Here is a 57,671-nt window from a genome sequence, read left to right as displayed (position 1 = left end):
GCGGAGCTGAAAAATGAACAAAATTCTTCGTTGTGCTGTAATAGATTTTTTTGGGACCGTAATCGTTTGCTGCATGGGAAGAAGACCAGTGCAGAACGTACTCACCGTTTTCTTTATCGTAAATCAGATCCGGTGCCCAGAGGCAGCCGAAGTCATCATCACCGATTTTTACAAGACGCTGGTCGCTCCAGTTTACGAGATCCTCTGATTCCCAGACGGAGAAATACTTGCTGCCGTTTCTGCCGATCTCATCCCAGGAATTGTGATACTGATTCCGCATACCGTAAGAAAGACTCAGGTCAGTGGCGAAAATATAATATTTCCCGGTTTCTATGCTGTGAGTGATAGTAAAGTCGCGTACACCCTTATCTCCATAATACGCCCAGAGAACAGGAGCGCCGTCGTTGACAGCTTCCCAGTGGAAACCATCGCGCTGATGCCGAAATAAACCTGTTCGCCGTCTGGTGTTGTTTTTTCCCGAAAATGAACAAATAAATATGCCTGTGCCATAAAATAAAACTCCTTTATGCATATGTTTGGATGAAAAATTCAGATGTTCTGTTTTTCAGGCCATACCTTATACGGTTCCATTATTTTGTAAGACGGATCACATTCCAGCTGTGTTTTCCAAGAACGGTGTGCATTTTTCCATTCTCCAGTTTGGTAGCATCGGAATGGGTCGGAGCAACGTGGTTCGGATCTGCTTCGGTGTTGACCGCTTTCATATCGTCGTTTGTCAGCACGATGTGCTCAGCCAGACGACATCCTTCGAACTGACGCAGATCGCAGGAAACCTCCATATCCTCATCCAGGCTCTTGTTGACTGCAAAAATGGTCAGTGCATCGTTTTCCTCATCCCAGATGCAGACAGAATCGAGATACGGAGCTTCGCCGTACGTTTTGCTCTCGTAAACCGGTGTCAGAACCTGTGTATTTAAGACGGTTCCGCGGCCGTATACGCTTGCATGCATGTATGGATAGAAGATCGTCTGACGCCATGCACCGGTATCGGATGTCATGATCGGAGCGATAACGTTGACAAGCTGTGCGAGGCAGGCAATCTTGACACGGTCTGCGTGGCGCAGGAGTGTGATCAGCATGCTTCCGACGAGAAGTGCATCCTCAAAGTTGTAAACATCCTCAAGCTGATGCGGTGCGCGTACCCATTTCTCCAGCTTCTGATCCTGCTCATTGCTGTGATACCATACGTTCCACTCATCGAAGGAAAGGTTAATCTGCTTTTTGCCGTGTTTTTTCGCTTTGACTGCATCACAGATCGCAACTACACCGGAGATGAAATCATCCATGCCCTTGGAGCTTGCCAGGAAATCGACAGTATCATTTGCATAATTTCCGTAGTACTGGTGTAAAGAAAGGTAATCCACCTCATCATAGCATTCGTCCAGAACCGTATATTCCCAGGAACCGAAGGTTGGCATCGTAAGATTGGAGCTTCCGCAGGCAACAGTTTCAATCGTCGGATCCATGAATTTCATCAGACGGGAAGTCTCTGCTGCAATACGTCCGTACTCAGAAGCGGTCTTATGTCCCATCTGCCACGGTCCGTCCATCTCGTTGCCGAGGCACCAGAGTTTGATGTTGTGTGGATCTTTGTAACCGTGGGATTTTCTCAGATCACTGTAGTAGGTGCCGCCCTTGAAGTTGCAGTACTCCAGCACATTTTTGGCATCCTCCGGTCCGCGGGTTCCGAGGTTAACGGCCATCATAATATCACTGCCGGCTTTTTTCGACCAGTCCGCAAACTCATTCAGACCGAATTCGTTTGTCTCAATCACGCCCCAGGCAAGATCCGGTTTTGCAGGCCGTTTGTCTTTCGGACCTACGCTGTCTTCCCAGTGATAGCCCGAGACAAAGTTTCCGCCCGGGTAACGGACGATCGGTACCTGAAGCTCTTTGACAAGATCCAGGGTATCTTTTCGGAAGCCCTGCTCGTCGGAGAGAGCACTTCCTTCCTGATAGATGCCTTCGTAAACGGCGCGTCCAGGTGCTCGATAAAGGAACCGAAGATTCGTTTGTCAACTTTTCCGGTGAGAAAATATTTGTCAATGATAATCTCTGCTTTTTTCATACTTAAAAATCCTCCTGTTAAAAGAAATGTTCGTTTTCAGACACGATCCAGAAAAACAAAGGATCACCGGCGTGTCTATGATTTTATTCCACCGTTTCGCTTTCGCTTTGGATAGTTTCAATTTTAACAGGAAGATAGAAAAAAACCAGAGATTTTTGTCCGGCAAATTTGACTTTTTTTCCGGTTTTGCGGTAAAATAGGGAGAAGAAAAGAAAAGGGGAAACGAGAAGAATGGAATTTTCAGTTCATATTTGTGAATATAATAGATCCAACGCCGATTATGAGACGATATATCGGCCGGAGGGCAGCGGGGACTATCTGTTTCTGTTGTTTAAAACGCCGATGAAGGTGTATGACAGAACTGCGTTTTTCATTGCACAGGAAAATGCCTGCCTTTTTTACACGCCGGATCACGAGCAGCATTATCAGGCTGTTCAGAAGTTTCGCAACAGCTATGTCCATTTCTGGTGCGGTAAGAATCTGGGTGAAACGTATGGAATTCCGCAGAATGCTGTTTTTTATCCACAGAATACGGAAGCAATTGATGAGCTGATTCGCCTTTTGCAGAGGGAATATATTGTGAAAGATCCATACGCAGTGGAATATGAGGAAGCACTGGTTCGTCAGATGATGATTACGGCATCGCGCGGTATGCGGCTGTACCAGAAAGCGGCAGAGGAGCCGGCCGGACTGTATCAGGAATTCCAGGAGCTGCGCCTTAAGATGTTGAGCCATTATGAGAAAGGCTGGACGACAGAAAAGCTTTGCCAGATGGCCAATATGGAAAAAAGCCAGTTTTATTCTTATTATAAACAGTTTTTCAGCAGCACCCCGCACAGCGATCTGATTGAAGTACGGCTCGACAAGGCGAAAAATCTTTTGACAAATCAGGCACTTTCCATCGGACAGACCGCGGAAATCTGCGGTTTTTCCAATCTGTCTCATTTCAGCCGCTATTTCAAACGCCACTGCGGATGTTCTCCGCGGGAATGGCAGCAGCAAGGCGGAAAAAGCATAAAATATAAAGTGAAGTTGCAGGAAGATGAGAAATGCTATAGCTTTTCCCAATAGCTTATGATAAAATATTCAGAAGATGTTGGAGTCAAAAGGTACTTTGGCCATGATATCTTCAGAAAAAGTAAGAAAAAGGGAGAGCAGTATGAAAAAGAGAGAGTCATTTAACAGTCGGTGGGGATTTATCCTGGCCTGCATCGGCTCTGCAGTTGGAATGGGCAACATCTGGATGTTCCCTACCCGGGTTTCCTTGTACGGAGGAGGTTCCTTTCTGATTCCGTATTTCCTGTTCGTTGCACTGATCGGCTTTACCGGTGTGAGCGGGGAGATGAGTTTTGGCCGTGCCACAAGATCCGGTCCGGTTGATGCGTTCGGTTTTGCGTGTGAAACGAAAGGAAAACGAAAAGCCGGAGAGGCGCTTGGTCTGATTCCGGTGCTGGGTTCCCTGGCAATGGCGATCGGTTATACGGTTGTCATGGGGTGGATTTTCAGGTACATGATCGGAACCTTTACCGGAAAGACACTGTCAGCTGTGAGCGTAGAGGATTTTGCCGGAGCGTTTGAATCCATGGCATCTGCGTTTGGAAACAATTTCTGGCAGATCGCAGCTCTTGTGGTTGCGATGGTCATTCTGGCATTTGGTGTTGGTAAGGGAATTGAGAAGGTCAATAAGGTGCTGATGCCTGTTTTCTTTCTCCTGTTTGTTGCACTTGGTATCTATGTTGCCTTTCAGCCCGGTGCAGCGGATGGATACCGTTATATTTTCCGTGTGGAACCAAAAGCACTTGCAGATCCGAAGACCTGGATTTTTGCACTTGGTCAGGCATTCTTTTCCCTGTCTGTAGCCGGAAACGGAACACTGATCTATGGTTCCTATTTGTCAGATGGAGAAAATATTCCGGCCGCCGCCGGAAGAGTAGCATTTTTTGATACGCTCGCTGCTATGCTTGCTGCGCTGGTTATTATCCCGGCGATGGCAACTACGGGAGCACAGTTAAATACAGGAGGACCTGGACTTCTGTTCATTTTCCTTCCGAATTTGATAAAGTCTATGCCGGGTGGCGCGCTGATCGCAATCGTTTTCTTTGTCGCTGTCTTTTTTGCCGGCCTTACCTCTCTGATTAACCTGTACGAAGCACCGATTGCAACGGTACAGGAAAAATTTCATCTCGGAAGAGTAGCAGCCTGCGGTGTGATCGGGGTTATCGGTGTGGTCGTATCTCTTCTGATCCAGGGCATTGTATCCCAGTGGATGGATGTTCTGTCGATCTACATTTGCCCGCTCGGCGCCGGCCTTGCCGGAGTCATGTTCTTCTGGATCTGCGGAAAGAAGTATGTGCAGTCCCAGGTAGACAAGGGAAGAAGCAGCAAATTCACGGATCTGTATTATCCGATCTGCAAATATATCTACGTGCCGATCTGTGTGCTGGTTCTGATTCTCGGAATCGTGCTGGGCGGAATCGGCTGAAACGATGTTGATAGAAAACGCGCCTGTCGTGCGGAAAAAAATCCGGCGGCAGGTGCGTTTTTTGATAAAATTTTTCAAATATATAAATCCGATTGAAATACTCGGAAAAAAGGTCTACAATCGGAGGCGAAAACAGAGATTTTAACCTCGAAGCAAAATAAGGAGGATATCAATATGGGAAAAAATCTTTTAACAGTGAAAGATTTAACGGTAAATGTAGAAGAAAAAGAGATCCTGCACGGCGTAAATCTTACGATTGGAAAAGGGGAGACGCATGTGCTGCTTGGACCGAATGGTACCGGAAAGTCGACGCTTGGCAATACGCTGCTCGGCAATCCGAAATATAACGTGACATGCGGCGAAATCTGGTTCCAGGGAAAGAACATCACAGAAGAGCCGGTCAATGAACGCGTCAAAATGGGACTGTTTCTCTCGTTTCAGAATCCGCTTGAGGTGCCTGGCGTAACCTTAAGCTCTTTTATCCGCAGCGCCGTCGAGTTAAAAACCGGCAAACGGATGCGTCTGTTTGAGTTCCGGAAAGAACTGGAAAAAGCAATGGAAGTTCTGCAGATGGATCCGTCGTATGCAGACCGTGATCTGAATGTCGGATTTTCCGGCGGTGAGAAAAAGAAAGCCGAGATCTTGCAGCTTCTGATGCTCGAGCCGTCCCTTACCATTCTCGATGAGACCGACTCCGGCCTGGATGTCGATGCGGTCCGCACCGTTTCTGCCGGAATTGAGGCATACCGCAGAAAATGCGGAGGAAGTCTTCTGATCATCACGCACAGCACGAAGATTCTGGAATCGCTGATGGTGGATCAGACCCACATCATGGTGGAAGGTGAAATCGTCAAAACCGGCGATGCATCTCTTGTAGAGGAGATCAACCGGGACGGATTTGGAAAATACGAAAAGTCACTGGCGTAAAACCGAAGGTACAGAAAGGATGAAAACGCTGTGAGAGAAAAAAGTTATGTAGAGGATATTGACCGAAGCATCTATGATTTCAAAGACGATGAAAAGGATGCCTATAAAGTAAAAGCCGGCCTGACGCCGGAAATTGTACAGAAAATTTCGGATGAGAAGAAAGACCCTGCCTGGATGCAGCTGTTCCGTCTGCGTTCTTTACAGATCTACAACCAGATGCCGATTCCGGATTGGGGTCCGTCGATTGAGGGTCTGAACATGGATGACATCGTAACGTATGTCCGCCCGAATACGAAAATGAAAGCAAAGTGGTCCGATGTGCCGGATGACATCAAAAATACGTTTGAGCGTCTTGGCATCCCGCAGGCAGAGCGGAAATCACTCGCCGGCGTGGGCGCACAGTATGATTCGGAGCTGGTCTATCACAACGTCCGCGCGGAAGTTGCGGCGCAGGGTGTTGTCTATACCGATATGGAGAGTGCGCTGCATGGTGAGTACGCGGATATGGTGCGGAAACACTTTATGAAACTGGTGAAACCGACCGACCACAAATTTGCCGCACTGCACGGAGCCGTCTGGTCCGGCGGTTCGTTTGTCTATGTGCCGAAGGGGGTTTCCGTGGAAATCCCGCTGCAGTCGTATTTCCGCCTGAATGCGCCGGGCGCAGGCCAGTTCGAGCATACGCTGATTATTGTCGATGAGGACGCGGACCTTCACTTTATCGAGGGCTGTTCCGCACCGAAATACAATGTGGCCAACCTCCATGCCGGATGTGTGGAGCTGTTTGTCGGAAAGAATGCAAGACTCCGTTATTCTACGATTGAAAACTGGTCGAAGAATATGTACAACCTGAACACGAAGCGCGCGCAGGTCGAGGAGGGCGGAAAAATCGAGTGGGTTTCCGGTTCATTCGGCTCCCACGTTTCCTACCTGTACCCGATGAGCGTGCTGAAAGGAAGAGGCGCAAAGATGGAATTTACCGGCATCACGTTTGCCGGTAAGGGCCAGAATCTCGATACCGGAGCGAAGGTTGTCCACAGCGCGCCGGATACGAGTTCCTATATTAACACGAAATCGATCTCGAAGGACGGCGGCATCAGCACCTTCCGTTCGTCAGTCTCTGTAACAAAAGCGGCAAAGAACACGAAATCAGCCGTTTCCTGCCAGTCTCTGATGCTCGATGATATCTCCCGGTCGGACACGATTCCGGCGATGGATATCCGTACAAAAGATGCGAACATCGGCCATGAAGCACAGATCGGAAGCATCAGCGATGAAGCCGTCTTTTATCTGATGTCGCGCGGCATGACGGAAGAGGATGCGAGAGCGTGCATCGTCAGCGGATTCGCGGATGATGTTTCAAAAGAACTGCCGCTGGAGTACGCGGTGGAGATGAACAATCTGATCCGCCTCGAGATGAAGGGCAGCATTGGATAAGGAGGCCAGACACATGGAAGAACAGAACAGCATGAAAATCAACCAGCTTCCATCGAAAACATGGTACTGGCTGGGATTAAATGATACAAAAGTAAAATGGGCGGCGGGTGCGCCGTGTGAAATCTGCGCGGAAGAGCCGTCTGCGGATGATGAGATAACGGGTTTTCCGGAAGCTATGAATACCGGGGCAGGAAAAGAGACGGATGTCCTTTTTGCACCGGAGCAGACGAAAAACTGGAATGTCTCTGCAAAGGAGGGGCAGACGAAACAGGTCACGCTTTCCATCGGACAGGGAAAAGAGACGGTTTCATCCGGAAAGATCCGCGCGGTGGCAGAAGAGGGAGCTTCCCTTACCGTTTTCGAGGTATTTGAACCGGCACAGGCAGCGGGACAGCTCGCGGTGCGGACAGAACTTTACGCGAAAAAAGACAGCCGCATCCGGCTCGTGCAGGTGATGATGCGCGGTGAGGGACAGGAGCTTTTAAATGATGTCGGATGCATCTGCGAGGAAAATGGTGCACTGGATCTTTTACAGGTCGTTGTCGGAAAAGGCGATGTCTATGACGGTATCTGGACCGAACTGCAGAAGGATCACGCATCACTGCAGGCAGAAATCGGCTATCTTCTGCAGAATCAGCAGAAATTTGATGTCAATCTGAATGTGCGCCACTTCGGAAAAGTAACCGAGAGCACGATCCAGGCAGACGGAACGCTGATGGATGCGGCGGAAAAGATCTTCCGCGGCACAATCGACTTTGTGCGCGGTTCGGCAGATTCCGTCGGAGCAGAGACAGAACAGGTATTGCTGCTCGGCGATGATGTAGTCAACAAGACGATTCCTGTGATCCTCTGTGCAGAGGAAAACGTACAGGGAAGCCACGGCGCGGCAATCGGAGAACTCGATGAAGAGACACTGTTTTACTTCGGTGCGCGCGGCATGGACCGTACACAGGCAGAAAATACGATGGCGCGGGCGAAACTGGAAGCAAAAATCCAGAAGATCGGCGATGCGGACATCGAACAGAAAGTAAAAACACAGCTTGCGGAGGTGCTTGACCGTGACAACAGATAACATCAGAAAAAATTTCCCGCTTCTGCAGCAAATGGACACGATCTATCTGGACAACGCGGCGACGGCACAGCGCCCGTCATGCGTTCTTGTTGCAGTACAGGAATTTTACGAACAGAAAAATGCAAATCCTCTGCGAGGATTCTATCCTTTAAGCCTGGAGGCGACGGAGAGCTATCAGGAGGCAAGAAAGACCGTACAGGAGTTTATTCATGCAGAAGAGCCGGAGGAGATTATTTTTACCCGGAATACAACGGAAAGCCTGAACCTTGTGGCATACAGCTATGGCCTGAACTTTTTAAAGGAAGGCGACGAGATCGCTGTAACAATCATGGAGCATCACAGCAATCTGCTTCCGTGGCAGATGGTGTCGCGTATGACTGGGGCAAAGCTCCATTATCTGGAATGTACCAGTGAGGGCGAGCTGACCGATGAGGAGCTCCAAAAGGGCATTAATGAGAGAACACGTCTTGTGGCTGTTGCGCAGGTATCGAATGTGCTCGGCTGCGTGAATCCGATCCAGAAAATCACGGAGATGGCGCATCGCGTGGGAGCCGTTGTCGTTGTGGACGGCGCCCAGAGCGTTCCGCATATGCCGGTCGACGTACAGGCGCTGGATGCAGATTTTCTCGCCTTTTCCGGCCATAAGCTGATGGGCCCGATGGGAATCGGCTGTCTGTATGGAAAACGGGAACTGCTGGAAAAAATGCCGCCGTTTTTAACCGGAGGCGAGATGATCGATTCCGTTTACCGCGACGGAGCCGTTTTTGCACCGGTTCCGCAGAAATTTGAGGCGGGAACGGTAAATGCAGCCGGTGCGGTGGGGCTGGCCGCAGCGATCCGGTATCTGCAGGAAAAAGGATTTGATTATATCCAGAAAAAAGAGCTGGAACTGACGCAACGTGCTATGGAAGGACTCGGCGCGCTGCCGTACGTTCATATCCTCGGTTCCAAAGATCCGGCCAACCACACGGGCATCGTTTCGTTTACGATTGACGGCGTGCATCCGCACGATGTGAGCGAAATTCTTTCTTCTGACGGCATCGATGTGCGGGCAGGCCACCACTGTGCACAGCCGCTTCTGGAATATCTTGGCGTCCGAAGTTCGACAAGAGCCAGCATGATGTTTTATAATACACCGGAAGAGATTGATGCACTGATCGAAAGTGTATCCACAATCAGAAGGAGAATGGGCTATGGAGAGTAGAGGATTTTATAACGAAATTTTGACGGAGCACAATCTGCGTCCGGAATTCAAGCATGATCTGCCGGATGCGGACATCGTACTCGAGGGCGTCAACCCAAGCTGCGGCGATGATATCTGGCTGAAATTAAAAGTCGACGGCGATGTGATCACGGACGGTGCGTTCGTGGGCGACGGCTGTGCGATTTCGCAGGCATCGGCGGACATTATGCTCGGCATGATCATCGGAAAGACGAAGGACGAGGCACTGCGCCTGGGAAATCTGTTTCTGCGCATGATCAAAGGAGAAGCATCCGACGAGGAGATTGACGAACTCGAGGAGGCTGGTGCACTGAAGGACATCTCCCACATGCCGGCAAGAGTGAAATGTGCAGTGCTTGGATGGCATACGCTGGAAGAGGCATTTAAACAGGAAAAATAAGAACAGAAAAACTTTTTGCATTTCTGAGAAAAAGTATCACTTTACCCACTTGCAATTTTTAAAAAATTAGTTATAATGAATTATAGTTAGTAAAGGCTAACCAAAGTGAATCAATCATTGTTATCTCCCGTCTGCGGATCCTGGACACTTCGCAGGCGGGAAACTCCAGAAACAAACGAGAAAGGAGCACACGAAAAGTGAAGAGCCTGAAAATTGAGGAAGTAAAAGGAAGAGAAATTCTGGATTCCAGAGGAAACCCAACCGTAGAAGCTGAGGTTGTTCTTGCAGGAGGCGTTGTAGGACGCGGCATGGCACCAAGCGGCGCATCTACCGGTGAGTTTGAGGCACTGGAATTACGAGATGGAGATAAAGCAAGATACCTTGGAAAAGGTGTGCAGAAAGCAGTAGAAAACATCAACACCGTCATCAACGATACCTTAAAAGGTATGGATGCATCCGATACCTACGCTGTAGATAAAGCTATGATCGATGCGGACGGAACAAAGGATAAATCCCGCCTGGGTGCAAACGCCATTCTGGCTGTATCCATTGCCTGCGCAAGAGCAGCAGCAAACGCACTTGAGATTCCGCTGTACCGCTTCTTCGGCGGCGTTTCCGGAAATCGTCTGCCGGTTCCGATGATGAACATCATCAACGGCGGATGCCACGCACTTTCTTCCGGCCTGGATGTACAGGAGTTCATGATCATGCCGGTTGGAGCATCTTCTTTCAAAGAGTGCTTAAGATGGTGCGCTGAGGTCTTCCATGCACTGGCTGCCATCTTAAAAGAGCGCGGACTGGCAACATCGGTTGGAGATGAAGGCGGTTTTGCACCGGCTCTGAAATCCGATGAAGAAGCCATCGAGACCATTCTTGAGGCAGTGAAAAAAGCAGGCTACGAGCCAGGCAGAGACTTCAAGATCGCGATGGATGCTGCTTCCTCCGAGTGGAAGACAGGACCAAGGGTGAATACAAACTGCCGAAAGCCGGCACTGTATTTACTTCCAAAGAGCTGATCGCTCACTGGAAAGCACTGGTAGAGAAATATCCGATCATCTCCATCGAGGATGCTCTGGATGAAGAAGACTGGGAAGGCTGGAAAGAGCTGACCGCAGAGCTTGGCGGAAAAGTACAGCTTGTCGGTGACGACCTGTTTGTAACCAATACTGAGCGTCTGGCAAAAGGTATCTCCCTTGGCTGCGGAAATTCCATCCTGATCAAACTGAACCAGATCGGTTCTGTATCTGAGACCCTTGAGGCAATCAAAATGGCTCACAAAGCAGGCTACACCGCAATTTCCTCCCACCGTTCCGGTGAGACCGAGGATACCACCATCGCAGACCTGGCTGTTGCCCTGAACACCTGCCAGATCAAGACCGGTGCACCGAGCCGTACCGAGCGTGTTGCAAAATACAACCAGCTTCTCCGAATCGAAGAAGAACTTGGAACGGCCGCTGTATACCCTGGTGCAAGAGCATTTAATGTGACACAGGACTAAGCAGTAAATAACATAATACCATAAAAAAAGACAAGATCCTTCCTCTTAAAACCAACCATAAATAAGTGTCCCCGGGGCCGTTGAAAAACGTGTTTCCCGGGGATTCTTGCATGCGGGGGAGGGGTATATGAAAAAACACTTGACTTGAAGCGGACTTGAAGTGTTATCCTATCTAGGAAAATGTAAAAATAAGGGGGATATATCGAAATGAGCGAAAGATTATGGAATATTCTTCTGGATTCTTTCTGGAAAATCTTTCTGCCGGGCCTTAAGGTGACGATTCCGCTTACTGTAATCTCGTTTTCCATTGCACTTGTAATTGCGACGGCAATGGCTATGGTACAGTTTGCAAACATCAAAGGCCTTCGTCAGATTGCACGTTTCTATATCTGGATTTTCCGCGAACCCCGCTTCTGGTCCAGCTTTTCGTTGTGTTTTACGGACTTCCGCGCGCCGGTATTCTGATCGATCCGTTTCCGGCGGCAGTTCTCGTCTTTTCCCTGAATGAGGGCGCCTACAGTGCCGAGACGATGCGTGCGGCCCTGGAAGCCGTTCCGGCAGGCCAGCTCGAAGCCGGCTACTGTGTCGGCATGTCGTATCTGCAGATCATGCGGAGAATTATCCTTCCGCAGGCGATGCGCACCGCTTTCCCGCCGCTTTCCAACTCTCTGATCGCCATGGTAAAGGATACTTCCCTTGCCGCAAATATCACCGTAACGGAGATGTTTATGGTAACGCAGCGGATTGTAGCGCGCACCCATGAGCCGCTGGCACTGTATATTGAAGTAGGACTGATCTACCTGCTGTTCTCCACTGTGCTCACGAAGCTGCAGGGAATCGGAGAGAAGAAACTGAGTACATATCAGAAAAAAGGGGAATAAGCCATGCTGGAAATTAAAGGATTAAAGAAAGCGTTCGGCAGCCTGGAAGTATTAAAAGGTGTAGATTTAAAAGTAAAACAGGGCGATGTTGTTGCAATCCTCGGTCCGAGTGGTTCGGGAAAAACGACGATGCTGCGCTGTGTCAACTTTCTGGAGCATGCGGACGGCGGCAGCCTGATCTTTGACGGGAAAGAATATCCGTTCCACAACATCAGCAAAAAAGATATCGCGGCGATCCGTCAGAAAACCGCATTTGTATTTCAGAACTATAACCTGTTCCTGAACAAAACAGCCCTTCATAACGTAACCGAGGGCCTGATCATCGGCAGAAAAATGCCAAAAACCAGGGCGGAGGAAAAAGCGCGTGCAGCGCTTGAAAAAGTAGGCATGCTGGACCGTGCGGACTACTATCCGCATCAGCTTTCCGGCGGACAGCAGCAGAGGGTGGCAATCGCCCGTGCACTGGCAACCGATCCGGAAATTATCTATTTTGATGAGCCGACCTCAGCACTCGACCCGGAGCTGACCGGCGAGGTGCTTGGTGTTATGCGCCAGCTTGCCAAAGAGGGAATGACAATGCTCGTTGTCACGCATGAGATGGGCTTTGCAAGAAACGTTTCGAACAAAGTTGTCTTTATGGAAAACGGCGTTGTCGTTGAGGAAGGTCCGTCGAAGGAATTTTTCGCAAATCCGCGGGAAGAGCGGACGAGAACATTTTTGCAGAATATTGAACAGCATTACGAGTAAGGTATCCCGCAAAGCGGCAAATCCTGCCCGGAGCACGGAATCCGGACAGTTTGCAATAAAGAAAACAGAAGAAGCAAAGGCAGCTTCTTCCAGAACAAAACAAAAAAGGAGTGGCGAATATTATGAAAAAGAAAATGGCAGCAGTATTTCTGGCAGGTATCCTGACATCATCCTTTTTACTGACCGGATGCGGAAACAGCACGGCAGATAACAGCAGTGCTTCTTCCTCTTCATCAGCATCTTCTGCAAGTGCGTCTGGGGATCTTTTAGAGCAGATCCAGAGCAAGGGTGAGATCGTTGTGGCAATGGAAGGAACCTGGGCACCGTGGACGTATCACGATGAGGACGACAACCTGGTCGGCTATGACGTAGAAGTGGCACAGCAGATCGCAGAGAAACTCGGCGTGAAAGCAACCTTTGTAGAGGGTGAGTGGGACGGCCTTCTTGCAGGAATCGATTCCGGCCGGTACGATATCATGGTAAACGGCGTAGATATCACAGAGGAGCGCGCTGAGAAATACAGCTTTTCCGATCCATACGCATACAACCGCACCGCTGTTATCGTAAACTCTGCTAACGATGAAATCCAGTCCATGGAGGATCTCGACGGAAAGAGCACCGCGAACACCATTTCCAGTACGTATGCAGAAGTTGCCGAGAAATATGGCGCAGCCGTTACCGGTGTTGACGATCTGGAGCAGACTTTCGAGCTTCTCTTAAGCGGCCGTATCGATGCAACTCTGAACGCAGAGGTAACGTATTACGATTATATGAAAGCACACCCGGATGCAGAGATCAAAATTGCATGTCTCGATCCGGAATCCACAAAAGTCGGTATTCCGATGAAAAAAGGCGATGAGACCAAGACGCTGCTTGAGGCAGTCAACAAAGCACTTGGCGAGCTCGCAGAAGAAGGAACACTGACAGAGCTTTCGGAAAAATATTTTGGAACGGATATCTCCAAAGAAGCAGCAGAATAAGATACAAAATAAAGAAGGTTACAGATCATGATTGCAAATTATCATACCCATACATGGCGGTGCCGCCATGCGGACGGAACGGAGCGGGAGTATGTGGAGCGCGCGATTGAGGGCGGCCTTAAAATTCTCGGTTTTTCCGACCATTCGCCTTATCCGTTCCCGGACGGCTACGATTCCGGCATGCGGATGCGGCTCGATCAGGTGGAAGGCTATGTAGACACCGTGCTGGCATTGAAAAAAGAGTATGACAAGGATATTGAAATCCATCTCGGACTCGAAACAGAGTATTTCCCGAGATTCTGGGATCAGCTGATTGATTTTTTGTCGGACTATCCGTTTGAGTACTTTGTGCTTGGCCAGCACAGCCTGGGAAATGAGATCGAAAAGATTCTCTACAGCGGCCATGGAACAACAGACGGAAGCTACCTGAAACAGTATGTGGACCAGTGCCTGGCAGGCATCGATACCGGAAAATACCTGTATCTGGCACACCCGGATCTCTTTTTATTCAACGGCGACGAAGCAGTGTTCGACCGGGAATACCGGAGACTCTGCCGTGAGGTGAAAAAGAGAAACATTCCGCTGGAGATCAATTTCCTTGGTCTGATGGAAGAAAGATGGTATCCGAACGAGAAGTTCTGGAAGATCGCCGGCGAAGAAGGAAACACCGCCGTTTTCGGCTGTGATGCCCATACGCCGAAAGCCGTCTGGAATCCGGAGACGGAACAGAAGGCACTGCAGCTGGCAGCAAAATACGGTCTGAAAGTACAGGAAACCGTTCCGATGCCGAAGACATTTTAACAGAAGCAGAAAAAGCTGTTCTTTTCTGGTGAGAGTTTTGAAAACTCCGCGGAAAAGAACAGCTTTTTTGATATGAGATTTTTTATGCTTTTTTGTGTGCATCAGCCGTACCGCCTCTTCCCGCTGTTTCAGAATCTTCTGAATCGAAGTCCAGTAAACAATCATTGAGACAACCGGCCCGATCAGGTCGGAAATAGGTTCCACGTAGAAGATGTTTTCCAGTGCAAAGAACCGCGGCAGAAGAAACAGAGCGGTAAAGTAGACGAATTTCCGGAAGAAGGAGAGTGCAAACGAATAGCGCACGCAGCCCATTGCAGTAAAGCCGTCTACAATCTCGTACTGAATGCCGAGCGGAATGACTGAGAGTGTCGAAATATGAATCGCGCGGACCACCATCGAGACGATCTGCGGATCGGAAGTAAAAAGCTGCGCAAACAGTGTTCCGGCGGCATTGGAGACGAGGAACATCAAGGTCGTAAATCCGGCACAGAGTGCGATGATGGTTTTCTGTGCCTCAAGAATACGCCTGGAATTTCCAGCTCCATAATTGTATGCGAGGATTGACTGCGTTCCGCCACTGATTCCGCCGAGCGGTATCGTAATAATCAGCATAAAGCTCTGAACGATCGTTGCACAGGTGATGAAGCTGTCTCCCTGTCCGGCGGGTGCATATTGCTGCAGGACGGCGTTCATCGCAATGATCATCACATTGTCGATGGCAATGATTAGAAACGGAGTAAAACCGACTGTCAGAATGCGTTTCATGATCGCAAATGAATACCCGCCGAAGGTGATGCGGATCGGAATCGTCTTTCCGAACAGAATATGCAGCACATACAGACAGCTTGCGATCTGGGAGAGCACGGTTGCAATTGCTGCGCCGCGCACGCCGAGATGCAGAACGAAGATAAACACAGGGTCCAGCAGCAGATTCAGGACGGCGCCTAGCAGAACAGATTTCATTCCCTCACTGGCAAAGCCCTGGCAGATCACAAACTGGTTCAGGCCGGTCGATAAAAGCGCAAACACAGAGCCGGAAACGTAGATCATAAAATAGGCTCTGGCGTAAGGATACGTAACGGTGCTGGCTCCGAATGCCATCAGCATCGGGCGGGTTAAAAAAAGCGCCGCGGCTGTCAGAACGAGGGACAGGGAAACAAGCATCAGAAACGCATTAGCCAGGATGCGGGATGCCTCTTTTTCATTTTTCTCTCCGAGCCGGATGCCGAGCAGCGGTGCGCCGCCGACCCCGATGAGGGAGGAGAACGCGCCGATCATGGTGAGAATGGGACCGCAGACGCCGACACCCGCGAGCGCCAGATCACCGACAGAGGCAATGTGGCCGATGTACATACGGTCTACAATGCTGTACAGAACACTCACGAACTGTGCCAGCATGCTCGGAAAAGCAATACGGGGAACCAGTTTTCCGATCGGGTCGGTTCGAGATGGTTTACAGTTTTCATAGAAAAATACCTTGTCGTTTTTTAGGTTTGGGAACAGACAGCAAAAAACATGCCCGAAACAAAATCCGGAAGACTTTGTTTCGGACATGCCGCTTTTGGTCTGTTCTGATAGATCAGCTGACAGAAAAATTATTCAGCAAGAGTGGTCAGATCTACTTTGAAATCGTCAGATCCCTGTCCGTCTACGGTGTAGTAAGCGGCTCTCTGCTCTGCGTTCAGGTAGATTTTGATCTCGCCTTTTAATCCGTTTGCTTTTACTTCTTTTTTGATGACTGCTTCGAGGTCTTTCATAGATACTTTTGTCTCGAAGATCTCAAGAACGGTATCAGATACTTTTGTCATTTTACGTGGGGTTTTGGTTGCTTCTGCCATGGTTTCCGTGGTCTCCTTTTTTACTGTTTTTTTAACGGTTTCTTTTTTGGTTGCTTTTTTCGGCTCTTTTGCAGCTTCTGCTTTTCCTTCTGCTGCTTCTGTATGTAAGGTTTTTTCAGTCGTTGGTTTTACTTCTTTTGCCGGTGCCGCTGTCTTTACAACGGTTTCCGCTGTTTTTGCAGCTTCTGCAGCCTGCTGTTTCGCTTTGGCCATTTTTTTCATGGTTCTTTTATTCATTTTATTCACTCCTCTATGCGATATCTCTAATAAATTACCATGTTTTTTGCGTTCTGTCAAATTTAAATTCGAGAAAACAGCGGCTTTAGGATTGTACACGGCGGAGCACAGAAAAGATTTTTTCAGAATCCCAGATCTGCGGAACAGGGTAGGTGGGATTTGCTTCTTTTAAAGCACGGCGTGCTATTTCTGTGTAATCATTCGGCGAAAGGTGCGGCAGAGTGGATGGAATGTCAAACGAATCGCGCATAGCCTCGATAGCTGCAATCATCCGCTCAGCCTTTTCAGAAACGGTATCTCCGCCGAGAGAAAGCGCATCGGCGAGAACGGCAAGTTTAGGCGCAATGCAGGACCGTATTCGCGCAGAACAGCAGGCAGCAGAACCGCGTTGGCTCTTCCGTGCGGAATGTGGTACAGTGCACCGACGGCGTGGGCAATGGCATGGACGTAGCCGACAAAGTTGTTGGTAAAAGCGAAACCGGCCAGATACGATGCATGAAGCATTTCCTGCCGTGCGGCAAGACGGGAGCCGTCACGCCAGGCTTCGGGCAGGGCATGGAAATTTTCGCAGACTGCCTCGATGGATGCATTCTGCACGCTGCGGGAGGCGAAGAGGTTCAGAAAAGCTTCCATGGCATGGGTCAGGGCATCCATACCGGTATCTGCGGTCATAGAGGACGGGAGGCTGATCGTAAGACGCGGATCGAGAACTGCCGTATCCGGGATCAGACAGAGGTCATTGACGGCGTATTTGTATGGTTTCCCGTCGATACAGTCTGTGATGACAGCTGCCGCCGTTGCCTCCGAACCGGTTCCGGCTGTCGTCGGCACGGCAAACAGCGGCGGAAGTTTCCGACGGACTTTCAGGAGGCCCCGCATCGCAGGAACCGTCTTTTTCGGACAGCAGACGCGGGCACCGATCAGCTTTGCTGTATCGAGAACGGATCCGCCGCCGATGGCGAGGATAGCCTGAGCCTGAATCTGCTGATAAAGACGGAAACCCTGTTCCACGCTCTCAATCTGCGGATCCGGGGCGATTTCGGAGAAAATGGTGACGGAAATGTTTTCTTTTTTACAGCCATCCAGCAGAGACGTCAGTGTTCCGCGGCGGACAAAGCCGGGGGTAGTCACCAGGAGAATCCGGGAGATCCGGCGTTTCCGGAATAACGCGGGGAGCAGCAGAACGGCATCCGGTGCTGCAAGGAGTGTCTGTTTCTTATGCTCTGTCAGATGAAGAACGCGGCTCAACACCCACTGCCGGGTGCGGAACCAGAAAATGGAATGCATCAATCAAGTACCTCCATAAAAAATCGTGAGAATCGTATATCTCTTATTGTAACAGTGCACGGCAGGTTTTTCAATTCGTATAGGAATTTTGAATCTTCCGTGAAAAGAATTGACAGTGTAAAAAATGCGTGTTATAGTACAAATAGAACAGATAAAGAGAGCCAGGAATTGTTCACCTGGGAAATCAGGAAAAGGCTTGACTGGAGGTGCCTGATGATGGAAACAAAAAGAGATTATTATGAAGTATTAGGCGTCAGCCGGAATGCAGACGAGAAAGAAATCAAGCGTGCATACCGGAAACTGGCGAAAAAATATCATCCCGATACGAATGCGGGAAACCCGGATGCGGAAAAGAAATTTAAGGAAGTGACAGAAGCGTATTCTGTCTTAAGCGATCCGGAAAAGAAGAAAATGTACGATCAGTTCGGATTCGCGGCGTTCGACCAGGGAGCCAGCGCGTACAGCCAGCAGGGCGGTGGAAATCCGTACGGCAGTGCGTATGGAAACCCGTTCGGCGGAAGCGGAAACAACGGCGGCTATCACGAATTTCACTTTGAAGGAAACGCGGACGATATGTTCGGCGATTTCTTTGATCAGATGTTTCATGGCAAAAGCCGTGGATTCGGAAGCGAGCGGTATACGCGTTCGGGAAGCAGCAGACATCCGTTTGAGGATGCATTTTCCGGCCGCGGTACGGCAGAGGATCTCGATCTGCACGCTGAGGTTTCGATCCGCCTGGAGGAAGCGGCATCGGGCTGTGAAAAACAGATTACCCTGCGGAACCCGGATGGAACGACCAATACGCTGCTGGTTAAAATCCCGGCCGGTATCGAGAACGGAAAGAGCATCCGTCTGCGCGGCAAAGGCCATACAGGATCAAACGGCCGCCGCGGCGATCTGCTTTTGAAGGTCAATGTAGAAGAAAAGAAAGGTTTTGAACGGCGCGGAATGGACATCTACACGACGATTCAGATTCCATACACAACGGCAGTCTTTGGCGGCGAAGCGCGTGTCTCGACACTGTACGGAGATGTGGTCTGCAAAATCAAGGAAGGAACACAGTCCGGCAGTAAGCTCCGTCTGCGCGGCAAGGGCATGGTATCGATGAAAGATGCGAACGTGCACGGTGATCATTATGCGACGATTGAGATTGCTGTACCGCGCAGTCTGAACCGCACAGCACGCCAGAAACTGATGGAATATAAGGAAGCGTGCTGAAAATGTGAAGAAACTGTGAAATCGGAAAATCCGGGTTGACAAATTGTGTTCGTGGTATTATATTACAACTAGAACAAAGAAAAGGAATCAACAAGAAACCAATTCTTCCTTGCATGTTCCCAAACATCCTGTTCCAAGAAACTTATTCATAGCCACAAGGCAAAGCAAACTTAACACCCTTCACAAGATAAGAAGCCTGCTAAGAATCAGATTTTTGGAGGAAAAGGTAAATGAATACTTTAAAAGCTGAAAAGAGAAGTTTGGATGTAAAAGCAAAAAGACTCAGAAGAGAAGGATACGTTGTCGGCAATGTATTCGGCAGAGAGATGAAAGAATCCATTCCAGTTAAGATGGTAAAAAGAGATGTCGAGAAACTGCTGAAGACAGACCACAAAGGCAGCCAGATTATGCTGGATGTCGACGGAACCGCATACGATGTCCTGATCAAAAATGTTGATTATAACCCGGTAGCCGGACAGATCGATTCGATCGAGTTCCAGGCACTGGTCAGCAACGAGAAAGTTCATTCCGTTGCAGAGATTGTCCTTGTAAACCATGAAAAGATCGCAGAAGGCGTTCTGCAGGAGGATCTGAACGAGGTTGCCTACATGGCATACCCGGCATCCCTGGTCGATCAGGTAATGGTCGATGTCGGAGAGATGAAGATCGGTGATGTCATCCGCGTCAAAGATCTGTCCCTGGCCGCTGACCCGGATATCACCATAAAGACCAATCCGGAATCCATTGTCGTAAGTCTGATGGCTTCCCACAACGTAGAAGCACCGGCAGAAGATACCGAAGCAGCAGAAGAGAAATAAACAGAATAAGCACATACAAAGAAATCCGAAGGCGTCAAAAACCTTCGGATTTTTTGCGTAAAAAATATGGTTTGAATCGATCAGACATAACTCATGAAGCCTTTTCCGATAATTTCGCTGCTCTTTGTGATCGCAATAAACGCGGTCGGCTCGGTATCATGAATAAACCGCTGAAGATAGACGGCCTGCTTGACATCCACAACCGTGAGAATGACTGTCCGCTGCTGGTCGGAGTAAGCGCCGACGGCGTCGTAAAGGGTTGCGCTGTGATTGAGATCCTTTGTGATGAAATCGCAGATCGGCTGCGGATTGTTGGAGATAATCGTAAAAAATTTATTCAGCTTCATCCGCTCAATCGTTTTGTCAATCAGCAGTGTTTTCGCCATCAGACCGAGAACCGAACAAAGTCCGGTTAAGGTATCGAAAATCAGGAAAGCAAGGATGACAACGATGAGGTCGGTCACCAGCAGGGCAGTGGAAATATTCATTGTAGAATATTTTTTAATAATCATGGCGATGATGTCTGTGCCGCCGCCGGAGGCATTCTCAAAAAACAGCAGTGCTGCCGCCAGTGCCGGAAGAATAATGGCAAAGCAGAGCTCCAGCATGATCTCATCGGTAAGCGGATGTGCCATCGGAAACAGCTTTTCAAAAATGTTCAGAAGAACCGAGGAAAGCACGGTCACGTAGGCTGTCTTGACGCCGAAGTTCCGCCCCAGCACAGCAAAACCAACCAGCAGAAGCAGCAGGTTGATAAAAAGGTTGATCTGTGAGGCAGTGAACGGAAGAAACCGGCAGATGACAACGGCCATACCGGATACACCGCCGAAAGAAAAATTATTAGGGAATTTAAAAACATAAATTCCAATGTCCATGATCAGAACAGCTGCGGTAATGACAGCATATTCTTTTAACGTTTGTAATGCAGGCTGCGATGCCTGTTCTTTTGTGTCCATTTTTTTGCTCCTTTATTTGAATTTGAGGCGACCTTTATTTTATTATAGAAGAAACTTTTTTGAATAACAGCTAATAATGTATCCCCCTCTTCAAACATAGCATGGCATAGGGTAGTTTGTCCAGTTACATTTTCCTTATTTCCATTTTTCCGTTTTCCGATGGTTGTATCCAATTTATTTCTGTGGTATGATGAAGGGCAGGATCTTTTTTCGGAAAGAAAAAAATCTGCAGTTTCTGTTTCAAAATGTTTCGAAAAAAGAAGAAAAAACAGAAACAAAAATGGAGGAAGAAACATGAAAAATACAAAGGTTTATGTTGATTTTATAACAGAGAAACTGAAAAAACTGCTCTCCATCGACAGCCCGACCGGCTACACGAAAGATGCCATTGCATGGCTGAAAGCAGAGTACGAAGCGATGGGCTATGCGCCGGTGATCACCACAAAGGGCGGCCTTCTGGTGCAGCTTGCCAAAGGCTGTGAAGGAAACGGCGGTGTCCTTGTGGAGACACATACCGATACGCTCGGCGGCATGGTAGCGGAAGTGAAAGGAAACGGCCGTCTTCGTCTCACCGCGCTCGGCGGTATGAATCCGAACAATGCGGAGACGGAAAACTGCGTTGTCATCACAAGAGACGGAAAACGGTACGAGGGCTGCTTCCAGATGAACAACCCGTCGATCCATGTCAACGGTTCCTACGACCAGCAGGACCGCACCTACGACAATATGGAGGTCGTTCTGGATGAGATGGTCTTCTCCAAAGAGGAGACAAAAGCGCTCGGCATCGAGACCGGTGATATCGTCTGCTTTGAGACGAGAACCCGCATCACCGAGAAGGGATACATCAAGAGCCGTTTTCTCGATGATAAACTGAGCGTTGCAATCCTGCTCGGCTATGCGAAGTATTTAAAAGAAGAAAATATCACACCGTCCCGTCCGGTTTATCAGCACATCACCGTGTACGAAGAAGTCGGCCACGGCGGATCTGCTTCCGTGCCGGAGGGTGTGACGGATATCCTTTCTGTTGATATGGGCTGTGTCGGCGACGGACTGGAGTGTAAAGAGCATCAGGTATCCATCTGCGTCAAAGACAGCGGCGGCCCTTACAGCTACGATTTTACCGGTGAGCTGATTGCGGCGGCAAAAGCAAACGGAATCGACTATGCGGCGGATGTTTACCCGCACTACGGCTCTGACGTGGAGGCAACGCTCCGCGGCGGCGCAGACGCACGCCATGCCCTGATCGGCGCCGGTGTGTACGCATCCCATGGATATGAGAGAAGCCATGTGGACGGCGTGAAGAATACGCTGGAACTGCTTGCGGCGTATCTGGACAAATAAAAATAAGAACAAGTGAGAGAATTGCATGAGAAAATTAGCATTGCCAGAAGAAGTGCTGCTCCAGATTGAGCAGCCTGCGCGATACATTGGAAATGAATTCAACAGTGTCGTAAAAGACAAAGAGAAAGTAGCCCTGCGCGGCGCATTCCTGTTCCCGGATGTGTATGAGATCGGTATGTCCCACCTTGGCATCCAGATCCTGTACGATATGTTTAACAAACGTGAGGACATGTGGTGTGAGCGTGTCTATTCCCCATGGCCGGATCTGGACCGCGTGATGCGGGAACAGAGCATTCCGCTGTTCGGCCTGGAATCCCAGGAGCCGGTGAAAAACGAGGATTTCCTGTTTATCACCCTGCAGTATGAGATGTGTTATACGAACGTTCTGCAGGCGCTCGACCTTGCCGGAATCCCGCTGCATGCGGTGGAGCGTACCGACGAGGACCCGATCGTTATCGGCGGCGGCCCGTGTACGTACAATCCGGAGCCGATCGCTCCGTTCTTCGATCTGTTTTACATCGGAGAGGGCGAGGTTGTGTACGACAAGCTTTTTGACACGTATCTGGAAAATAAAAAGAACGGCGGAACCCGTCAGGATTTCCTGAAAAAGGCATGCCGGATCCCTGGTATTTACGTACCGCAGTTTTATGAAGTAACGTACCACGAGGACGGAACGATCGCGGCCTTTACGCCGTCCATTCCGGAAGCACCGGAAAAGATCAAAAAACAGCTCGTCATGGATATGACCGAGGCAACGTATCCGGAGAAACCGGTCGTGCCGTTTATCAAGGCAACACAGGACCGTGTCGTTCTGGAGATCCAGCGCGGCTGTATCCGCGGCTGCCGTTTTTGCCAGGCGGGTATGGTGTACCGTCCGACAAGAGAGCGCGATGTGGAGAAGTTAAAAGAACTTGCGACCCATATGCTGCGCAATACCGGCCACGATGAGATTTCGTTGAGTTCTTTGAGCTCGAGTGATTACAGCCATCTTCCGGAGCTTGTCAACTATCTGATCGACAGCTGCCCGGAAAAAGGTGTCAATATTTCCCTTCCGTCTCTTCGAATCGACGCATTTTCCCTCGATGTCATGAGCAAGGTACAGGATATCAAAAAGAGCAGCCTGACCTTCGCACCGGAGGCGGGAAGCCAGCGGATGCGGAATGTTATTAATAAAGGTCTGACCGAGGAAGTCATTCTCGACGGAGCCGGAAAAGCGTTTGAGGGCGGCTGGAATAAAGTAAAACTGTATTTCATGCTGGGCCTTCCGACCGAGACCGAGGATGATATCAAAGGAATTGCGCATCTGGCGGAAAAGATCGCAGAGCGTTACTATGAGATTCCGAAAGACCAGAGAAACGGAAAATGCCAGATTACGGCAAGCTCCTCGTTCTTTATCCCGAAGCCGTTCACCCCGTTCCAGTGGGCACCGATGAACACGGAGAGGGAGTTTCTTGACAAAGCGGCGATTGTAAAGGCAGAGGTCCGCGCACAGCTGAATCAGAAGAGCATCCGTTACATTTATCATGAGGCAGATATTTCCCTTCTGGAGGGATTCCTTGCACGCGGTGACCGGAAATGTGCCGAAGTTATTGAAAAAGCGTACAGAAAAGGTGCTATTTTCGATGCCTGGTCCGAGTATTTCCGGAAAGATGCCTGGGAAGAAGCGTTTGCAGAGACCGGCATTGACGTTTCGTTCTATGCCTGCCGTGAGCGCAGCACCGATGAGATCCTTCCGTGGGATTTCCTTGATATCGGCGTGACGAAAAAATTCCTGATCCGCGAATGGGAGCGGGCACAGAAAGAAACCGTTACCCCGAACTGTAAGATGCAGTGTTCCGGCTGCGGAGCAAAATCATTCGGAGGAGGTGTCTGCTATGAAAATCAGAATTAAGTTTGCCAAAACAGGTGTGATGAAATTTGTGGGTCATCTGGATGTGATGCGTTACTTCCAGAAAGCAATCCGCCGTGCAGAACTTCCGATCGCTTATTCCGAGGGCTTCAGCCCGCACATGCTGCTGTCGTTTGCTTCTCCGCTCGGTGTCGGCATCAGCAGCACCGGTGAATATTTCGATATGGTGCTCGCGGAAGATATGAAAACCGACGAGATTGTAAAACGTCTGAATGCGACGATGGTTGAGGGAATGGAAGTGCTTTCCGCCCGCCATGTGCCGGATGGAAAAGCAAGCAAGGCAATGTCTCTCGTAGCAGGAGCCGATTATCTCGTGCAGTTCCGCGAGGGAAAAATGCCGGAGATTGATCTGGAAACGAAAGTACCGGTGTTTTTTGCACTTCCGCAGATTGAGATCATGCGAAAGACAAAACGAAGCGAAAAGCTGACCGATATCCGCCCATGGATTTACGATATGAAAGCAAAGAAAAGTGGTGTCTGGATGCAGCTCTCCACCGGAAGTGTTTCGAACCTGAAACCGGAGCTCGTGATGGAAGCGTTCTGCAAATGGTGCGGGGTTGAACTGCCGCCGTTTGCATACACGATTCTGCGCGAGGAAGTTTACGCAGATATCGGAACGGAAGAAGAGCGAAAGCTGGTTCCGCTGGAAGCATTAGGAGAAGAAGTTGAGTAAACGAGTTGTCATTGCCCATCTGCCGTGGGAGGGAAAAGATTACCTGGTACACACGCTGGTGGAAGGAGAAAAACCGGTCGAACTGACGGCCCTCTGCAGGGAGAAGGAAACGCTGCTTGGCAATATCTATGTCGGCCGGGTGGAAAAACTGGCGCCCGGGATCCGCGGGGCATTTGTCTCGTTTGCGGAGCAGCAGAGCTGTTTTCTTGATCTGTCCCGTGTAAAAGAAGGGTATCTTCTGAAAAAAGCACCGGGAACGGAACTGCATGTCGGAGATGAAATTGTCGTGCAGATCCAGCGGGAAGCGCAGAAAACGAAGCTTCCGTCGGCGACAGCAGAACTTTCTCTTTCGGGAAGTGCCCTGGCGCTCTATTATGGAAAGCCGGAAATCTCATGCTCGGGACGCCTTCTGCCGGAGCAGAAAAAACGGTTAAAAGAACTGGGAAGCCGGATGTTTCCAGAGCTTTCCGGCGGAAGCCTTCCGTTTGGCGTGATCTTCCGCACCGCATCCGCTGATGCTTCGGAAGAAGAGATCCGGCAGGAATATCTCGAGCTGTCCGAAAAACTCGCGCGGATTGTCCAGTATGGAACGATGCGGAGCCTGTACTCCTGCCTGTATCGGGCGTCAGATGCCGTGCCGGAGCTCGTCAAACGGTATGCACCGTCAGTTTCAGAACTTGTGACAGATGACAGAGAAACGTATGAGATCTGCAGAGAATATCTGGAGCGCCATGATTTTCACGACTGCCGCCTGACCTGGTATGAGGATCAGCTTACCACACTGACAAAGAAAGAAAATCTCGAAAATCACGTAAAACAGGCACTCGACAAACGTGTGGATCTGCCTTCCGGCGGATTCCTCGTGATCGAACCGACCGAAGCGCTGACCGCGATCGATGTGAACAGCGGAAAGCAGCTCGGCGGACGGAAAAATACGTTTCTGTACAGCGTAAACCAGGAGGCAGCCCGCGAAATCGCCCGCCAGATCCGCCTGCGCGGGATTTCCGGTCTGATCCTGGTTGACTTTATCAACATGCCGGAAAAAGAGCAGGAGGAGCGCCTTCTCGGCTTCCTGCAGGGTCTTGTGCGGGAAGATCCCGTTCCGACCAAAGTTGTGGATATGACGGCGCTTCATCTCGTGGAACTGACGAGAAAGAAAATCCGCCGGCCGCTGGCAGAACAGATGAAATGACAGTGACCTTACAAAGGAGGAATGAATATGGAACCACAAAAGAAACCGATTCACCTCAATGAAAATGATACCCCATATCTTTACGAACCCTTTCGAAACCAGATGCCGGCAAAACGGCCGCATCCGGCGGAAAAAGAAAAGATACTGAAACCATGGCAGGGCCTGCTGGTGTTTGCCTTTCTGATGGTTCTTTTTAATCTCGCCGGAATTCCGCTGGTTCTTGCAGGAGGGATGTATGGAAATGCGCTGGACGAGATCATTGTATTCCTGATCGGATCCATTCTCGTCGTACGGGCACTTCATATTCCGTTAAAAGAAGTGTTCCCATTAAAAAAGCCGGATGGAGCCGGAATCCTCGGAACCATTCTGATGTGGTATGTGACGTACCGCGGTGTGCTTGCCCTTTTCCTTCTGATGGAATGGATTTTCCCGCAGGAATACGCAAGCCTCTCGGAATCCATGGACAGCAGTATGGCGGGCCTTTCCTATTTCGGCGAGCTGCTTGTCGTTGCGCTGACACCGGCCATCTGTGAAGAAGCACTGCACCGCGGTCTTCTGCAGTACAGCCTGCGCGGAATCAAAAAGAAATGGGTGATGCTGCTTCTGATGGGCGTTTATTTTGGCGCTTTCCACATGAGCATCGTCCGTTTTCTTCCGATGATGATGATGGGAATCGTTCTCTCGTATGTGCGGATGAAGACCGACAACATGTTTTACAGCTCGCTGTTTCATTTCGTCCATAACGCATCGACGATTGTGGCGAGCATTGCGGCAAGCTTCCTCTATATGTTCTCGCAGGGGAACGCAGCAGCAGGCAGCGGATACGCAACGGAAACGTACATCGGCATGTATCTGATCGAAGCGGCGCTGATGCCGATCGGTCTTTATATGGGAAGCCGTCTTCTGATGTACCAGCAGACAAAAAGCGAAGGATTTTTCCCGAAGGAGAGAAGAAAAAAGACCATTGCAAAAATCGTAATTCCGACCATTCTGCTGATCCTTGGCGGACTGTTTTTCTTTGGTATTGGTATGATGTAAAAAGAATCAAAAGCAGTTTGGGCAATTTTGCAGAAATGTCCAAGCCGGGTAGAAAACAGGTACGATTTATGATAGAATAACAGCAAATCAAGCGTTACACGATATTACAGAAAGGAAAAGCTGTTTCTCTAACAAGAGACAGCAGGAATAAGAACTATGGCAAGAACAGCTATTGCTACCGACAGCAACAGCGGTATTACACAGAGTCAGGCGAAAGAGCTGGGCGTTTTTGTCCTTCCGATGCCTTTCTTCATGCGCGGAAAAATCCAGTTTGAGGATATCGACCTGACACAGGAACAGTTTTACGAGATTCTGGCAGAGGATGCGGCTGTTTCCACATCTCAGCCGTCTCCGGGAGATCTGATGGATTTCTGGAACAAAATTCTCGAAGAGTACGATGACATTGTTTACATTCCGATGTCAAGCGGCCTTTCCACCTCCTGTGATACAGCGACCGTGCTGTCCGAGGACTACGAAGGAAAAGTGCAGGTTGTCAACAACCAGAGAATCTCCGTTACGCAGCAGCAGTCTGTTCTGGATGCAAAGAAAATGGCAAACCGCGGCGTGGCAGCAAAAGACATTAAAGCAATTCTGGAAGAGGATGCGCTGGATGCAAGTATCTATATTATGGTAGATACGTTAAAATACCTGAAAAAAGGCGGCCGCGTTACGCCGGCAGCAGCCATGATCGGAACCGTTTTAAATATCAAACCGGTGCTGACGATCCAGGGAGAGAAGCTTGACGCGTTTGAAAAAGCGCGCGGTGTGAAACAGGCAAAGAAAGCCATGATCAAGGCTATGAAAAAAGATATGGACAAACGCTTCGCAAAAGAGCGTGCAGCCGGCATCATGGGACTTCACATTGCCTATACCGCAAACGACAAAGAAGTAATCGATGGATGGATTGTCGAAGTAAAAGAAGCCTTCCCGGATTTTGAAGTCGATGCGCATCCGCTGTCCTTAAGCGTTGCCTGCCACATCGGACCTGGCGCACTGGCAATTGCATGTGAAAAAAAATCTGCAATTTCCTGAAAAATACTATTGACAAACAGCAGACGTGATGATATATTGTAGAAGTATGCCGCACAGAGAGGTAAAAGAGTCGAAAGACCACCAAATCTGGCGAGTAATTGATAGGGAGGTGCCATATGTACGCAATTATTGCAACAGGTGGTAAACAGTACAAGGTAGCTGAAGGCGATGTTATCCGAGTAGAGAAACTTGGCGTTGAAGCTGGAGAAACCGTAACTTTTGATCAGGTACTTGCAGTAAGCAATGACGGACTGAAAGTTGGCGAGGACGTTAAAAATGCATCCGTAACCGCATCTGTAGTTGGAAACGGTAAAGGCAAAAAAGTTATCGTTTACAAGTATAAGAGAAAAACTGGTTATCATAAGAAAAACGGTCACAGACAGCAGTACACTGAAGTGAAGATTGAAAAAATCAACGCTTAAGTCTTATGATTTGTATAACCGTAACAGAGTCTGACGGCGAGTACATCTCCGTGGAGTCAAACGGTCATGCAGGCTATGCAGAGGAAGGGCAGGATATTATCTGTGCCGCTGTCTCCGCACTGATTGTAAACACCGTAAATTCCGTGGAAACATTGACAGAGGATCTGATTATAAGTGAAGCTGGAGATGGATACGTGTATTTTTCATTCCCGAATGGGTATTCTGAAAGTACCGCACTTCTTGTAAAATCACTTTTGCTGGGCCTCGAAAGTATCCGCCGCGATTATGGAGCACAATACTTAGAGATCGCATTCAAGGAGGTGTAATACCATGTTAAATATGAACCTTCAGATTTTCGCTCATAAAAAAGGAGTTGGTTCTACCAAGAACGGTAGAGATTCCGAGTCCAAGAGATTAGGAGCAAAAAGAGCTGACGGACAGGTTGTAAAGGCTGGAAACATTCTTTACAGACAGCGTGGAACCAAGATTCATCCAGGCGTGAACGTAGGAATCGGAAAAGACGATACCTTATTCGCTATGGTTGACGGACGCGTAGCTTTCGAAAGAAAAGGACGTGACAAAAAACAGGTTTCCGTATATCCGGTAGCAACAGAAGAGTAAGACAAAGGTGCGGCTTCAAATCTTAAGAGGTTTGAAGCCGTTTTTGTTAATAATAATTAAAGGTCCAACAGACCGATTTGGATTTAGATAAAACAAGACAGGAGAATACCATGTTTGCAGACAGAGCAAAAATTCTGATCCGCTCCGGTAAGGGCGGAGACGGACATGTCAGTTTCCGCAGAGAGCTTTTTGTACCGAACGGCGGGCCGGACGGCGGCGATGGCGGCAAAGGCGGAGACGTTATTTTTGAAGTTGACGAAGGACTGAATACACTGGTTGATTACCGCCACAGAAGAAAGTTTTCTGCTACCGACGGCGAGCCGGGCGGAAAACGCAGATGCCATGGCGGAAACGGCGCAGATATTGTCCTGAAAGTACCGGAAGGAACCGTCATTATGGACGCTGCGAGCGGAAAAGTCATCGCAGATATGTCCGGTGAAAACCGCCGTCAGGTTGTATTAAAAGGCGGAAAAGGCGGAAACGGAAATATGCATTACGCAACCGCTACCATGCAGGTTCCGAAATACGCCCAGCCAGGCCAGCCGGCACAGGAGCTGGAAGTAAGAATGGAACTGAAAGTCATCGCGGACGTCGGACTCGTCGGTTTCCCGAACGTTGGAAAATCGACCCTGCTTTCCCGCGTGACAAATGCAGAACCGAAAATTGCAAATTATCACTTTACCACACTTTCCCCGAACCTCGGTGTCGTAGACCTTGAGGGCTGCAGCGGATTTGTTATCGCAGATATCCCGGGACTGATCGAGGGTGCATCGGAAGGAGTCGGCCTCGGCCATGAATTCCTGCGCCACATCGAGAGAACCCGCGTGATGATCCATGTAGTAGACGTTGCATCGACCGAGGGAAGAGATCCGGTGGATGATATCAACAAGATCAACAAAGAGCTCGAAGCCTATAACCCGGAGATCGCAAAACGCCCGCAGATCATCGCGGCCAATAAGACCGATGCGATCTATGTAGAAGAGGGCGAAGAGGATCCGGTGGAACGTCTGAAAAAAGAGTTCGAGCCGAAAGGCATCCCGGTTTATCCGATTTCTGCCGTCAGCGGAAAAGGCTTAAAAGAGCTTTTATATGCCGTACAGAAAAAACTCGATGAGCTTCCGAAAGAGCGTATGGTCTTCGAGCAGGAATTCTTCCCGGAGGATATGCTTCTTGCCGAGAACCTGCCGTACACCGTCGAGCAGGACCCGGAGGACGAGCACCGCTTCATCATCGAGGGACCGAAGATCGAGAAAATGCTCGGCTACACCAATCTGGATTCCGAGAAAGGTTTTGCTTTCTTCCAGCGGTTCTTAAAAGATACCGGTATCTTAGACGAACTCGAGCAGGCCGGCATCCAGGAAGGCGATACCGTCAAGATGTATGGATTTGAATTTGATTATTATAAATAGAACGAATAAATAACGAAGGAGGAGACGTATGACCAGCAAGCAGAGAGCATACCTGAAAGGCCTTGCCATGACCATGGAACCGATCCTGCAGGTAGGAAAAAGCAGCATCACGCCGGAGCATACCGCTGCTGTAGCAGAGGCACTTGAGGCGAGAGAACTGATTAAAATCAATGTACTGCAGAACTGCCTCGATGATCCAAGAGAGATCGCAGAAGTTCTGGCAGAACGCACCAATTCCCAGGTCGTACAGGTGATCGGCAAAAAGATCGTGCTGTACAAAGAGGGCAAAAAAGAGAAAAAGAAAATTCAGCTTCCGAAATAATCCGCAGGAAAGAACCGCCGGGACCGGAGCATACCGCTGCAGTTCCGGCGCTTTTTGAGGAAAACGTATGGAAAAGAAAAACAGAAAAATTGGCATTATGGGAGGCACATTCGATCCCATTCATATCGGTCATCTGATCCTTGGCGAGGCGGCGTACGAGCAGTTCGGGCTTGATGAAGTCTGGTTCCTTCCGGCCGGAAATCCGCCACATAAGCGGAACCGGGCGGGACGGGCAAAGGATGCACAGCGTGTCGAGATGGTGCGCCGTGCCATCGCATCCAATCCGCATTTTGTGCTCTGCACCAAAGAGATGAAAGATGAGGGCTATACCTACAGTTATCGGACGCTTGAGGCGATGCGGAAGGAACATCCGTGCACGGAGTTTTACTTTATCATTGGAGCGGATTCCCTGTTCTATTTTGATGAGTGGAAAAATCCAGAGCGGATCTGCGCCGCGGCAAAGATCCTTGTGGCGACCAGGGATCGGGCAAAAGAGAAAGAGCTTCTGGCCTGTATGGAACGAAATGCAAAAAAACTTCACGGTACCTTTCTGAAACTCGACACACCGAATCTGGATGTTTCTTCCCACGAACTGCGGGAATGGATCCGGGAAGGAAAATCCGTGAAATACTATCTGCCGGATTCTGTGATTTCCTACATTCAGGAGCAGAAAATCTATCAGGATTAGAGGAAGAGCAGGATGGAACAGTACGATTTATGGAAACTGGACAAAAAACTCCAGAAGGAAGTCGATGAAGACCGCTATCATCACACGCTCGGTGTGATGTTTACCGCAGCATCCATGGCGATGGTATGGGGCGAGGATCTCGAAAAAGCCCGTGTCGCGGGACTGCTTCACGACTGTGCAAAATGCATTCCGAATAAGAAAAAAATCACCATGTGTGAGAAAAATAAGATTGAAATCACTGAGTTTGAGCGGAACAATCCGTTTTTGATCCATGCCAAGCTCGGTGCATTTCTGGCGAAGGACAAGTATAAGGTGGAAGATCCGGAGATCTTAAGCGCCATCACCTGGCATACGACAGGAAAAGAAGATATGACATTGCTGGAGAAGATCATCTATATCGCAGATTATATCGAGCCGGCACGAAACAAGGCGCCTCATCTTACCCGCCTCGGAAGCTGGCATTCACCGATATCGACGAATGCATGTATGAAATTTTAAAAGACAGTATGGCGTATCTGTCGGAAAACCCGAAGACGATGGACCCGATGACGGAGCAGGCATATCAGTTCTATGAGGCACTGCACCGGGAACGGACGGCAAAGGAGGAAGTATAAATGAGCGAAGCAAAACAGACTGCAAAACTTGCACTGGAAGCACTGGAAGATAAAAAAGCAATGGATGTCCGCATTCTGGACATTACCCATGTTTCTACCCTGCAGATTATTTCATGATCGCCAGCGGAAGCAACCGTAACCAGGTGCAGGCAATGGCAGACAACGTGGAGGAGGTACTCGGAAAGGCCGGCGTACATCCAAAACAGATCGAGGCTATCAGACCGCAAACTGGATTCTGATGGACTACGGCGATGTTGTCATCCACATCTTTGATGAGGAGAACCGCCTGTTCTACGATCTGGAGAGAATTTGGAGAGACGGTAAAGTCGTAGAAAAAGAAGAGATTATGTAAGTTAGGTGGAAAAAGGCGCAGAAAATCCGGAACCGTGCAGAGAAAGGCGGACGGGTTCTCTGCGCCTTTCTGGTGTTTGGAACGCATATGATAAAGAAAAAGGGGAATATCACACGATGAAAAAAATAGAAAGCGGATCGCTTGCTGTGATGCTCGATGAAGAGACGCTGGGACTTAGGATCGAAAAAGACGGCGTTGTCTGGAATACGGATCCGAAAAAGACACCGGAACTGATTTTTGCAGAGGGAACATACCGTTTCCTGGATGCAGAGGAGATTTCCCATGAGGTCTATTCCTTCGGCGTCGGATGCGGCATCCGGAGCCGTTATGCGGGATTTGCGGGAACACCGTATGCCTTCGAGACGATTATCTGGATCGAAGCTGTGGATGAAACATTTTGGATGGAGTGGATTCCGCTCTGCGAGGAGGGACTGCATCCGGTAAAGGTGCTGTGGCCGACGGCAATGGAGTTTACAAACGGGCGCGATGACTGGTATACACTCCTTACCGAGGGACAGGGACTTCTGATTCCGAATACCTGGAAGACGGAACTTGGAAAGCTTTCGTTTGACGGCAGATTTGAGACCTCCGGCGGCTATATGCCGTGGTTTGGCCAGGTGAAGGAAAGATGCGGCTATACAGCGATCTGTACAACACCGTGGAACGCCGGTTATCAGGCAGAGCATCCGGCAGGCGGCCCGTATACCAGCGTGGGGGCATGGCTGGAGCCAAGCCTGGGGAAAATGGAGTACCGCCGCATATTCCGGTATACTTTCCGAAACGACTGCGATTATAACGATCTCTGTAAAATATACCGCCGGTATGTGCGGGAGCAGGGGCATCTTCGTACGTTAAAAGAAAAGGCGGTACAGAACCCATCCATTCGCGACCTTGCGGGAACGTGTTTTATACATACAGGAATCAAGACGTTTGTGCAGCCGGAGTCCGGCTTTTTCGATCCGCAGAATCCGGAAAAAAACAACCGTGTCGTGCCGTTTTCTGTGCGCGAGCAGGAAATGAAAGCGATTCATGATCTTGGTATGAAAAAGGTGTATCTTCATCTGGACGGCTGGGCTGAGTCGGGTTATGACAATCAGCATCCGGACTATACCCCGGCATGTAAAGAGGCCGGCGGCTGGAAAGGCATGAAATCTCTTGTGGATACGATGCATGATTTTGGCTATCAGTTTGGCATTCACGATCAGTACCGCGACTATTACCATGCAGCGCCAAGCTACGATGAAAATTATGCGTGCCGTCTTGTGGATGGAACCGTGCCGGGGCACAGTCACTGGGCAGGCGGCCCGCAGAGCTATCTTTGTGCAACGCAGGCGCCGTTTTATGTGAAACGAAATTTCGCGGAGCTGAAGAAAAATGGAATCCGGCTTGACGGTGCATACCTCGATGTCTTTACCTGCAATGAAGGCGATGAATGTGCAAATCCAGAACATGTCATGACGCGAAAAGACTGCTATACGTACCGCGGAAACTGCTTCTCCTGGCTGCTCTCGCAGGGGATTCTCTCAAGTTCCGAGGAGGTCAGCGACTGGGCAGTTCCATATCTGGTATTTTGCCATTATGCGCCGTATGATTTTATGCTGCGGCCGGCAGAATCGCCGAAAAAGGGAATCCCTGTGCCCCTCTTTAATCTGGTATACCACGACTGTGTCATCGAGCCGTGGATGATGGACCGTGTGTCAAAAGACGAAGACTATATGCTGTACGCTCTTCTCGCTGGCGGCGCGCCGTATCTGGTAAGGGACGGGGCATATCCGAACACAGACGGAGCTTTCGACGGAGAAAAAATCAGCCTTCCAGAGATGGCGAAACGATGCCGTGTCGTGACAGAACTCCATGAAAAAACAGCGTTCTGTGAACTCATACGCCATACGTGCCTGCATGCAGATGGAAGTCTTCAGAAAAGTGAATTTTCCGATGGAACGTATGTTATTTGTGACTTTACAAAACAGACATACGAGATCGGATACGGAGTATAAAAGAAAAGCGCCACATGTAGCGTCTGTTCTTGTCAAAATACAAGATTTTGTGCTTTTTCCTTGTATTTTTTCAAGTGCATATCTTGCGCGGAAAGCAGAGATTTGTTATATTATCCATGCGGAGGTGTTCATGCCCGGTGCAAAGAAGATGCCGGTGCGTGACGAAACAAAATAACACCAGAAAGGAACAAATCAAATGAGAGAATTTGAACAGTGGGATGGCTTTACCGGAAGACTCTGGAAAGAAGGCATCGACGTACGTGACTTTATTCAGAACAACTATACTCCATATGACGGAGATGAGAAATTCCTGGAGGGACCAACAGAGGCTACAGACCGTCTGTGGGGCAAATTACAGGAACTCCAGAAAGAAGAGCGTGCAAAAGGCGGCGTTCTGGATATGGAGACAGACGTTGTAAGCGGAATCACAGCTTACGGCGCAGCATATATCGATGACAGCATGAAAGATCTGGAGCAGGTAGTTGGTCTTCAGACAGACAAACCGCTGAAACGTGCATTTATGCCGTATGGTGGAATTAAAATGGCTGAGCAGTCCTGCGAGACTTACGGCTACAAACCAAGTGAGAAGCTTCATGAAATTTTCACTAAATATCACAAAACACATAACCAGGGTGTATTCGACATCTACACACCAGAGATGATGAAAGCCCGTCATAATAAAATCCTGACCGGTCTGCCGGATACCTATGGCCGTGGCCGTATCGTAGGCGACTACCGTCGTGTTGCTCTGTACGGTATTGATTACCTGATCGAGCGCAAAAAAGCAGACTTCGCTGCAACAAATCGTCAGGGAATGCGTCGTGGTGACTTCCAGTTAAGAGAAGAGATCGCTGACCAGGTCAGAGCACTGCAGGATATGAAAGTTATGGCACAGTCCTATGGCTATGACATTTCCGAGCCGGCTAAGAACGCAAGAGAAGCTGTTCAGTGGCTGTACTTCGGATACCTTGCAGCTATCAAAACTCAGAACGGTGCTGCAATGAGCGTTGGCCGTGTATCTACTTTCCTTGACATCTACATCGAAAGAGATATCGAAAAAGGAATCCTGACCGAGAAAGAGGCTCAGGAGCTGATCGACCATCTGGTAATGAAATTCCGTATGGTTAAATTCGCAAGAATTCCGTCTTACAATCAGCTGTTCTCCGGTGACCCGGTATGGGCTACTCTGGAAGTTGCCGGTATGGGAATCGACGGACGTTCTATCGTTACAAAGAACGATTTCCGTTTCCTGCATACACTGGAAAACATGGGACCGTCCCCAGAGCCGAACCTTACTGTTCTGTACTCTGAGAATCTTCCGGAAGCTTTCAAGAAATATGCAGCTCATATTTCTGTACAGACAAGCTCCATCCAGTATGAGAACGATGATGTAATGCGTCCGGTATGGGGCGATGATTACTCCATCTGCTGCTGTGTATCTGCTACCGAGACCGGTAAGGAGATCCAGTTCTTCGGCGCTCGTGCAAACCTTGCAAAATGCCTTCTGTACGCGATCAACGGCGGTAAAGACGAGAAGACAAAACAGCAGGTTGCTCCGGAATATCAGCCGATCACCGGCGAATACCTGGACTATGATGAGGTTATGAAGAAATACGACGTTATGATGGACTGGCTGGCTCATCTGTACGTTGGAACTCTGAACATGATCCATTACATGCATGACAAATACTACTATGAGGCAGCAGAGATGGCTCTGATTGACACCGATGTAAGACGTACCTTCGCAACCGGTATCGCAGGATTCTCTCACGTAGTAGACTCCTTAAGCGCAATCAAATACGCTAAAGTTAAAGTTATCCGTGACGAAGAAGGAATGGCTGTTGACTTCGAGACAACCGGCGACTTCCCAAGATACGGCAACGATGATGACAGAGCAGACGAGATCGCTGTATGGCTGCTTCGTACCTTCATGGACAAACTGAAATACTGCCATACCTATCGTGATTCCGAGCCGACAACCTCTATCCTTACCATTACTTCCAACGTTGTATATGGTAAAGCAACAGGTTCTCTGCCGGATGGAAGAAAAGCTGGTGAGCCTCTGTCTCCAGGAGCTAACCCGTCTTACGGCGCAGAGAAGAGCGGACTTCTTGCTTCCCTGAACTCTGTAGCAAAACTGCCGTATGAGGACGCTCTGGACGGAATCTCCAACACCCAGACCATCAACCCAGGCGCACTTGGCCACAACGACGAAGAGCGTACCGAGAACCTGGTACACGTTCTGGACGGATACTTCGAGCAGGGTGCACATCACCTGAACGTAAACGTATTCGGAACCGAAAAACTGATCGACGCAATGGAGCACCCGGAGAAACCGGAGTACGCAAACTTCACGATCCGTGTATCCGGCTATGCAGTTAAATTCATCGACCTGACAAAAGAGCAGCAGATGGACGTAATTGCACGTACCTGCCACGATCATATGTAATTTCTGAAAATGTTATTTCTAAAGCCCCCGCGGCCGCAGCAATGCGGCTGTGGGGGCTTTTTGTATATCGCTGCTTGAATTCCAGTAAAATCCACTTGATTTAGAGTACATAAAATGAGAAAATTTATCAGATGCAGAACGCTAATTGAAAAACTTTTATCAAGTAATTCATAGCGTAAGTTACGAGTTAATGTTATAATACCAAAGTTAGGATTTCCTAACATAAGAAAAAATGGAGTTTTATTTATGAAAAAGAAAATTGTTGCAGCATTTTGTCTTGCCATGGTGATGACGGTCGGCGGATGTTCCGGTGCGGGGACAGCAGCGCAGCCGGAGAGCAGTGAAAGTCAGACACAGCCGGCGTCTGTTTCGGAGTCTTCGAGCAGTTCTGACGCTTCGGAAGAGAATTCCACGCAGAAATCCGCATCATCCACAGCTTCTTCCGATGCCGCAGATGCATCGAGCAGCCGAGATATTTTTGCTATGGATACGTACATGACGGTCACTGCCTATGGTCCGAATGCAGAAACGGCGGTGGATCAGGCACAGCAGGAGATTGAGCGGCTGGATGCACTTCTGTCGACCGGAGAGGAGACGAGTGAAGTAGCGCAGATCAATGCAAACGGCGGCGGAACCTTATCGGAGGATACCACCTATCTGCTGGAACGCTCGCTGGATCTGTATGACAGCACAAACGGCGTTTTCGACATCGCAATTTATCCGATCATGGACGCCTGGGGTTTTACAACCGGAAATTATACGATCCTTCGGATGAGACGATCGAAAGCCTCCTTCCGCTGACCGATGCCAATGATATCCTTTACGACAAGGACAGCGCATCCATCAGCTTTGCCAAGGACGGCATGAAAATCGACTTCGGCGGAATTGCAAAAGGCTATACCTCCGGCAGAATCGCCGATATTTACCGGGAATGCGGTGTGACGAGCGGGCTCATCAACCTCGGTGGAAACGTTCAGGTTGTCGGCACGAAAACGGATGGCAGCAAATGGCGTGTTGCCGTGCAGAGTCCGGAAGCGGAGGATGATTATCTCGGCATTCTCTCGACGGCCGACCGGGCGGTTATTACTTCTGGCGGCTATGAGCGGTATTTCGAACAGGACGGCATGAAATATCATCACATCATCGACCCATCGACCGGTCATCCGGCAAATAACGGTCTGGTGTCGGTGACGATCGTAAGTGCTGACGGAACACTGGCGGATGGCCTTTCTACTTCTCTTTTCATCATGGGAAAGGACAAGGCAGCTGAATACTGGCGTGCACACAGCGATGAATTTGACACCATTCTGGAGGATGAGGACGGAGTTCTGTATGTAACCGAAGGAATTGCCGATGATTTCGCATCCGATCACGAGACAAACATTATCAGGAAAGACGGTGATACATAACCATGGGAAAATGGAAAAAACTGACAGCATTTGCACCGGCTCTCGCGGCAGTTATCGTAGCAGCCTGCGCCGGTATTTCGCTGAATGGCTACACTGCACCGGTTTACGCCGTAGAGCAGCCGGAGGCACTGGTGACACCGGAGCCGGAACAGGATACCGATGCAGCGGAAAAGAAAGATGATACAAAAAAGAAGGACGATACCAAAAAGACAACCGATACCGAAGCAGAACTTGTCGCAGCCGTCGGTTCCGGCAGCTTTGAGCTGGCGGACGGAACGTACGAAGGAAGCGGAACAGGTTTTGGCGGTACGATTACAGTCTCTGTCGTATTGAAAGACAAAACGATTCAGTCGATTTCGATTGTAAGCGCCCCCGGCGAGGACGCAGCTTTCCTGAACCGTGCAAAGGGAGTTATCGACCGTATCATCGCATCCCAGAGTGTGGATGTGGACACGGTTTCCGGTGCAACTTTCAGTTCAAAAGGTATCCTTGCAGCCGTGAAAAATGCACTGACCGGTCAGGAGGACACTTCAGAACCGGCATCCGCATCAGGAGCGGCAGGCGGCGGAACAGTTACGGTATCTAAAATTGAAGAGCCGGCTGCCTACCGGGATGGAACGTATTACGGAACTGGAACGGGATTTGGCGGCACAATGAAAGTCTGTGTTGTTGTCAGCGGCGGAAAAATTGCTTCGATTGATATTGTGGAAAACAGCGATACGCCAAGCTACCTTTCCAGTGCTTCCTCTCTGATTTCGACGATTATCTCAACACAGAGTACGAATGTGGATACGGTCTCCGGCGCGACATACAGCTCCCGCGGTATTATTGAAGCTGTGCGGAGTGCCTTAAGTCAGGCGGCAGTGAACGGGTCTTCCAGTACAAACGGAGGAAGCCAGGGCAATACAAACAACGGAAACAACAGTCAGAATAACGGCCAGAACAATAACAACTCGTCTGCATCCAAGGGAAGTTTTCCTTATCAGGACGGAATTTATTACGGAACGGCCGCCGGTTTCCAGGGAGACATCAAAGTGGCGGTAGCCTGCAGGATCAGACGATCAAAGCGGTACTGATTCTGGAAAACGAAGATGACGAGACATTCTTCAACCGTGCCAAAGTCGTAGCGGACCGCATCGTAGACGGACAGAAAACCGATGTGGATCTCGTATCCGGCGCAACGTACAGCTCCCGCGGCATCCAGAACGCAGTAAAACAGGCGCTGGAAAATGCGAAGAAGGCAACAAACGGCGAGACCGTTCCGGATAACGGAACGAGCAGCGGCGGAACCACAACGATTCCGGAAGGAAAATTCCCATACGAGGAAGGCATTTACTACGGAACCGGCGAGGGCTATCTGGGAGACATTACAACGGCAGTTGTCATTCAGGATGAGACGATCAAGGCAATTCTCGTGACCGAGAGTGAAGATGACGAAGCATTCTTAAAACGCGCAAAACAGACAGCAAAGGACGTTGTGAAAAACCAGACACTGGAAGTCGACACCGTTTCCGGCGCAACCTACAGCTCCAGGGGAATTCTTGCGGCAATCAAGGAAGCTTTAAAAGAGGCAGAACGCGTAACTGAGGAAAAGAAAAATCCAACCCCGACGCCAACGGTAACTCCGACACCGACGGAAACACCAACCCGACCGAAACCCCGGAGCCAACTGAGACGCCAACACCAACCCCGACGGAAACTCCGGAACAAAAGATCTATCAGGACGGCGAATACACAGCGATTGCCGTCTGCGAGCCGGATGAAGATGAAGATTTTACCGCTTATCAGCTTTCCGTGACGGTAACAATTGAAAACGATAAAATCGTAGCGTTAAGCAACATCACCGGTGACGGAGACAGTCAGAATGTCTCCTACATCCGCCGCGCATCCGAAGGAACCTCCAAAATCAAAGGCGTTTCCGCTCAGATTCTGGAAACCGGAACGCTTGAAAACATCGACACCGTTTCCCGTGCAACCTGCTCCTCAAAAGCCATTCTTGAGGCATGCCGGAATGCGCTGGATGCTGCGAAAGTAACGCAATAAAGGGGAAAACAGATGAGACAATTGATTGTTCGTTTTTTGAATGTCGCTGTCATTGCTGCTGTTCTGATCGGCTACAATACCGTACTCGATAAAAGAGACAAAGAGGATCAGATCGCGCGGCTCTCGGCAGAGCTTGAGACGACCCAGCTTCAGAAGGAAAATCTGCAGGCCGCAGCAGCTGCATCCAACACGGCGGGTACGGCCGCAAGTGAAGCAGCAGAAGCAGAAGGGCAGTACGTGGACGGTACGTATGACGGTGAAGCTGACGGCTTCGGCGGCACCATTGCAGTTGAAGTAACCGTAGAGGGCGGCCAGATTACCGATCTTGCCATCACATCCGCCGACGGCGAGGACAGTGCGTATCTGTCAAACGCGGAGGCGATCATTCCAAAGATTATTGAGGCACAGTCCGCCGATGTTGATACGATCAGCGGAGCAACATTCAGCTCCACCGGTATCAGAAATGCGGCGCAGGAAGCGATAGAAAAGGCGGAGAAATAACATGAAAAATTTAGATCTATCCACATTACCGGCAAAGAAGAGAAAACAGATCGTTTCCTGCCTGCGTGCCGGAATCCAGCTTTTATATTTCCTGTTTCTTCCGTCAGTATTTACCGCTGCATTTAACGGAGTGAAATACATTTTTACGCAGCTTGGACAGGGTGAAAAAATTGAGATGACCGCGTTTGTGTCGGCTCTGCTCCTTGTCTGTGCATTTACGATCGTATTCGGAAGATTTTTCTGCGGTTTTGCATGCGCTTTTGGAAGTCTGGGGGATGCAATGCATGCAATTTATGGTATAATCTGTAAGAAACGTAAAAAGAAGCCCATACGCATCAAACCGGAACTGGCAAAAAACTGGCGCTGGTCAAATACGGCATTCTGCTTCTGATTGCTCTTTGCTGCTTTGCAGGAGTTTATCAGAAAGCAAGAGGAACAAGCCCGTGGGATGTCTTTTCCATGCTGCATGCGGGAAATTTCCGACTTTCCTCTTATATTCCAGGCATTGTTCTTCTGGTGCTGATCCTGGTCGGCATGTTCTTTGAGGAGCGCTTTTTCTGCCATTTCCTGTGCCCAATGGGAGCTGTCTTTTCTCTGCTTCCGATCCTGCCGTTCTTTACTCTGCACCGGAAACGCGAAAACTGCATCCGCGGCTGCAGCGCCTGCACGAGACAGTGCCCGTCAGCGGTGGAACTGCCATCCGATGGATACGTGGAGATCTCCGGCGACTGTTTCCAGTGCCAGAAATGTATTGATACGTGTCCGAAAGGTAATATCCGCTGCGGGGTAAAGGAATTTCACGGAAATGAAATCCTCTTTACGCTGTTCCGTGCTGTATTCCTGCTGACACTGCTGTTATGGGCTGGCATCTGATTCAGAATAAGGAAAACTATATGAAGAAAAAAGATCTGATTCTGGCAGGCGCCGTTCTGCTCCTGGCTGGAATCCTTGCCTGGCGCTCGGCTGCCGAAAACGGAAAATGGAAATACCATGAAAGTCACGGTGGACGGCGAGGTCTACGGAACGTATTCACTCGCAGAAAATCAGACCGTGAAAATTCAGACGGGTCACGGAACGAATGTCCTGGTGATCGAAAACGGAAGTGTCCATATGGAAGAAGCTGACTGCCCGGACGGCTACTGCAAAAGACAGGGTACGATTTCCCGGGTAAATGAGACGATCGTGTGCCTGCCGCATAAGCTGGTTGCGGAGGTAGAAAGTGACGGATCCACAACGGACGACGCCGACGATGCGCCGGATGTGATTGTAAAATAATACCAGCTTAGAAGAAAGGAATTGGAATTTATGAGAGACAGCCGCACTGCAAGCAGAAAAATTGCCTTATGCGCCATGCTGATGGCACTTGCCATGATCTTCAGTTATGTGGAGGTACTGATCCCGATCAACCTCGGTGTTCCTGGAATCAAACTCGGCATTGCCAATCTGGTTGTAGTCGTCGGCCTCTTTTTCCTTCCGGCAGGGGAAGTCCTGATGATTTCCGTCGCCCGCATTCTTCTGATGGGGTATCTGTTCGGAAATGGAATGTCCATCCTTTACAGCCTTGCCGGCGGGCTTTTGAGCTTTCTTGTGATGCTTCTGCTGAAACACATCAAGGGCTTTAGTATCACCGGCGTAAGTATTGCAGGAGGCGTGACGCACAATGTCGCGCAGATCTGCGTGGCGGCTCTCGTGGTGCAGAACCGCAAACTGTTCTATTATCTGCCGGCGCTTCTCGTGGCCGGAGTCATCACCGGAATGCTGATCGGAATCCTTTCGGACCGCATTCTTTCTGCGGTAAAACGCGATGGACGAAAGAGTTCTTCGCGGTGAAAACTCCATATCTACGGAATTTTTTCTGTGTGGGAACGAAAATCATCCCACAAACTTCACAGTATCGGATCATTAAATAGTAAAAATACTCAATAAGCAGAATCTGTGCCTCTTTTGAGAAAAAATAATCAGTTAAGAGTTAGACAAAACGATTAAAAATTAGTAGAATAATCTACGGTTAGTTAAAACAATTATTGATTAGTGAAAACTAATATAATAATGAAGGACAGTTTTGCCCCTGTTTTTCCTGCAAAACTGTGGAAAAGGAAAAAGGAGGAAGTTATGATCAAAAGAAAAGAACTTCAGAAAAAATCATTAGCAGCCGTAATGGCAGCTTCCATGACCATGAGCCTGCTCCCGGGAACCGCACTGGCGGATGCTACAAGTGGCGTGCTGGCAGATGGCACTTATGAGTCTACGGCTCATGTTACCAGAACTGCAGAAGACGATGAGGATGAGAATGCATGGGATGAATATGACGTTAATGTCAAAATCACAGTTGCAGACGGTAAGTTTTCTGATATTGCAGTAACACCTGGTTCTGGATACAATACAGAAAATGCTACATATTTTAAAAAAGCAGCTACAAACAGCAAAGGATTCAAAACGAAACTTCTTGGAAAAGATGCAACGATTGAAAACATTGAAGGATGGGATATTGTATCGGGTGCAACCAGAACTTCGAATGCAGTAAAAACCGCGGCTCTTGCAGCAACCCAAAAAGCAACCCCGACTCCAGAAGCAGTAGACACCACAGCACTTGAAAAAGCAATCGCAGATGCCGAAGCATTAAAGGAAGCTGACTACACCGCAGACTCCTGGAAAGCTGTCCAGACTGCTCTTACCGCAGCAAAATCTGCTCTTTCTGCAAAAGAATCCCAGAGCGCTGTTGATACCGCGAAAGATGCGCTGAATACTGCAGTAAAAGGCCTTGTTAAAGCACCGACTCCGACGGCGACCCCGACAGCAACGCCAACCGCAACCCCAACGGCGACCCCGACCGAGACTCCAACTGAGCAGGTGGCTTACGTTCTGATGAACATTCCGTATGATGAATTTTATGCTGCAGATGTAAACAACTCTGTTCCAGTGGATGTATTTTCTTCCGCAACGAAGAGCAAAACAAGAACAGCCACTCTTGCCGGTGGTTCTTATCATACCAATGCAGATGGAAGTGCAATCAATGGAATTACCTTCCCGGTTAAAGTAACAGGAGTGGATCTTTCCAAATTTAAGAAAGTAACAGATTCTGACTCTGTAAGTATTACAGTAACAAACCGTGGTCAGACATCTACACAGACATACACTGGAAAAGACGCCTTATTTGAAAACTCAGACTATGCATATTATGTATTAAGCGAAGTACCTTCTTACTACAAAGAAGCAACGGTAAATGCAGATGGCTCTCTTTCTTTTGGAAAAACAGTTGGAACTGCAATTGAACTGACCAATGTATCTCCGGAATTTATGACTGAATCAAAATATGGAGATTATCAGCTGGATCTCGACGGACTGGAGAACACGATTGATGTTGGAACCGATCAGATCTATGGTGTTATTGTCAGCACGAAAGAAGGCAATGACTATGGTATGCGTCATGTGGAAAATATCTGGCGCGGAACAGAGCTGGCATGGTCAACTGGATTTACAACACAGGTACATGGATGCCTGACTTCTTCTGCACATTACAAGAGCATGATGGGACAGCATATCAATAAGGTTACTTATTATACCAGCAAAGGAATCTACACGATTCCAGTGAATGATATTTTTGTTCCAACAAAATTTGAGGCAAGTGTATCCGTAGAAGACGCTTCTCTTTCCGCTGGAAAGACAACGATGACCGTAACCGGACTTCCGGCTGATTATGATGCAGAATATTCCGTAGATGGTCTGGATGGATTTGCAGTAGACGGAAATACCATTTCTTATTCCGCAAATGCGAAAAAAGGAATGTATACTCTGACGATTCATGATAAAAAAGGTGTTTATGCAGATCTGACACAGAGCTTTACTCTGTATACAGATGCAATGCCGGCTGCTTACAACGAAAAAGGAAGTGCTCCGGCGCTTGTAAAAGCAGAGAATGCATCAGAAGATGACTTTGCTGATTATATCAAGAACATCACTTCGGTAAAAGTAAATGGAAAAGAATATGCAGCAACTGGAAAACGGAAAATAATTCTGATCAAAGAAGACGGTACGCTTGATCTGACAGCTGCCGCTTTTGCAGAAGGAAATAAATTTGAAATCGAAGTAACTGCAACAGGTTACAAGACGCTTTCCTTTACTTATGAGAAGAAAGAAACAACATATAAATATGTATATGCAGGTCTTACCTGGGCTGAGTATTGGGCAGCAGAAGGAGTTCAGGCGGCAGGAAGCGACGCTGGTTCGGATGAAACTGACAGTCGCAAAGAAAGTGATAAAGGCGCTTTTGATGTTGTAACCCGTGCGACCACAAACCATGGACTGCACAGAGGAAGCTTCCAGTGCGCAGCGACTATCTACATGAAAGATGGCACAACCTATGATGTGGCATATTATACCGCAGCAACCACGGCAGTTCTGACCAACGGCGAGACCGTAACTTACGACAAAAGCCAGATTGATCATTATGAAGTAAAAGGCCTGAAATATGTGCCTGTAAAAGTTTCGGAAGATGATTACGAAGATTTCTGCAAAAAGTATGTTGTGGTAGAAAACGGCGGAACACTTTCCGGTGGATTTTCTGAAAATAAACTGCAGAGCTATACAGGCCTGGTTGCAGATGTAACAGAAAACACAAACGGTCTGAAGATAGCAGTGAAAAATGTAGATGGAAGCTTCTCCTTCTCGGCAGGAACAACAGGAAGTGAATCCGGAATCAAAGATCAGGCGCTGAAGACAGCTCCGGATGCTGAGACCGTAGGACTGACCGTGAAAGAAGCCAATGGTTCTTATGGAGAATTCCTTCGCGTAGATTTAACGGGAGATTACGGCGATCTGGCTGCTAATCTGCAGACCGTAACCTGGACTTATTACGGTGATGATTCCACTTATACGAATGCAAAAGCAACGTATGGAACAAAATTCGCAGCAGATAACTGGATGCATAAAGTAATGGGAATCCAGCTTGGCCTTACCGATTCCCTGCGCTGCACTTTACCGGAGGGAACGGATGGAACCGGTTATTGGAAGATTACGATTCATGCACTTGGCTATGCAGATGCTTCCTACACTTTTGAAGCAACCAAAGCGAATATTGTAGGAGCTGATCCGGTAGAGAGCACAGCAGCACTGGAAGAGGCAATTGCAAAGGCAGATGCACTGAATAAAGATCTTTACACGGAAACTTCCTGGAATAATATGCAGACAGAACTGGCAGAAGCAAAAGAAGCATTGGAGAAAAAACAGAGCCAGGGAACCGTAGATGAAGCAACCGAGCATCTGAATGCAGCCATCGAAGCTCTGCAGTCCCAGTATGTATTAATGAATATTCCGTATGCAGCGTTCTATCAGGCAGAGGTTCATAATGATGTTCCGGTAGATGCGTTTACTTCCGCAACCAAGAACAAAACAAGAACAGCCTCACTTTCCGGCGGATCTTACCATGTGAATGCAGACGGAAGCGATATTACAGGTATCACCTTCCCGGTAAAAGTAACAGAGGATATGGATCTGAGCAAATACACGAAAGTGACAGATGAGGATTCTGTAGAAATCACCGTTACCAACCGTGGACAAACATCCACCACAACGTATACCGGAAAAGATGCACTGTATGAGAATGCAAGCTATGCATATTACACTTTACATGAGGTTCCGTCTTATTACAAAGAAGCATCTGTAGATGCAGACGGCAATGTAACCTTTGGTGCTGTTCAGGGAACCGAGGCAGCAAAGCTGGAAAATGTAACGGCAGAGCTCTCCACTAACAGCAAATACGGTGATTATCAGCTGGATCTGGATGGTCTTACTGATACCATCAAAGCAGGCGAAGATACCGTATATGGTGTTGTTGTCAGCACAAAAGAGGGCAACGATTACGGAATGCGTCATCTGGAGAATATCTGGAGAGTGTCTGAGCTGGCATGGAGCACTGGATTTACGACAAGCGTTCATAACTGCCCGACCTCCTCGGAACATTACAAGAGCATGATGGGACAGACCATCAACAAAATTACCTATTACACCAGCAAGGGAATTTACGAAGTCGACGCAGATGTATATGTACCGGTTAAGTTTGCATATGAATTTTCTGTAGAAAATGCGTCTGTCACATCTGGAAATGCTTCTGTTAAACTGGAAGGCCTGCCGGATGATTACGATGCTGTCTATACAGTAGAAGGTCTGACGGGAACCGTGTCCGGTGATACTCTGTACTTCAAGAATGCAGAGAAAGGTTCTTATACATTGACTGTCAGCGATAAGAATGGTAAATATGCAGATCTTTCCGCAGACTTTATCCTTTACACGGAAGAGATGCCGGCAGCATTTAACGAAGATACGACAACACCGGGTCTGTTTAAGAACGGGGATGCAACAGATGAAGAGTTTGCAGATTATCTGAAGAACATTACCTCTGTTACTGTAAATGGAAAAGCATATGCAGCAAGCGGAAGAGGAGCTGTTGTACTGTTCAATGAGGATGGTTCCTTAAAGACAGATGCAGCACCGTTCGCAGAGGGCGATTCCTTTGAAATTACAGTTTCTTCACTGGGATATCAGGATCTTAGCTTCACCTGGAAGAAATCAGCAGAAGAGCCGACTCCTACTCCTACAGAGACCCCAACCGTAACCCCGACCGAGACTCCGACTGTTACCCCGACGGAAACCCCGACCGTAACCCCAACTGAGACTCCGACGTTACACCTACAACAGCACCAACCACAACCCCGACGACTGCTCCTACCACAATACCTACGACGCAGCCGACGAAGACCCCGACAAGCACCCCGAAAGCAACATCTACTCCGCTTGCAAGTAATAAAGTATCCAATACTTCTACTTCCAAGAAGAGCGATAATGCAAAGACCGGTGATGCTACCAACATCTGGGGATGGGTAAGCATGGCAGTTGCATCTCTTGGTGCCGGCGGACTTGGATTCAAACTCCGCGGCAGAAAGAAAAACGAAGACGAAGAGTAATTCAGAACGAAATAACTGAGAAATTCTTCTGACATAAGAAATCACAGAAACCTCTGTTCCAGCTTTTCTGGCGGAGGTTTCTGCCGTTTCGAGGAGTAAAAAAGTGATTCTTTTCTTTTTGTAAAAAACAAAAAATTAAGTGTTCACACAATGCCCAATTCGTGCGATAATAATACTGTGTTTTTTGCACATGCAGCACAATGGAGGTGACTTAGAAAACATGACAGCAAAACTGTTGGAAAAACATATTACCGATACAATTCGGGAATGGCAGGTGAAGATCGGCTATGAGGGCGGTACGATGAAGCTCTACTACCCGGCGGAGTCCCTGCGCCGTTCCCTCTCTTTAGACGAAACAGAAGACCTGGCTAAAGCGCTTTCCGCGTTCTGTAAGAACGTACAGCCGCGCCTTGGAATGCTCGCTATTTCGGCAGTCAAAGACCGCTACTGTGTGGAAATCCCGGAGGAGGGATGCTCTTATATCGAGCGGGAAATCCCTGTTCCGGAGCTCCTGCAGAACCTTCTGCAGGTGATCACAACGCCTGGAAACACAATGGAACAGGTTCGAAACTGCTTTTCTTCCTATGCAGAGAAAATGCATACTACCGTGGAAGAAAACGCATCCGAGGAGCATGAGATGGGCCATGTATTTTCTTTTTCAGACCCGTCTGTAGATGAATACTGTTACTGTGTCGAAGAAAATGAATTCGGCCTGACGTATCACCGTTTTTCACGGGAAGATTACGAGGCTTTATAAATAAAAGGAGGATATACACCATGGAATTTACAAAACTGCTGGAAGAAAGAAGAAGCATCCGCGCGTTTGATCCGGAGAAACACGTAACCGCAGAGCAGATCCAGGAGATCGTACAGGCAGCGATTCAGGCACCATCCTGGAAAAACTCACAGACAACACGGTACTATGCCCTTGTAACACCGGAGAAAGTCGAAGAATTTTCCGCAAAATGCCTTCCAGAATTCAATCAGAAGAGTTCAAAGGGAGCCGCACTTGTCGTAACAGCATTCGTAAAAGACCGCTCCGGCTTCACGCAGGACGGAACACCGGACAATGAAGTCGGAAACGGCTGGGGCTATTACGATCTTGGCCTGCATGACGAAAACCTGATCCTGCGCGCAAGAGAACTCGGCCTTGATACTCTGATTATGGGAATCCGTGATGAGAAAGCTATCCGTGAAGCCCTCTCCATTCCGGAGAATGAGCTCCTTGGTGCTGTCATTGCTGTCGGCTACCGTGCCATCAACCCGGACAAGCCGAAACGTAAAACCGTGGACGATATCTTAAAACTGTTCTAAATCCGGCGCATCCGTGTGAAGACGTGCGCGGTACTTTCCAGGTGGGAATCCAAAGAACCGGGAAAACTGCTTGCTGAACGCATAGACATCGCCATATCCGACAAGACCGGCAATTTCCTTCATCGGTACGCCGCCCTCGAGAAGAATACAGGCCTGCTCCATTTTCTTCCTGGTGCGGTACCGTGCAGGAGAGACGCCGGTCTGTTTTTTAAATACTTTTCGAAACGTCTCATAACCGATCTGGAGTGACCGGGCAAGCTCTTCGAGAGAAATTTCTTCATCAAGATTCTGCGAGAGCATATCGCAGGCGGCCTCGATCGGATCCCGCTGCAGATTCACCCGGTGCGCATGGTAGCCGTACATTCGCAGAATCTCTTTTTCCATCTCCGGAATCCGCAAAGGCAGCAGACTGTCCGGTGTGGCCTTTAACGACTGCAGAAGCTTCTGATACCGCTCGAGATCGCCGGGAAGCAGCTCTGCCTTTAGCACCGGCTCCCGGTTCAGAACCGAAAGCGAGCAGAAAGAATCAAAAAACGGTTTCCCAATCGAGATAAAAAATTCCAGCCATTTCCCATCGGGGTCTACGCGTGTGGAATGCGGCACACCCGGCAGACGCTGGACCAGGCTTCCCGCCTGCAGCGGATAGGAGGTGCCGTCCTCGGCAATATATTCCCCGCTCCCGCGCAGCAGCACGAAACAGCTGTAATACTCGTTCGAAAAATGATACTGCGAGCGGTCCGCCGTCTCTTTCCGCATAAAACCGCACGCCAGAATCCCGTTCTTCATTTCATTTCCAATACAGCGATAGATAACATCGCTCTTTTCTATTTTTGCAAGCAGATATTCCGGTATCATACGACTTCTCCTTTGCTTTCCCATTTTGGATAAAAGAAACACCAGATCAACTATTTCTCATCCACGTGCAGTGTTTTATACTGAATCATAAGATAACTGCATGAATCTTCTGAAAATCCACAGATGTATTATATCACAGGAAAGCAAAAAAGGAACACCAATCTGGATAAAAAGAAGAGAGACAGTCGGAAAATGCGAAAGCAAAGGCAAGGAGGGTTTCAAGAACATGAGACAGACAAGAGACTGGGAAAATCAGTATATAACGCAGAAAAATCGTTATCCGATGCATACGCCATACGGTGCGTATGAGACGGTAGAGCAGGCGCTCGCCGGAAATCGGAACGCGTCCCGCTTTGTAATGGATCTGAACGGAGACTGGAAATTCAAAATGTATCCGTCACCGGAAGCGGTGGAAGCATTTTATGAAGAGAATTTCGATCACGCAGCATGGGATGCGATTCCGGTGCCGTCCAACTGGGAACTGCAGGGATATGGAAAGCCGGTTTACACCAATATGCTGTATCCGTTCAAACGGGAGGCAAACGGCGAAGCATTTGAGATCGAGATTACCGAAGGCACCTACGAGCTGAATGCGCCGTACGTACCGGAGAAAAATCTGACTGGCTGCTATTTCAGAACCTTTGAGGTTCCAACAGACTATATCGGCCGACAGCTTCTCATCGATTTCGGCGGTGTGGAGTCCTGCTTCTATCTCTGGGTCAACGGAAAACAGGTGGGGTATTCCCAGGACAGCAAAGTGAACGCGGAATTTGACATCACTGAATATGTGCAGGAGGGAACGAACACCCTCGCCGTACAGGTAATGCGCTACTGTGACGGTACTTACCTGGAAGATCAGGATTACTGGCATCTGTCCGGTATCTACCGCGATGTCCGCCTCGTATCGAAACCGGTGCAGCACATCCTGGACTATAAGGCAGAGACACTGTTCACACACCCGGATTACACGAAAGCTACCCTCTCTGTCACGATCTGGCCGGACAACTCCAAACCGCTGTACGGCGAGTATCATGCCAAAGTGACGCTGTATGATGCAGAACAGAACAAAGTAACCGAGATGGATTCGAGACCGTTTGCTGAGTGCGGCTTCTATCTGATGCCGAAATTCATCGCAACCGTTACTGCTCCGGTAGAGAACCCGGCACTCTGGACTGCAGAGACTCCGACACTTTACACCCTCGTTGTCGAGCTACAGAACAAAGAGAATGAGACGGTTGATATCGAGAGCTGCAAGGTCGGCTTCCGTCAGGTGGAAATCAACAGCCGCGGTGTTCTGACCCTGAATGGCAAACGCCTTGTGATCCGAGGTGTTGACCGCCACGATTTTTGCGCCGAGACGGGACGTACCGTTTCTGAGGAGCAGATGCGAAAAGAAATTGCTGTGATGAAACGCCTGAATTTCAACGCTGTTCGTACCAGCCATTATCCGAATTCCGTGAAATGGTATGATCTGTGTGACGAGCTTGGCATTTACCTTGTCGATGAGACAAATCTTGAGACGCACGGTTACGGCGGACAGCTCAGTGCATCCGCTGAGTGGACAGCCGCTTATCTGGAGCGTGCAACCCGTATGGTACTGCGTGATAAAAACCATCCTTCCATCGTCTTGTGGTCCCTTGGAAATGAATCCGGTGCCGGGGCGAATCATGCTGCGATGCACGGCTGGATCCGCGAATACGACAAGACAAGATACGTTCAGTATGAGTCCGGCAACCCAAAGAGTAATATTTCCGACGTCATCTGCCCGATGTATCCGACGATGAGCTGGCTTACGGATGTGATGGCAGACGATTCTGATCTCCGCCCGTTCATCATGTGCGAATATGCGTATGCAAAGAGCAACAGCAACGGAAACTTCAAGGAGTTCTGGGACTATGTCAATAAATACCCGCGTTTCCAGGGCGGCTTTATCTGGGATTTCGCGGACAAGGCGATTGCGATCCACGAGGAGGACGGAAATATCAAATACGGCTACGGCGGAGCGTTCGGAGAGGATGTGACCGATCCGGTTCCGGATATGTGTCTGAATGGTGTTGTCTTTGCCGATCTTTCCTATAAACCGGGCGCCTATGAGGTGAGAAACGGCCAGTCCCCGGTTACGATTGAGCAGGTGAAAAATCCATATACCGGCGAAACTATATGGGTGCTGGCAAACCGCTACCATACCCTCGATCTTTCTCATCTGCAGGTGCGTTATGAAATTGTGCAGAACGGCGAAACGCTTGCCAAAGGCAGCTATCCGACATTTTACACGGCAGCCGGAACAACAGAGACGCTTCCGGAGCTTCCGGCGAAACTGCATGGCGAGGCGTATGTAAATTATTACGTTGAGCTTGCCCAAGATACCTTCTATGCACCGGCGGGAACAGAACTATACCGCCGTCAGATTCCGGTTACTTCAGGTGTTTATCTGGCAGACGAGAAAACGATTGTCGGGAAACCACTGACCGTATCGGAGGATGAAAATCATGTTCGCATCACCGGCGAAGAGACCGAAATTATCTTTGATAAAAAGACAGGTGAATTTACCAGATATCAGGCAAAGAGCGTTTCTTTTATGACCGGCGGAAAAGATGAATTTTATCGTGCCCCAACCGGTATTGATGAGGGAACCCATGAAAGTGATTACGATGATATCTGGCGCGCGGAAGGTCTGGATCGTCTGAAAAAGGAAGTACAGTTAGTATCGGCTGTCAGTGCCGGAAATCAGGTGCTTCTTGAAGTGCAGGCTTCCTATACCGCGGAGCCGGACAACGCAGTACTCTTTACCGCTCATACTCTGTATCGCATCGGCAGTGAGGGAATGGAGCTGAAAAACGAAGTAACAAACAACAGCGGTCTTGAGACCATCGCAAGAGTCGGACAGTCGTTCCGCTTCCCTGCAGCGTTTGATACGCTCACCTGGTATGGAAAAGGTCCCTGGGAGACGTATGCAGACCGAAAGGACGCAGCTTTTACCGGATTTTACACATCTTCTGTAGCAGAACAGCACGTTCCGTTTGTAGTACCTTGCGAATGCGGTGGCCATGAGGATACGCGATTTGCCGTTCTTTCGGATGGAACACATACCGTTCAGATTGTGGGCAGTGATGATTTCCATTTCAGTGCACTTCCTTATTCTATAGCAGAATATCGAAAAGCCACATATGAGGAAGAACTTCCGGAGCAGACAACAGGAACCTGGCTGATCCTGGATGTAGCGCACGCAGGCCTTGGCGGAGATACCGGCTGGACGAAAAATATTCACCCGGAATATCGTGTATGCAAGGGAAGATACAGCTATACGTTCCGTTTCCATTTCGCATAAAAGAAAAAATCGGCCAACTGCCTATTGGATTCTTACGGAACAAATTACAGATTTCTCGTGAATGCTGCATATGATGAAAGGAAGAAAGCTATGAGGAAGCAGGATATTTGCCTGCTTTTTCATAATTTTTTAAGTTAATCTTAAATTTAGCAAAAAATAACTTAAATTGAGTTGACAGTTATTTGCTATCATATTAACGTAATCTTAGATGTTAATAACGTCATAGAGGAACTAATAGATAAGTGACAGAAGGTAGGAAAGAACGTGGGACGAAGAAAGAAGGTCCGTCTGGAACAGATTGCAGTGCAGTGGAGAAAAGAAAATTCATACGGTAGATATAACAATTCTTCCGGAAGAGGTAACGGATACAACTCCATTTTATCTGATGTCATTAATTATTGCATAAGATTTTTGAAGGAGAGGCTTCCGGAGATTGAGACAGCAGCACTTGGAAATGAAGCTGGAATGATCGGTGCAGCAAGTTTACTGTAAAATATGGAGGAGATAAGATGAGAATTAATCCTGATAATAAAAAAATACGTTATAGTGGAAGGATTGACTGGGCGAATCCAAAAGAACCAATCTGGGTTTATCCATGTACATCTGTGGAATTTAAATTTACAGGAAAATATTTGAAAATTTTCCTGAGAAACAAAAACGAATACTGGCAGAATTATCTTGGATGTATTTTAGATGGAGTGCAGTCGTGTTATTATCTGGATAACGAGAAAGAGAATGAAATAGAGATTCGTGTTCCTGAGAATGAAAACGGAGAACATCATGTTCTTTTCTTTAAACGTCAGGATTCCTGCCATGAGATGCACATCCTTGGATTTGAAATTGAAGACGGAGCAAAATTATTGGAACTTCCGGATGCACAGACAAGAAAAATTGAAGTTTACGGAGATTCTGTATCAGCAGGAGAAGTGACAGAAGCAGTGGATTATACAGGAAAGACGGACCCTGAACATCAGGGAGGTTATTCTAACAGCTGGTATTCCTATGCCTGGATGACAGCACGTATGCTGAATGCACAGATCCATGATATCGCACAGGGCGGAATTGCATTGCTGGATGGACAAGGCTGGTTCCATGAGCCGGATCAGATTGGAATGGAAAGTGCCTGGAATAAAATCCGCTTCAATAAAACATTTGGTGAACTGACAGAATGGGATTTTAATCAGTATACACCGCAGGTTGTTGTCGTGGCAATTGGCCAGAATGATAATCATCCGTTTGATTACATGTCAGAAGACTATATGTGTGAGAAAGCAATTCTTTGGAGAGAACACTATACAGAATTTTTAAAAAAACTGCGTCAGGTATATCCGAAGGCATCAATCGTCTGCTGTACGACATTGCTTGAGCATGACAGTTCCTGGGACAAAGCAATTGACGATGTAGTGGTTTCTATGGGAGACCGTAAGATTTCCCATTGTATCTTTAAAAGAAACGGAGCAGCGACTCCAGGACATCTCAGAATTCCAGAAACCTATGAGATGGCGAGAGAACTTGCTGATTATATAGAGAATCTGGGAATCGAGGAATGGAAATAATTAGAATAGTAGAGTAATAAGAGGAAGATATCCTGGTGGTCTGATCCGGTTTTATTAGGACATTATCCGGATGAGGGATTGGTGCGTTATGAAAAATATCTTCCGAAAATCACAGAAGAAGATATGCGTCTGATCTCAGAACCGATCGATATCTATGGACAGAATATTTATAATGGAAGATGCGTCCGTATGGGGGAAGACGGAAAGCCACAGGAGGTTTGCCGATATGAAGGATTTCCTAAAACTGCGATCCAATGGCCGGTAACACCGGAATGTCTGCAGTGGGGACCGAAGTTTTTATATGAAAGATATCATAAGCCAATTTACATCACAGAGAACGGATTATCCTGCCATGATGTGATCTCATTAGATGGAAAAGTGCATGATCCAAACAGAATTGATTTTCTTGCAAGATATTTGCGAGAACTGAGAAAAGCAGCAGAGGAAGCGGATATCAGAGGATATTTCCAGTGGTCTTTGATGGATAATTTTGAATGGGCCAAAGGTTACTCATATCGATTTGGACTCGTATATGTGGACTACAGAAATCAGGAGAGAATTATGAAAGATTCCGCATTCCGGTATAAACACGTGATAGAAACAAACGGAGCAGAATTATAAATGGAAATAAAAGATCCCTTTTGGGGTTTATTTAGTAGCGTTAATAATAAATACTTGACAATTTATAAGGAGTGGTGTAGGGTAAAGGTGTCAAAGGAATTTCACCGGATTGGGTGTAATTCCGTTCACTATCCTATACGAAAAGAAGAGGTATTCATGATGAAAGAATTAAAGCCAATCAAAGAGGGTAAGGTACGCGAGATTTATGATAACGGCGACAGCCTGATCATGGTAGCAACCGACCGTATTAGCTGTTTTGATGTCATTCTGAACAATGTGGTAACAAAAAAAGGTACCGTTCTGACCCAGATGTCCAAATTCTGGTTCGATCTGACAGAAGACATCCTTCCGAATCATATGATCTCTGTAGACGTAAAAGACATGCCGGAATTTTTCCAGCAGGAGAAATTTGACGGAAACAGCATGATGTGCCGTAAGCTGGAAATGCTTCCTATCGAGTGCATTGTCCGCGGCTACATTACCGGAAGCGGCTGGGCAAGCTATCAGAAAACAGGAAAAGTATGTGGCATCGAGCTTCCGGAAGGATTAAAAGAATCTGACAAGCTTCCTGAGCCAATCTACACTCCGTCCACAAAGGCTGAAATCGGAGATCATGACGAAAATATCTCTTATGAGCAGAGCATCGCCCATCTGGAAAAATACTTCCCGGGAAAAGGAGCCGAGTATGCAGAGAAGCTTCGCGACTACACCATCGCTCTGTATAAAAAATGTGCCGATTATGCTTTAAGCAAAGGCATTATCATTGCAGACACAAAATTTGAGTTTGGTCTTGATGAAAACGGAAATATCGTAATCGGCGACGAGATGCTGACTCCGGACAGCTCCCGCTTCTGGCCTGCAGATGGTTATGAACCAGGCCATGGTCAGCCATCTTTTGACAAACAGTTCGCGCGCGACTGGCTCAAAGCCAACGATGGAAACCACGACTGGACTCTGCCGCAGGAAATCGTAGACAAGACGATCGAGAAATATCTTCAGGCATATGAGATGCTGACAGGAAAACCGCTGGCATAAAGAACATCATAGTGTTAAAAAGCTACAGGAGGCAGGTTCTGCCTCCTGTTTTTGCATATTTTGTGATAAGATCAGATGATAATCTGATACTCAAATGCGTGAAACATGTGATATAATGGGAAGAAAGACAGGATGCGAAGGAGGAAACACGATATGAAAATTGCTGCTGCAATTGAAAAAATGACAGATTTTTATAAGGGAAATATTCATGATATTTATCATTTTCTGAAGGTATGGGCCTTTGCAAAGAACATCGGCGAGGCGGAAGGACTGGATCCAAAAACACAGGAAACGCTGGAGATGGCAGCTGTTGTCCATGATATTGCCTGCCCGCTGTGTCGGGAAAAATACGGAAATACCAGCGGAAAGCATCAGGAAGAGGAAAGTGCGCCGCTCGTTGCAGAATTTTTCAAAGATGTACCGGCAGGAGAACTGGATGTCGAACGCATCACATGGCTGGTTACGCATCATCATACCTATACAAATGTAGAGGGAATGGATTACCAGATCCTGCTGGAAGCCGATTTTCTGGTCAATGCCGGCGAGAGCGAATATTCAAAACAGGCGATTGAAAATTTCTGCAGAAAAGTATTTCGGACGGAAGCGGGAACGCATCTGTTGAAGAGTATGTTTCCGGAGAAGGAATAAGGTCATGAAGTGTGACATCCCGAAGTATCTGGATGCTACCTTATGGAACAGGGGATTTGTGGATACAAACGGCAAATACTATGAGCTTTGGAATGCGCAGGCACAGTATTATACGGAGTAAAATTTTGGCAATCTGTCGGCAGAAGCCATTCACAGAGAGATTGACGGTACACTGAAACGGCTGGGAACAGATTATCTGGATCTGTATATCATTCACCGTTTTGACTACAAAACTCCGATTGAGGAAACAATGGAAGCCCTGAATGTATGACCGCACTGGCATGGCAATGGGCGAAGGGAGTCAGCTCCCCGATTATCGGTGCGACCAAGGCGGCGTATCTGGAAGATGCGGCAAAAGCCTTCACTGTAACATTAACCGATGACGAAATCGCGTATCTCGAAGAACCATATATACCGCACCGAATCGTTGGTGCCATTGATCACAATCTGGCA

56 protein-coding genes and 5 pseudogenes (2 of these 61 cut by a window edge) are annotated in these 57,671 nt (G+C 48.4%); 52 read left to right on the top strand and 9 right to left on the bottom strand.

Going from position 1 to position 57,671, the window contains the following annotated elements; all coding sequences use genetic code 11:
- The 3 genes and pseudogenes from DWZ60_RS05600 to arfA all read right to left on the bottom strand — a co-directional run.
- Positions 1 to 280, bottom strand: the beginning of a protein-coding gene (locus tag DWZ60_RS05600; RefSeq protein WP_243038218.1) for a glycoside hydrolase family 43 protein. Its footprint begins 446 nt before the window's first position; 280 of the gene's 726 nt are visible here — the first part of the coding sequence; its start codon is at positions 278 to 280; the stop codon falls past the left edge of the window.
- A 50-nt stretch (positions 281 to 330) separates the two neighbouring features.
- Positions 331 to 510 carry a hypothetical protein gene (locus tag DWZ60_RS17905; RefSeq protein WP_243038217.1) on the bottom strand — a complete coding sequence of 60 codons (180 nt, stop codon included), beginning with the start codon at positions 508 to 510 and terminating at the stop codon, positions 331 to 333.
- Positions 511 to 590: 80 nt separating this feature from the next.
- Positions 591 to 2,089 (bottom strand): annotated as a pseudogene (arfA, locus tag DWZ60_RS05595) (arabinosylfuranosidase ArfA).
- Between the two features lie 231 nt (positions 2,090 to 2,320).
- Here arfA and DWZ60_RS05590 point away from each other — a divergent pair.
- The 13 genes and pseudogenes from DWZ60_RS05590 to DWZ60_RS05535 all read left to right on the top strand — a co-directional run bounded on the left by DWZ60_RS05590 (position 2,321) and on the right by DWZ60_RS05535 (position 14,536).
- Entirely contained in the window at positions 2,321 to 3,160 is an 840-nt protein-coding gene (locus DWZ60_RS05590; RefSeq protein WP_117761482.1) for a helix-turn-helix domain-containing protein, read from the top strand.
- An 88-nt stretch (positions 3,161 to 3,248) separates the two neighbouring features.
- On the top strand, positions 3,249 to 4,571 hold the full coding sequence (locus DWZ60_RS05585; RefSeq protein ID WP_117508962.1) for a sodium-dependent transporter: 1,323 nt from the start codon (positions 3,249 to 3,251) through the stop codon (positions 4,569 to 4,571).
- Positions 4,572 to 4,745: 174 nt separating this feature from the next.
- Positions 4,746 to 5,498, top strand: coding sequence for a Fe-S cluster assembly ATPase SufC (gene sufC, locus DWZ60_RS05580; RefSeq protein WP_119221367.1), 753 nt, complete (start codon positions 4,746 to 4,748; stop codon positions 5,496 to 5,498).
- A 30-nt stretch (positions 5,499 to 5,528) separates the two neighbouring features.
- A complete protein-coding gene (gene sufB / locus DWZ60_RS05575) occupies positions 5,529 to 6,935 on the top strand; it encodes a Fe-S cluster assembly protein SufB (protein ID WP_117761483.1) in 1,407 nt (468 codons plus the stop codon).
- Positions 6,936 to 6,948: 13 nt separating this feature from the next.
- Positions 6,949 to 8,007 (top strand): SufB/SufD family protein, encoded by a 1,059-nt coding sequence (locus DWZ60_RS05570; RefSeq protein ID WP_117761484.1) that lies wholly within the window; start codon positions 6,949 to 6,951, stop codon positions 8,005 to 8,007.
- Positions 7,994 to 9,211: an aminotransferase class V-fold PLP-dependent enzyme gene (locus tag DWZ60_RS05565; protein WP_117761485.1), complete on the top strand. Its 1,218-nt coding sequence runs from the start codon at positions 7,994 to 7,996 to the stop codon at positions 9,209 to 9,211. Before DWZ60_RS05570 ends, DWZ60_RS05565 begins: the two co-directional genes overlap by 14 nt.
- Positions 9,201 to 9,629 carry a Fe-S cluster assembly sulfur transfer protein SufU gene (gene sufU, locus DWZ60_RS05560; RefSeq protein WP_055217922.1) on the top strand — a complete coding sequence of 143 codons (429 nt, stop codon included), beginning with the start codon at positions 9,201 to 9,203 and terminating at the stop codon, positions 9,627 to 9,629. The genes DWZ60_RS05565 and sufU overlap by 11 nt, the downstream gene beginning before the upstream one ends.
- 197 nt (positions 9,630 to 9,826) lie before the next feature.
- Positions 9,827 to 11,127 (top strand): annotated as a pseudogene (gene eno / locus DWZ60_RS05555) (phosphopyruvate hydratase).
- Between the two features lie 207 nt (positions 11,128 to 11,334).
- Complete coding sequence (locus DWZ60_RS19355; protein WP_330422128.1) at positions 11,335 to 11,592, top strand: hypothetical protein; 258 nt, start codon at positions 11,335 to 11,337, stop codon at positions 11,590 to 11,592.
- Positions 11,559 to 12,008: an amino acid ABC transporter permease gene (locus DWZ60_RS05550; RefSeq protein WP_330422127.1), complete on the top strand. Its 450-nt coding sequence runs from the start codon at positions 11,559 to 11,561 to the stop codon at positions 12,006 to 12,008. The genes DWZ60_RS19355 and DWZ60_RS05550 overlap by 34 nt, the downstream gene beginning before the upstream one ends.
- Before the next feature lie 3 nt (positions 12,009 to 12,011).
- Positions 12,012 to 12,755 (top strand): amino acid ABC transporter ATP-binding protein, encoded by a 744-nt coding sequence (locus tag DWZ60_RS05545; protein ID WP_055267879.1) that lies wholly within the window; start codon positions 12,012 to 12,014, stop codon positions 12,753 to 12,755.
- Positions 12,756 to 12,877: 122 nt separating this feature from the next.
- Complete coding sequence (locus tag DWZ60_RS05540) at positions 12,878 to 13,735, top strand: transporter substrate-binding domain-containing protein (RefSeq protein WP_055217916.1); 858 nt, start codon at positions 12,878 to 12,880, stop codon at positions 13,733 to 13,735.
- 27 nt (positions 13,736 to 13,762) lie between these two features.
- A complete protein-coding gene (locus DWZ60_RS05535) occupies positions 13,763 to 14,536 on the top strand; it encodes a histidinol-phosphatase (protein WP_055217914.1) in 774 nt (257 codons plus the stop codon).
- Between the two features lie 108 nt (positions 14,537 to 14,644).
- Here DWZ60_RS05535 and DWZ60_RS05530 read toward each other — a convergent pair.
- From DWZ60_RS05530 to DWZ60_RS05515, 4 genes and pseudogenes are all read right to left on the bottom strand, one after another.
- Positions 14,645 to 16,002 (bottom strand): annotated as a pseudogene (locus DWZ60_RS05530) (MATE family efflux transporter); the annotation flags it as partial.
- A gap of 129 nt (positions 16,003 to 16,131) precedes the next feature.
- Positions 16,132 to 16,611, bottom strand: a complete 480-nt coding sequence (locus DWZ60_RS05525; protein WP_055267883.1) for a DUF6465 family protein — start codon at positions 16,609 to 16,611, stop codon at positions 16,132 to 16,134.
- Between the two features lie 85 nt (positions 16,612 to 16,696).
- A complete protein-coding gene (locus tag DWZ60_RS05520) occupies positions 16,697 to 16,882 on the bottom strand; it encodes a hypothetical protein (RefSeq protein WP_119206757.1) in 186 nt (61 codons plus the stop codon).
- Positions 16,879 to 17,898, bottom strand: coding sequence for an iron-containing alcohol dehydrogenase (locus DWZ60_RS05515; RefSeq protein WP_119221366.1), 1,020 nt, complete (start codon positions 17,896 to 17,898; stop codon positions 16,879 to 16,881). The genes DWZ60_RS05520 and DWZ60_RS05515 overlap by 4 nt, the downstream gene beginning before the upstream one ends.
- Positions 17,899 to 18,114: 216 nt before the next feature.
- On the opposite strand from DWZ60_RS05515, the gene DWZ60_RS05510 reads away from it, so the two are divergent.
- Both DWZ60_RS05510 and DWZ60_RS05505 read left to right on the top strand, forming a co-directional pair.
- Complete coding sequence (locus DWZ60_RS05510; protein WP_117509153.1) at positions 18,115 to 19,116, top strand: DnaJ C-terminal domain-containing protein; 1,002 nt, start codon at positions 18,115 to 18,117, stop codon at positions 19,114 to 19,116.
- 230 nt (positions 19,117 to 19,346) lie between these two features.
- Complete coding sequence (locus DWZ60_RS05505; protein WP_117508954.1) at positions 19,347 to 19,934, top strand: 50S ribosomal protein L25; 588 nt, start codon at positions 19,347 to 19,349, stop codon at positions 19,932 to 19,934.
- A gap of 80 nt (positions 19,935 to 20,014) precedes the next feature.
- On the opposite strand, the gene DWZ60_RS05500 is transcribed toward DWZ60_RS05505, so the two are convergent.
- A complete protein-coding gene (locus DWZ60_RS05500) occupies positions 20,015 to 20,890 on the bottom strand; it encodes a YitT family protein (RefSeq protein WP_117508953.1) in 876 nt (291 codons plus the stop codon).
- 294 nt (positions 20,891 to 21,184) lie between these two features.
- Between DWZ60_RS05500 and DWZ60_RS05495 the strand changes: the two genes are divergently transcribed.
- The 29 genes and pseudogenes from DWZ60_RS05495 (at position 21,185) to DWZ60_RS05365 (ending at position 49,175) form a co-directional block, all read left to right on the top strand.
- Positions 21,185 to 22,231 carry a M42 family metallopeptidase gene (locus DWZ60_RS05495; RefSeq protein WP_117509152.1) on the top strand — a complete coding sequence of 349 codons (1,047 nt, stop codon included), beginning with the start codon at positions 21,185 to 21,187 and terminating at the stop codon, positions 22,229 to 22,231.
- A 25-nt stretch (positions 22,232 to 22,256) separates the two neighbouring features.
- Complete coding sequence (locus tag DWZ60_RS05490) at positions 22,257 to 24,122, top strand: TIGR03960 family B12-binding radical SAM protein (protein WP_117801112.1); 1,866 nt, start codon at positions 22,257 to 22,259, stop codon at positions 24,120 to 24,122.
- Positions 24,106 to 24,813: a TIGR03936 family radical SAM-associated protein gene (locus tag DWZ60_RS05485; RefSeq protein ID WP_117508951.1), complete on the top strand. Its 708-nt coding sequence runs from the start codon at positions 24,106 to 24,108 to the stop codon at positions 24,811 to 24,813. The genes DWZ60_RS05490 and DWZ60_RS05485 overlap by 17 nt, the downstream gene beginning before the upstream one ends.
- Positions 24,806 to 26,005, top strand: a complete 1,200-nt coding sequence (locus DWZ60_RS05480; protein ID WP_117508950.1) for a ribonuclease E/G — start codon at positions 24,806 to 24,808, stop codon at positions 26,003 to 26,005. Before DWZ60_RS05485 ends, DWZ60_RS05480 begins: the two co-directional genes overlap by 8 nt.
- Before the next feature lie 27 nt (positions 26,006 to 26,032).
- Entirely contained in the window at positions 26,033 to 27,043 is a 1,011-nt protein-coding gene (locus DWZ60_RS05475; RefSeq protein ID WP_158576327.1) for a type II CAAX endopeptidase family protein, read from the top strand.
- 156 nt (positions 27,044 to 27,199) lie between these two features.
- Positions 27,200 to 28,075 (top strand): DegV family protein, encoded by an 876-nt coding sequence (locus DWZ60_RS05470; RefSeq protein WP_055267903.1) that lies wholly within the window; start codon positions 27,200 to 27,202, stop codon positions 28,073 to 28,075.
- Positions 28,076 to 28,191: 116 nt separating this feature from the next.
- Positions 28,192 to 28,497 (top strand): 50S ribosomal protein L21, encoded by a 306-nt coding sequence (gene rplU, locus DWZ60_RS05465; RefSeq protein ID WP_022462906.1) that lies wholly within the window; start codon positions 28,192 to 28,194, stop codon positions 28,495 to 28,497.
- A 5-nt stretch (positions 28,498 to 28,502) separates the two neighbouring features.
- On the top strand, positions 28,503 to 28,823 hold the full coding sequence (locus tag DWZ60_RS05460) for a ribosomal-processing cysteine protease Prp (RefSeq protein WP_055228163.1): 321 nt from the start codon (positions 28,503 to 28,505) through the stop codon (positions 28,821 to 28,823).
- A 4-nt stretch (positions 28,824 to 28,827) separates the two neighbouring features.
- Complete coding sequence (rpmA, locus tag DWZ60_RS05455; RefSeq protein WP_022462904.1) at positions 28,828 to 29,118, top strand: 50S ribosomal protein L27; 291 nt, start codon at positions 28,828 to 28,830, stop codon at positions 29,116 to 29,118.
- Positions 29,119 to 29,228: 110 nt separating this feature from the next.
- Positions 29,229 to 30,527 (top strand): GTPase ObgE, encoded by a 1,299-nt coding sequence (obgE, locus tag DWZ60_RS05450; protein ID WP_022462903.1) that lies wholly within the window; start codon positions 29,229 to 29,231, stop codon positions 30,525 to 30,527.
- 28 nt (positions 30,528 to 30,555) lie between these two features.
- On the top strand, positions 30,556 to 30,849 hold the full coding sequence (yhbY, locus tag DWZ60_RS05445; protein ID WP_022462902.1) for a ribosome assembly RNA-binding protein YhbY: 294 nt from the start codon (positions 30,556 to 30,558) through the stop codon (positions 30,847 to 30,849).
- A 67-nt stretch (positions 30,850 to 30,916) separates the two neighbouring features.
- Complete coding sequence (gene nadD, locus DWZ60_RS05440; protein WP_117761491.1) at positions 30,917 to 31,537, top strand: nicotinate-nucleotide adenylyltransferase; 621 nt, start codon at positions 30,917 to 30,919, stop codon at positions 31,535 to 31,537.
- 12 nt (positions 31,538 to 31,549) lie between these two features.
- Positions 31,550 to 32,151 (top strand): annotated as a pseudogene (gene yqeK / locus DWZ60_RS05435) (bis(5'-nucleosyl)-tetraphosphatase (symmetrical) YqeK).
- Positions 32,152 to 32,503 (top strand): annotated as a pseudogene (gene rsfS, locus DWZ60_RS20650) (ribosome silencing factor).
- Positions 32,504 to 32,619: 116 nt separating this feature from the next.
- Positions 32,620 to 34,500 (top strand): DUF5696 domain-containing protein, encoded by a 1,881-nt coding sequence (locus tag DWZ60_RS05425; protein WP_119221376.1) that lies wholly within the window; start codon positions 32,620 to 32,622, stop codon positions 34,498 to 34,500.
- A gap of 196 nt (positions 34,501 to 34,696) precedes the next feature.
- On the top strand, positions 34,697 to 36,949 hold the full coding sequence (gene pflB / locus DWZ60_RS05420) for a formate C-acetyltransferase (protein ID WP_119221364.1): 2,253 nt from the start codon (positions 34,697 to 34,699) through the stop codon (positions 36,947 to 36,949).
- Between the two features lie 246 nt (positions 36,950 to 37,195).
- Positions 37,196 to 37,750 carry an FAD:protein FMN transferase gene (locus tag DWZ60_RS21105; RefSeq protein WP_243036640.1) on the top strand — a complete coding sequence of 185 codons (555 nt, stop codon included), beginning with the start codon at positions 37,196 to 37,198 and terminating at the stop codon, positions 37,748 to 37,750.
- Positions 37,729 to 38,358, top strand: coding sequence for an FAD:protein FMN transferase (locus DWZ60_RS21100; protein ID WP_442857792.1), 630 nt, complete (start codon positions 37,729 to 37,731; stop codon positions 38,356 to 38,358). The genes DWZ60_RS21105 and DWZ60_RS21100 overlap by 22 nt, the downstream gene beginning before the upstream one ends.
- Before the next feature lie 2 nt (positions 38,359 to 38,360).
- The gene (locus DWZ60_RS17890; protein ID WP_119206753.1) at positions 38,361 to 39,434 is read left to right on the top strand and encodes an FMN-binding protein; all 1,074 of its coding nucleotides are present in this window, start codon (positions 38,361 to 38,363) and stop codon (positions 39,432 to 39,434) included.
- Positions 39,320 to 40,156, top strand: coding sequence for an FMN-binding protein (locus tag DWZ60_RS17885; protein WP_330422132.1), 837 nt, complete (start codon positions 39,320 to 39,322; stop codon positions 40,154 to 40,156). The genes DWZ60_RS17890 and DWZ60_RS17885 overlap by 115 nt, the downstream gene beginning before the upstream one ends.
- Positions 40,153 to 40,401 (top strand): FMN-binding protein, encoded by a 249-nt coding sequence (locus DWZ60_RS05405; protein WP_158576325.1) that lies wholly within the window; start codon positions 40,153 to 40,155, stop codon positions 40,399 to 40,401. The genes DWZ60_RS17885 and DWZ60_RS05405 overlap by 4 nt, the downstream gene beginning before the upstream one ends.
- 12 nt (positions 40,402 to 40,413) lie before the next feature.
- The gene (locus DWZ60_RS05400; protein WP_119221362.1) at positions 40,414 to 40,902 is read left to right on the top strand and encodes an FMN-binding protein; all 489 of its coding nucleotides are present in this window, start codon (positions 40,414 to 40,416) and stop codon (positions 40,900 to 40,902) included.
- Position 40,903: 1 nt separating this feature from the next.
- Positions 40,904 to 41,293: a 4Fe-4S binding protein gene (locus tag DWZ60_RS17880; RefSeq protein WP_243038216.1), complete on the top strand. Its 390-nt coding sequence runs from the start codon at positions 40,904 to 40,906 to the stop codon at positions 41,291 to 41,293.
- Positions 41,294 to 41,361: 68 nt separating this feature from the next.
- On the top strand, positions 41,362 to 41,775 hold the full coding sequence (locus DWZ60_RS17875) for a 4Fe-4S binding protein (protein WP_243038215.1): 414 nt from the start codon (positions 41,362 to 41,364) through the stop codon (positions 41,773 to 41,775).
- Positions 41,776 to 41,892: 117 nt separating this feature from the next.
- Complete coding sequence (locus DWZ60_RS05390) at positions 41,893 to 42,177, top strand: NusG domain II-containing protein (protein ID WP_119221361.1); 285 nt, start codon at positions 41,893 to 41,895, stop codon at positions 42,175 to 42,177.
- A 30-nt stretch (positions 42,178 to 42,207) separates the two neighbouring features.
- Positions 42,208 to 42,732, top strand: coding sequence for a Gx transporter family protein (locus DWZ60_RS05385; RefSeq protein ID WP_055266099.1), 525 nt, complete (start codon positions 42,208 to 42,210; stop codon positions 42,730 to 42,732).
- Positions 42,733 to 43,014: 282 nt separating this feature from the next.
- The gene (locus DWZ60_RS05380; RefSeq protein WP_199669400.1) at positions 43,015 to 47,781 is read left to right on the top strand and encodes a penicillin-binding Tp47 domain C-containing protein; all 4,767 of its coding nucleotides are present in this window, start codon (positions 43,015 to 43,017) and stop codon (positions 47,779 to 47,781) included.
- Between the two features lie 300 nt (positions 47,782 to 48,081).
- Positions 48,082 to 48,618 (top strand): DUF3877 family protein, encoded by a 537-nt coding sequence (locus tag DWZ60_RS05370; RefSeq protein ID WP_158576323.1) that lies wholly within the window; start codon positions 48,082 to 48,084, stop codon positions 48,616 to 48,618.
- 20 nt (positions 48,619 to 48,638) lie between these two features.
- Positions 48,639 to 49,175 (top strand): nitroreductase family protein, encoded by a 537-nt coding sequence (locus DWZ60_RS05365; protein WP_117508939.1) that lies wholly within the window; start codon positions 48,639 to 48,641, stop codon positions 49,173 to 49,175.
- Here the strand turns inward: DWZ60_RS05365 and DWZ60_RS05360 are convergent.
- Positions 49,161 to 50,030 (bottom strand): helix-turn-helix domain-containing protein, encoded by an 870-nt coding sequence (locus DWZ60_RS05360; protein ID WP_158576321.1) that lies wholly within the window; start codon positions 50,028 to 50,030, stop codon positions 49,161 to 49,163. The two genes, DWZ60_RS05365 and DWZ60_RS05360, sit on opposite strands and share 15 nt — an antisense overlap.
- Positions 50,031 to 50,256: 226 nt before the next feature.
- Between DWZ60_RS05360 and DWZ60_RS05355 the strand changes: the two genes are divergently transcribed.
- The 8 genes from DWZ60_RS05355 to DWZ60_RS19330 all read left to right on the top strand — a co-directional run.
- The gene (locus tag DWZ60_RS05355) at positions 50,257 to 53,358 is read left to right on the top strand and encodes a glycoside hydrolase family 2 TIM barrel-domain containing protein (protein ID WP_158564999.1); all 3,102 of its coding nucleotides are present in this window, start codon (positions 50,257 to 50,259) and stop codon (positions 53,356 to 53,358) included.
- Between the two features lie 264 nt (positions 53,359 to 53,622).
- Positions 53,623 to 53,850, top strand: coding sequence for a hypothetical protein (locus DWZ60_RS05350; protein ID WP_117812784.1), 228 nt, complete (start codon positions 53,623 to 53,625; stop codon positions 53,848 to 53,850).
- Between the two features lie 17 nt (positions 53,851 to 53,867).
- On the top strand, positions 53,868 to 54,914 hold the full coding sequence (locus tag DWZ60_RS05345) for a GDSL-type esterase/lipase family protein (RefSeq protein ID WP_119221359.1): 1,047 nt from the start codon (positions 53,868 to 53,870) through the stop codon (positions 54,912 to 54,914).
- Positions 54,915 to 54,941: 27 nt separating this feature from the next.
- Positions 54,942 to 55,535 (top strand): family 1 glycosylhydrolase, encoded by a 594-nt coding sequence (locus DWZ60_RS05340; RefSeq protein WP_117804971.1) that lies wholly within the window; start codon positions 54,942 to 54,944, stop codon positions 55,533 to 55,535.
- 159 nt (positions 55,536 to 55,694) lie between these two features.
- Positions 55,695 to 56,570, top strand: a complete 876-nt coding sequence (locus DWZ60_RS05335; RefSeq protein WP_055217859.1) for a phosphoribosylaminoimidazolesuccinocarboxamide synthase — start codon at positions 55,695 to 55,697, stop codon at positions 56,568 to 56,570.
- A gap of 153 nt (positions 56,571 to 56,723) precedes the next feature.
- Positions 56,724 to 57,218 carry an HD domain-containing protein gene (locus DWZ60_RS05330; RefSeq protein WP_117508936.1) on the top strand — a complete coding sequence of 165 codons (495 nt, stop codon included), beginning with the start codon at positions 56,724 to 56,726 and terminating at the stop codon, positions 57,216 to 57,218.
- Positions 57,219 to 57,351: 133 nt separating this feature from the next.
- Positions 57,352 to 57,489, top strand: a complete 138-nt coding sequence (locus DWZ60_RS20645; protein WP_334294879.1) for an aldo/keto reductase — start codon at positions 57,352 to 57,354, stop codon at positions 57,487 to 57,489.
- Positions 57,486 to 57,671, top strand: the 5' portion of a protein-coding gene (locus DWZ60_RS19330) for an aldo/keto reductase (RefSeq protein WP_330422121.1). Its footprint extends 33 nt past the window's final position; 186 of the gene's 219 nt are visible here — the first part of the coding sequence; the start codon lies at positions 57,486 to 57,488; its stop codon lies beyond the right edge, outside the window. Before DWZ60_RS20645 ends, DWZ60_RS19330 begins: the two co-directional genes overlap by 4 nt.

It is taken from the genome of Blautia sp. AF34-10, from assembly GCF_003477865.1.
Classification (GTDB): Bacteria; Bacillota; Clostridia; order Lachnospirales; family Lachnospiraceae; genus Fusicatenibacter; species Fusicatenibacter saccharivorans.
The sequence above is the reverse complement of the archived record's forward strand: the minus strand, read 5'-3'. Positions and strand labels throughout refer to the sequence as shown.

What these genes read in the sequence shown, in the direction of transcription:
- DWZ60_RS17905 (WP_243038217.1), bottom strand. Translation starts at nt 510, where the DNA reads ATGGCACAGGCATATTTATTTGTTCATTTTCGGGAAAAAACAACACCA.
- DWZ60_RS05590 (WP_117761482.1), top strand. Translation starts at nt 2,321, where the DNA reads ATGGAATTTTCAGTTCATATTTGTGAATATAATAGATCCAACGCCGAT.
- DWZ60_RS05585 (WP_117508962.1), top strand. Translation starts at nt 3,249, where the DNA reads ATGAAAAAGAGAGAGTCATTTAACAGTCGGTGGGGATTTATCCTGGCC.
- sufC (WP_119221367.1), top strand. Translation starts at nt 4,746, where the DNA reads ATGGGAAAAAATCTTTTAACAGTGAAAGATTTAACGGTAAATGTAGAA.
- DWZ60_RS05570 (WP_117761484.1), top strand. Translation starts at nt 6,949, where the DNA reads ATGGAAGAACAGAACAGCATGAAAATCAACCAGCTTCCATCGAAAACA.
- sufU (WP_055217922.1), top strand. Translation starts at nt 9,201, where the DNA reads ATGGAGAGTAGAGGATTTTATAACGAAATTTTGACGGAGCACAATCTG.
- DWZ60_RS19355 (WP_330422128.1), top strand. Translation starts at nt 11,335, where the DNA reads ATGAGCGAAAGATTATGGAATATTCTTCTGGATTCTTTCTGGAAAATC.
- DWZ60_RS05545 (WP_055267879.1), top strand. Translation starts at nt 12,012, where the DNA reads ATGCTGGAAATTAAAGGATTAAAGAAAGCGTTCGGCAGCCTGGAAGTA.
- DWZ60_RS05540 (WP_055217916.1), top strand. Translation starts at nt 12,878, where the DNA reads ATGAAAAAGAAAATGGCAGCAGTATTTCTGGCAGGTATCCTGACATCA.
- DWZ60_RS05535 (WP_055217914.1), top strand. Translation starts at nt 13,763, where the DNA reads ATGATTGCAAATTATCATACCCATACATGGCGGTGCCGCCATGCGGAC.
- DWZ60_RS05525 (WP_055267883.1), bottom strand. Translation starts at nt 16,611, where the DNA reads ATGAATAAAAGAACCATGAAAAAAATGGCCAAAGCGAAACAGCAGGCT.
- DWZ60_RS05520 (WP_119206757.1), bottom strand. Translation starts at nt 16,882, where the DNA reads ATGATTGCAGCTATCGAGGCTATGCGCGATTCGTTTGACATTCCATCC.
- DWZ60_RS05515 (WP_119221366.1), bottom strand. Translation starts at nt 17,898, where the DNA reads ATGCATTCCATTTTCTGGTTCCGCACCCGGCAGTGGGTGTTGAGCCGC.
- DWZ60_RS05510 (WP_117509153.1), top strand. Translation starts at nt 18,115, where the DNA reads ATGGAAACAAAAAGAGATTATTATGAAGTATTAGGCGTCAGCCGGAAT.
- DWZ60_RS05505 (WP_117508954.1), top strand. Translation starts at nt 19,347, where the DNA reads ATGAATACTTTAAAAGCTGAAAAGAGAAGTTTGGATGTAAAAGCAAAA.
- DWZ60_RS05500 (WP_117508953.1), bottom strand. Translation starts at nt 20,890, where the DNA reads ATGGACACAAAAGAACAGGCATCGCAGCCTGCATTACAAACGTTAAAA.
- DWZ60_RS05495 (WP_117509152.1), top strand. Translation starts at nt 21,185, where the DNA reads ATGAAAAATACAAAGGTTTATGTTGATTTTATAACAGAGAAACTGAAA.
- DWZ60_RS05490 (WP_117801112.1), top strand. Translation starts at nt 22,257, where the DNA reads ATGAGAAAATTAGCATTGCCAGAAGAAGTGCTGCTCCAGATTGAGCAG.
- DWZ60_RS05485 (WP_117508951.1), top strand. Translation starts at nt 24,106, where the DNA reads ATGAAAATCAGAATTAAGTTTGCCAAAACAGGTGTGATGAAATTTGTG.
- DWZ60_RS05475 (WP_158576327.1), top strand. Translation starts at nt 26,033, where the DNA reads ATGGAACCACAAAAGAAACCGATTCACCTCAATGAAAATGATACCCCA.
- DWZ60_RS05470 (WP_055267903.1), top strand. Translation starts at nt 27,200, where the DNA reads ATGGCAAGAACAGCTATTGCTACCGACAGCAACAGCGGTATTACACAG.
- rplU (WP_022462906.1), top strand. Translation starts at nt 28,192, where the DNA reads ATGTACGCAATTATTGCAACAGGTGGTAAACAGTACAAGGTAGCTGAA.
- DWZ60_RS05460 (WP_055228163.1), top strand. Translation starts at nt 28,503, where the DNA reads ATGATTTGTATAACCGTAACAGAGTCTGACGGCGAGTACATCTCCGTG.
- rpmA (WP_022462904.1), top strand. Translation starts at nt 28,828, where the DNA reads ATGTTAAATATGAACCTTCAGATTTTCGCTCATAAAAAAGGAGTTGGT.
- obgE (WP_022462903.1), top strand. Translation starts at nt 29,229, where the DNA reads ATGTTTGCAGACAGAGCAAAAATTCTGATCCGCTCCGGTAAGGGCGGA.
- yhbY (WP_022462902.1), top strand. Translation starts at nt 30,556, where the DNA reads ATGACCAGCAAGCAGAGAGCATACCTGAAAGGCCTTGCCATGACCATG.
- nadD (WP_117761491.1), top strand. Translation starts at nt 30,917, where the DNA reads ATGGAAAAGAAAAACAGAAAAATTGGCATTATGGGAGGCACATTCGAT.
- DWZ60_RS05425 (WP_119221376.1), top strand. Translation starts at nt 32,620, where the DNA reads ATGAAAAAAATAGAAAGCGGATCGCTTGCTGTGATGCTCGATGAAGAG.
- pflB (WP_119221364.1), top strand. Translation starts at nt 34,697, where the DNA reads ATGAGAGAATTTGAACAGTGGGATGGCTTTACCGGAAGACTCTGGAAA.
- DWZ60_RS21105 (WP_243036640.1), top strand. Translation starts at nt 37,196, where the DNA reads ATGAAAAAGAAAATTGTTGCAGCATTTTGTCTTGCCATGGTGATGACG.
- DWZ60_RS17890 (WP_119206753.1), top strand. Translation starts at nt 38,361, where the DNA reads ATGGGAAAATGGAAAAAACTGACAGCATTTGCACCGGCTCTCGCGGCA.
- DWZ60_RS05400 (WP_119221362.1), top strand. Translation starts at nt 40,414, where the DNA reads ATGAGACAATTGATTGTTCGTTTTTTGAATGTCGCTGTCATTGCTGCT.
- DWZ60_RS17880 (WP_243038216.1), top strand. Translation starts at nt 40,904, where the DNA reads ATGAAAAATTTAGATCTATCCACATTACCGGCAAAGAAGAGAAAACAG.
- DWZ60_RS17875 (WP_243038215.1), top strand. Translation starts at nt 41,362, where the DNA reads ATGCTGCATGCGGGAAATTTCCGACTTTCCTCTTATATTCCAGGCATT.
- DWZ60_RS05390 (WP_119221361.1), top strand. Translation starts at nt 41,893, where the DNA reads ATGAAAGTCACGGTGGACGGCGAGGTCTACGGAACGTATTCACTCGCA.
- DWZ60_RS05385 (WP_055266099.1), top strand. Translation starts at nt 42,208, where the DNA reads ATGAGAGACAGCCGCACTGCAAGCAGAAAAATTGCCTTATGCGCCATG.
- DWZ60_RS05380 (WP_199669400.1), top strand. Translation starts at nt 43,015, where the DNA reads ATGATCAAAAGAAAAGAACTTCAGAAAAAATCATTAGCAGCCGTAATG.
- DWZ60_RS05370 (WP_158576323.1), top strand. Translation starts at nt 48,082, where the DNA reads ATGACAGCAAAACTGTTGGAAAAACATATTACCGATACAATTCGGGAA.
- DWZ60_RS05365 (WP_117508939.1), top strand. Translation starts at nt 48,639, where the DNA reads ATGGAATTTACAAAACTGCTGGAAGAAAGAAGAAGCATCCGCGCGTTT.
- DWZ60_RS05360 (WP_158576321.1), bottom strand. Translation starts at nt 50,030, where the DNA reads ATGATACCGGAATATCTGCTTGCAAAAATAGAAAAGAGCGATGTTATC.
- DWZ60_RS05355 (WP_158564999.1), top strand. Translation starts at nt 50,257, where the DNA reads ATGAGACAGACAAGAGACTGGGAAAATCAGTATATAACGCAGAAAAAT.
- DWZ60_RS05345 (WP_119221359.1), top strand. Translation starts at nt 53,868, where the DNA reads ATGAGAATTAATCCTGATAATAAAAAAATACGTTATAGTGGAAGGATT.
- DWZ60_RS05335 (WP_055217859.1), top strand. Translation starts at nt 55,695, where the DNA reads ATGAAAGAATTAAAGCCAATCAAAGAGGGTAAGGTACGCGAGATTTAT.
- DWZ60_RS05330 (WP_117508936.1), top strand. Translation starts at nt 56,724, where the DNA reads ATGAAAATTGCTGCTGCAATTGAAAAAATGACAGATTTTTATAAGGGA.